This window comes from Jiangella alkaliphila, assembly GCF_900105925.1.
In the GTDB taxonomy this organism is placed as follows: Bacteria; Actinomycetota; Actinomycetes; order Jiangellales; family Jiangellaceae; genus Jiangella; species Jiangella alkaliphila.
The window spans coordinates 1,414,467-1,471,571 of the sequence record NZ_LT629791.1 but is presented as its reverse complement, the minus strand read 5'-3'; the positions used below and the strand labels follow the sequence as shown (position 1 = coordinate 1,471,571).

Genomic DNA, 57,105 nt, shown 5'->3' with positions numbered 1-57,105 from the left:
GGGAACCTGACGGCGTTGCGCGAGCTGGCGCTGCTGTGGCTGGCCGACAAGGTCGACGACCAGCTGGACCGGTACCGCGCCGACCACCACATCGACGACACCTGGGAGGCCCGCGAGCGCGTCGTCGTCGCGCTGACCGGCGGGGCCGAGGGCGAGACGCTGATCCGCCGGGCCGCCCGCATCGCCGCCCGCGGCCGGGGCGCGGACCTGATGGCCGTGCACGTCATGCCGAGCGACGGGCTGATCGGCGCGAACCCGACGCTGCTGGCGAAGCAGCGGCTGCTGATCGAGAGCCTCGGCGGCACCTACCACCAGGTGCTCGGCGAGGACATCCCGGCCGCGCTGATCGAGTTCGCCCGCGGCGTCAACGCCACCCAGCTGGTGCTCGGCGCGAGCCGCCGCGGCCGGCTGGCGCAGCTGTTCTCCCGCGGCGTCGCGCTCACCACGGTGTCGCAGGCCGGCTCGATGGACGTCCACCTGGTCCCGCACCAGCAGGCCGGTCGCGGCCGTACCGCCGCGCTGGGCAGCCCGCTGTCGCGGCACCGGCAGGTCGCCGGGTTCGTGCTGGCGCTGGTCGGGCTGCCGCTGCTGGTGCTGTTCGTGCGGCTGCTGCGCGACGACGTCTCGCTGGCGACCGGCGAGCTGTTGCTGCTGGCGATGGTGATCACGGCCGCGCTGGTCGGCGGCATGTGGCCGGCGCTGCTCGCCGCCGTCGCCGGGTTCCTGCTGCTGAACTGGTTCTTCACCGAGCCGATCAACTCCTTCGAGGTCAACCAGCTCGAGAACGTCGTCGCGCTGGCGGTGTTCCTGCTGGTGGCGGCGTCGGTGAGCATCGTCGTCGACACCGCCGCCCGGCGCACGCGCGAGGCGGCCCGGGCCAGCGCCGACGCGCAGAACCTCGCGACCGTCGCGGGCAGCATGGTCGGCAATCCGCGGCCGCTGATCGGGCTGCTGGACCGGCTGCTCGAGACCTACGGACTGACGTCGGTGACGCTGCTGGAGCGCTCGCCCGACGCGCCGCGGCTGCCGGGCAGCCAGGAGGACCCGTCCGTCTGGTCCGTCGTCGCGTGCGTCGGCGAGCGGCCCTGCCTGACCCCGGCCGAGGCCGACGTCGAGGTGCCGATCGACGACACGCTGTCGCTGGCGCTGAGCGGCCCGGCGATGCCGGCCGAGGACCGCCGGGTCATCGAGGCGTTCGCTGCCCAGGCCGCACTCGCGCTGCGGCAGGAGCGGCTGTCCCGCGAGGCGGCGTCGGCCGGCACGCTCGCCGAGGCCGACCGCATGCGCACCGCCCTGCTGGCCGCCGTCGGCCACGACCTGCGCACTCCGCTGGCCGCCGCCAAGGCCGCCGTCACCAGCCTGCGCAGCGACGAGGTCACGTTCGACGCCGACGACGAGGCGGAGCTGCTGGCGACGGCCGACGAGTCGCTGGACCGGCTCAGCGACCTCATCACCAACCTGCTTGACCTCAGCCGCCTGCAGGCCGGCGTCCTCGGCGTCGCGCTGCGCCCGACGGCGGCCGGCGACAGCGTCGCGCGCGCCCTGGACGAGCTCGGCGAACCGGCCCGGGAGGTGACGGTGGACCTGCCGGCCGACCTGCCGCGCATGGACGTCGATCCGGCGCTGCTGGAGCGGGTGCTGGTGAACGTGATCGGCAACGCGCTGCGGTTCAGCCCGCCAGGGCGACCGCCGACCGTGACCGGCCGCGAGGACGAGTCCGTCGTGGAGCTGCTGATCATCGACCACGGCCCGGGCATCCCCGAGGACCAGCGCGACCGCGTGTTCGTCCCGTTCCAGCGCCTCGGCGACAGCGGCACCGGCGTGGGGCTCGGGCTGGCGCTGTCGCGCGGCCTCACCGAGGCGATGGACGGCACGCTCACCCCCGAGACGACGCCCGACGGCGGGCTCACCATGCGCCTCGCCGTCCCCGCCGAGGACGACGATCCGGCGCCGGGTGGCAGAGTGGTGCTCGATGAGCGACCCGATGACCGCCGCGGCGACGACGTTCCTGGCCGCGCTCGACCCTGACCAGCTGGACCGGGCCCACGCGCCGTTCGACGCACCCGACCGGCGCATGTTCACCTACCTGCCGCGGTCCCGGCCCGGGGTGGCGATGGGCGAGCTGTCCGGACCGCAACGGTCGGCGGCATTGCAGCTGCTGGCCACCGGGCTGTCCGCCGCCGGGTTCGTCGATGCGCGGACGATCATGGACCTCGAGACGGTGCTCGGCGCGGTCGAACGGACGGCCGGGGTGCCGACGTGGGAACGGCGCCAGCCCGGGCTGTACTGGGTCCGGGTGTACGGGACGCCGGGCGCGGCGACGTGGGGGTGGCGGGTGGGCGGGCACCACCTGGCCGTGACGGTGACCGTCGCCGGCGGGCGCGTGGTGGGGACGCCGCAGTTCTTCGGCGCCAACCCGGCCACGATCCCGGACGGCTTCCCGGGCGCGGGACGGCGCACGCTCGGCACCGAGCACGACCTCGGCCGGGCCCTGGTCACGGCGCTGCCGCCCGCCGAGCGCGCCGTCGCCGTCACGTCACCCGAGGCCCCGAGCGACATCCTGACCCGCGACGACCCCGTCGCCGACGCGGGCCGCATCGCGCCCGGGCTGGCCTACGGCGACATGCCGCCGGCCGGGCGCGAGCTGCTGGAACACCTGATCCACCAGTACCTCGGCCGGGTGACGCCGGCCGCCGCGGAGCCGGCCTGGGGCGACCTCGCCGCCGCCGGGCTGGAGCGCGTCACGTTCCGCTGGGCCGGCCCGGTCGAGCCCGGCCACGGCCACTACTACGCCGTCCTGGGCCCGACCTTCCTGCTCGAGTACGACAACACCCAGCACGACGCGAACCACATCCACTCGGTCTGGCGCGACCTGCGCCACGACTGGGGCGACGACCTGCTGGCCGCCCACCACGCGGCGCACCACGCCTAGGTGAGAGCTCGCGGGCGTCAGCACGAGGTGAGGGAACGGCCGGGCGGTGCGTGGCCACCCGCCACTCGACGGTAGGCGGCGCATAGTTGGAATGATGCTCACGATGCCCGCCTCGCCGTCGTCGTCTGCGCAGGCCGCCAGGAAGCGGCTTGCCGACAAGCTGCGCGAGCTACGGGTCGAGCGGGGCATCTCCGGCGTCGAGTTCTCCCGGCAGGCCGGTTGGTCCGGCTCGTCGATGGTGTCGCTGGTCGAGAAGGGTCGGCGGACGATCAGCCCCGACCACGTCAGGCTGTGGTGTCGCATCTGTGAAGCGTCACCGCGGCGGACGGAAGAACTACTGGCCGAGCAAGCCGCCGTCGCAGGTACGTGGGTGACCTACCAGCAGCTCAACCGCGGCGGGCTACGCAAGGCGCAGGAGTCGGTGCGCGACCTGTACGAAGGGCTGTCGCTGTACCGGTCGTACCAGACCAAGGTCATCCCCGGCCTGCTCCAGACCGAGGCGTACACGACGGCGGCGCTGACGATGATCCGCAGGGAGCAGGGCGTCGAGGTCGATGACGTCGCTGATGCGGTAGCGGAGCGGATGGACCGGCAGAACGTGTTGCGCCGGCCGGACGCGCGGTGGGTGTTCGTGTTCGAGGAGGCGGTGCTGCGATACCGGCCGTTCGCGGCTGAGGTCCATGCCGCGCAGCTCCGGCACCTGCTCGCGGTAATGCGCCGTCCGACCGTCTCGGTCGGAGTGATTCCGATGGACGCCGACCGGCGCAACATGTCCCCTGACGAAAGCTTCAACATCACCGACACCCGGCTGGTGTCGGTGGAACTGGTCTCGGGGTTCTTGTCGGTGACCGACCCGGCCGAGGTCGCCATGTACAGCGCCGCGTGGGAGCGGCTGTTCGCACTGGCCGTCCACGGCGACCGGGCCGCGTCGCTGATCCGCGCTGCGCAGGCGAGTCTCAGCTAGGGCTGTAGGCCGCGTGCGGGATGGCGCGGTCCCAGATCATCTCGACCGAGGCCACTACCTGGGCGACCTTGCGTGGGTCGCTGACGTACTCGTACTGGCGCAGGCTGTGGCCGTCTCCGGCGTTGAAGTTGTAGCGAACGAGCCGGTGGTCGATCATCCACAGGTCGGCACCGGGAAGCAGGAGGTCGTAGGCCTGGCGCCGGGGGAGCCAGCGCAGCTCTTCGCCGGCATCGATGTTGCCGTCGCTGATCGCATGCTCCCAGCGGATGTAGTCCGTGACCGGCTCGGACACGACACGGACGCGCCGGACCGTCACGCCGCGCTCGACCGCTGACCCGATCAGCTTGGCCCAGACGCTCCAGTCGTACTCGGTGCTGCCGGTCTCCCGCCAGCGCTGAAACGCCGGGTCGTCATCTCCGTAGCCCTCGCGCATCTCGACATGGATCGCCGAGCGCTGCGCGGTGGCCAGGAAGCGCTCGAACGTCAGCTCGCCAGGCCCCTGCCGCTCCGGTTCGTAGTTCCCGTAGACGGCCTCGCCGAGGATCGAGGCCATGCGCGCCGGCTGCCACACCACCGCCTCGTCGGCGGCGATCGCGCCGTGCTTGGAGATCGAGGCCAGCACCTCCGGGTCCGTCACCACACGGCCCTGCTGGTAGAAGTCGCCCGTCACCGGGTCCACGTAGACGGCCGGACACTCGTCCTGGGGCGAGCCGGGGTCCAAGCCGATGAAGTCCACCACAGCATCCTCCGCGTGATCATCGAGCTGCACAGCCTCGACCATCACCCGCCGCGATGCCTTGCGTCAACGCTAGGAACCCGTAGGTGTCAAAGCCAGTCAAAACTCTCGCTCACGGTTGGCGCCCTGGGCCACGGTCGATGCATCCGCCACGCCCCACGACCCGGTGCTGGAGCATCCGATGACCCACTTCGCAGTCAGCCGGCATCGCGCGGGCCACGGGAGCCGCCGGTGACCAGCCAGGAGCAGGAAGCCGGTGCAAGGCACTGGGCACCGGCCTACCGGGCGCACTGCTCACGGTGCAGGAAGTCCGGGCGCATGTTCTCCTCGTACGGTAGTGCTGAGCAGGCAGCCCAAGGCCATGCCGACAAGTACGGCCACGTCACGCACGTGATCGACCAGTACGGTCTCCGAGTCGTCGGTTCAGTGCGGCGGCCCGGCGGGCGGATGGAGTCGTGAGGCGCCGTACGGCCAACAAGGGGCGCCTAGGCGTCGAGCACCCGCGTCACCAGGAAGTCCCTGACCACCTGCTGGAACCGCTCCGGCTCCTCCATCGGCGGGGAGTGGCCGGACTTCTCGAACACCACCAGCTGCGCGTCGGGGATCAGGGCGGCGATGGTCTCGCTGCACTCCACCGGCGTGATCCAGTCGCTGCGGCCCACCGTCACGAGCGTCGGGCAGCTCACCGACGGCAGCCCCGGCTTGACGTCGTAGTGGTGCTGGTTCACCGCGAACGCGAAGTTGTGCGTGGCGTAGTGGTAGTCGACGGAGTCGACGCGGGCCTGGATGGACGCCGGGTCGTACTCGTGGTCGTAGAGCGGCAGGATCGACGCCCAGCAGTCGCGGAAGTCGTCGTTGTCGCGGATCTGGCCCGCCATGATGCGGTCGAGCTTGTCCTCGTCGACCTGGATGCGCGACGACGCGCGGGCGTTGGCCGTCGCCGCCTCCTCGTGCGTGTGGTCCGGCGCGGTGTCGCGCAGCACCAGCGCCAGCACGCGGTGCGGGTGGGCGATCGTGTACTCCATCGCGAGGAAGCCGCCGTACGACCCGCCGGCCATGACCAGCGTCTCCGCGCCCGCCCACTCCCGCAGCGCGTCGATGTCGGCGGCCCACTGCTCGTGCGTGAACGGCGGGACGTCGCCGCTCTTGCCGCTGCCCCGCGCGTCGAACACCAGCACGCGGAACAGGTCGGAGAGGTGGCCGAACGCCGCCGAGGGCTCCCGGCGCGATCCGAGGCCGGGCGCGCCGTGATGGGCGATGAGCAGCGGCTTGCCCGGGTCGTCGCCGCCGAGCAGCTCGACGTCGAGCGGGTTGCCGTTGATCTCCACGATCATGTTCTGCTCTCCTCCTAGGGGAGATCGATGACGACGTCGTCGAGGTCGCGCGGGTAGGCGGTCAGCCGCTCCGGCCCCTGCTCGGTGACCAGCACGGTGTCGGAGATGCGGTAGCCGGCGTGACCGGGCACGTAGATGCCGGGCTCGCTGGAGACGACCATGCCGGGCGCCAGCTCGGTGTCGTCGCCGTCGGACAGCCACGGCGGCTCGTGGAAGTCCAGGCCGATCCCGTGCCCCTGACGGTGCCGCAGATATTCGCCGTAGCCGGCGTCGCGGATGACGTCGAGGCAGGCCCGGTTGACGTCCTGGCAGCGGGCGCCGGGCCGCAGCGCCTGCGTGCCGACCTCCTGCGCCCGGTGATCGGCGGCGAAGTAGGCGGTCTGCTGCTCGGTCGGCTCGCCGAGGAAGAACGTCCGCTCGCTCTCGGCGTACCGGCCGCCGACGGCGCCGCCCAGCGACAGGATGAACGTGTCACCCGCGCGCAACCGGTACGACGACGGCAGCCCGTGCGGGTAGGCGGAGTTGGCGCCGCCGTAGACGAGCCCGCCGGTCAGCATCGGCACCACGACGACGTCGGAGTGCGTCTCGTACATCCACCGGGCGCCGGCCCGGACGACGTGGTCGGCCAGCTCGGCCTCGGTCGGCAGCTCACCGCTGGCGACGGCGGCCGCGATCAGGTCCACGCCGGCCGCCAGCATGACGTCGCCGAGCCGGCCGGCCTGCCGATGCAGCTCGACCTCCTCCGGCTGCTTCACCAGCCGCAACTCGTCGACCAGCGACGACATCTGCCAGCTCACGTCCGCGAACACCGTCTCCAGCTGAGCCAGCCGGCCGGTCGACAGCGCCGGCGAGTGCCCCCACACACCGCGCGGCGGCACCGCCTTCGCCAGCGCGGCGAACGGGCTGTCGACACCGGGGAACTCCTCGAACGCCACCAGCTCGTCGACGGCCGAGCCCTGCGCCAGCGCGTGCTCGCGCTCCAGCTCCGGTACCAGCAGGACGACGCGGTCGCGGCCGGCCCAGACCACGGCCGGCCGCTCGTTCGGGTGGTGGAAGAAGCCGGTCAGGTAGGCGACGTCGTGCCAGTCGTCGACGACGACGGCGTCCAGCCCGGCGGTCTCCAGGCGCGCCCGCAGCCGGGCGTGGACGTCGCGGTAGAACGCGGCGGGCAGCCGCTGGGAGAAGGTCATCGGGCTCCGTCCTGTCGGGTCCGCGGGTTGCGGGCGTCGTTGTAGGCCAGCGCGACGAGGGTGGCCGCGACGACCAGCAGCAGGATGGCCAGCGACGGGAAGAACGCCGTCCACCAGGAGGAGCTGAGCGCGCCGGAGCGCTGGGCGTTGTAGAGGATCGTCCCCCACGACCAGCTGGACGGGTCGCCCAGACCGAGGAACGCGAGGCCTGCCTCGCTCAGCACCGCACGCGACGCCGTCACCACCACCGACACCGCGATGACCGGCGACACCGCCGGCAGCACGTGCCGCAGCAGCACCCAGCGGTTCGGCGCCCCCATGACGTGCGCGGCGTCGACGTAGGACAGCGTCACGATCGGCAGCGCCTGCGAGCGGACCACGCGGGCCACCTCGGGCCAGGAGAACAGCGCGATGACCACGACCAGCGTCGTGACGCTCGGCCCGGCCAGCGCCGCCACCAGGATCATCAGCGGCAGCACCGGCAGCGACAGCATGACGTCGACGAACAGGCCGAGCACGCCGTCCAGGCGCTTGAAGTACGCGCCGCCGACACCGACCGCCACGCCGAGCACGATGGCCAGCGCCGAGGCGCCGAGGCCGACCGCCATGCTCGTCCGCGTCCCCCAGATGACCTGGGCGAAGATGTCGCGGCCGAGATGGTCGGTGCCGAACCAGTGTTCCGCCGACGGCCCGACGAGCATGTCCTCGCCGTAGCCGCGCGGGTAGTCGGCGATCAGCGGGGCGGCCAGCGCGACCAGCACCAGCAGGGCCAGCAGTCCGGCCGCGACCAGGCCGAGCGGGTTGCGCCGGAACGCCCGCCACGTGCGGCTGGCCGGCGTCGGCTCCGCCGCGGCCGTCGTCAGCTCTTCGCTCAGGCCGCTCATGCCGTACGCACCCGTGGGTCGAGCAGGCCGTAGGCGATGTCCGTCAGCAGGTTCGCCACCACGACCGCGGCCGCCAGCAGGACGAACGCGCCCTGCAGCACCGGGAAGTCGAGCTGGCCGACCGACTCGTAGATCGCCCGCCCGACGCCGGGATAGGCGAAGATCGTCTCGGTCAGCACGGCGCCGCCCACCAGGAAGCCGAGCTGCAGCCCGACCAGCGTCGTCGTGGGCAGCAGCGCGTTGCGCAGGGCGTGCTTCCAGACCACCCGCCGCTCCGGCGCGCCCTTGGCTCGGGCCACCGTGCAGTACTCCTCGCCGAGCGCGTCGATGAGGTTCGTCCGCAGCGTGAGCACGTAGGCGCCGATCTGCAGCACCACCAGGCTAAGGCACGGCAGCACGAGGTGCCGCAGCATGCTCGCGTACGCCTCCAGCCCGTAGACGTCGTCGTCGATGGCGCCGCCGATCGGGAACCAGCCGAGCCACAGCCCGAACGTGTACAGCAGGAAGATGCCCACCGTCGGCACGAACAGCGACTGCCCGACGACGCCGCCGATCTGGATGGCGCGGTCCAGGGCGCCGCCGGGGTGCGTCGCCGCCAGCACCCCCAGCGGCAGCCCGATGAGCAGCGTCACCACCAGCGCGCTGCCGGTCAGGATGAGCGTCCACGGCAGCCGTTCCAGCAGCACGTCCGCGACCGGGACGGACTGCCGGAACGACACGCCGAGATTGCCCTGCAACAGCTCACCGAGATACGTCACGTACTGCACCGCGAGCGGCCGGTCGAGACCGAAGTCGGTGAGGATCTGCTGGCGCTGGTCCTCGCTCATCGTCGGGCTCGCGATGGCCAGCGCCGGGTCGCCCGGCAGCAGCCGCACCAGGAAGAACGTGACGCTGACGGCGAACCAGAGCGTGAGCAGGCCGCGCAGCACCCGCAGCGAGGTGAACCGGAGCAGGGCCATCCGCGCTAGGGGGCGTCTGATGGATCTTCGGCGGCGCGGATCGACGCCCAGACGCCGACCAGCTGCGTTGTCGTCGTCGCCCGATGGCACCGCATCGACCTCCTCCTCCGCCTTGCTGGACCGACGCCTGGACGCCGCCCGCATCCGCCAATATCCATCAGACCCCCCTAGTCCGCCGCCCGCACCGACGCCAGCGACTGCGGGTTGACCACCGAGAGCAGCTCGCTGGGCTTGGGCTGGAAGCCGGTCCACTCGTTCGACGCCGCGAAGGTGAACTGCTCGACGTACATCACGTTGTCGTAGACCTGGTCGGTGACGATGCGGGCCAGCTCCTGCAGCGGGCCGCGCGCGTCCTCGACCGTCAGCGCCGACGACGACTCCACCAGCAGCCGGTCGATCTCCGGGTCGTTCACGCCGGCGTAGTTGATGAAGCCCTCCGGCGCGAACAGCAGGTTGAAGTTGGACTGCGGCTCGTCGATGATCGCCCACGACCCCGCGTAGATGTCGAAGTCGCGCTCGTTGGTGCGGGCCAGGTAGGTGTTGCGCTCCAGCCCGGACAGCGTGATCGTGATGCCGGCCTCGGCCGCCTGGTCGCGCACCAGCTCCGCCCACGACGAGATGTTCGGGTCACCGGCGTCGTAGATCATCTCCAGCTCGAGGCCCTCGACGCCGGCCTGGGCCAGCAGGTCGCGGGACAGGTCCGGGTCGTAGGCGTACTCCTCGGCCGTGTCGTCGACCCACTGACTGAACGTCGGCGTCAGGACACTGGAGTTGGACGACACCGCGTTGCCGCCCAGCACCACCTGGCGGATCGCCTCGTAGTCGACGGCGTGCGCGAGCGCCTGGCGAACCTCCACCTGGTCCAGCGGCGGACGGCGCATGTTGTACTGCATGTGCGCCCAGCCCAGCGACGGGACGCTGAACGTCTGCAGCTCGTCGTCGCCGGAGACGTCGCGGGCCACCGACGGCGGCAGCGCGTTGCCGATGAGGTCGATCTCGCCCGAGCGCAGCGCCAGGACCTCGGTGTTCACGTCGGGGTAGACGCGGAACACGACGCGGTCGAGCGCGGCCCGGCCGCCGTCGGCCAGCGGGTAGCTGTCGACGGCCTCCAGCACGTAGCGCTGGCCGCGCTCGACCTGGGTGAGGACGAACGGGCCGGCCGACACCCAGTCGGAGTCGTTGGCGAAGTCGCCCACCGCCGGCGCCTGCCCGAAGACGTGCTCCGGGACGATCGGCATCCAGAACCCGATGCTGTTGAGGAACGCGCCGTCCGGCCGGCTCAGGGTGAACTCGATGCGGGTGTCCGACGCGGCCGTGGCGGACTCGTACGCGCCGATCATGCCGGCGACGGTACCCAGCTGCTCGGCCTTGATCGCGTCGATCGTGAAGATGACGTCCTCGGCAGTGAGCGGCTCGCCGTCGGACCACTCCATGTCGTCGCGGAGCTCGATCCACGCGGTCAGGCCGTCGTCGCCGTAGCCCCACTCCGTCGCCAGCGCCGGCACCTTGGCACCCTCGTCGTCGAGGGTCATCATCGCCGGGTACATGAGGTTCGTGACCCACGTGTCGGTGCGGCTGTTGCCGACCAGCGGGTTGAAGTTGACGACGTCCGCGGTGGTGCCGATGGACAGCTCGCCACCGCCTCCGCCGGCATCGCTCGCGTCGTCGGACGCGTCGTCCGACCCGCCGTCGGGCTCGGACGGCACGCAGGCCGCCAGAGTGAGGGCCAGCGCCGCGCCCAGCGCGACGCGCCGGCCCAGAGCGCGCGTTGTGCTCATCTCTCCCAGACCTCCTCGATGACACGCATGGCGTTGCCGCCGATGACGGCACGGATCTCGTCGTCGGAGTAGTCGTGCTGGACCAGCCAGCCGACGATGTTCCAGAAGCACTCGGCCGGGTTCTCCAGGCCGTCGACGTACTCGACCTCGTCGTACTCGACCGACCCGTGGGCCTCGCCGAGCGAGAGGTGACCGGAGAACAGCTTGTGCAGCCCCACGTGGTCGCCGAACAGCGTGTCCGGCCCGAACCCGACGTGCTCGATGCCGACCAGGTCGACGCAGTACACGAAGTGGTCCATCACCGACTCGAGGCTGTGGCGCGGGTGCTGCGGCGACAGCGTCGTGTGCGGCGCCGCCTCCAGCCCGATGACCCCGCCCCGCTCCGCGCAGGCCCGGATGACATCGTCGGGCTTCATCCGGTTGGTCGGCCAGACGGCGCGGGCACCGGCGTGGGTGATGATGATCGGCTTGGTCGAGTGCTCGATCACCTCCAGCGAGGTGACGTCGCCGGAGTGCGACACGTCGACGACGATGCCGAGCTTGTTCATGCGCTCCACGGCCTTGCGCCCGAACGCGGTGAGCCCGCCGTCGCGGCGCTCCTTCAGCCCGCTGCCGAGCGTGTTGGCCTCGCTGTAGGCGATGCCGAGCTGCCGGACGCCGAAGCCGTAGAGGATGTCGAGGCGGTCCAGCTCGTTCTCGATCGGGGTGGACGCCTCCAGCCCGGCGATCAGCGCGATGCGGCCGGTCTCGTGCGCCAGCCGGATGTCGGCCAGCGTCTCGGCCTTGATGACGAAGTCCTGGTGCGCGAGGTCGGAGAAGCGCATGCCGAGGTCGGCGATGATGTCGGTCCACTTCCAGCCGGCGTGGCTGGTGACGCAGGCCGTGCCGTCCATGAAGTTGTCGATGACCGCGGTGAGGCCGGACCGCGCCAGGCCCTCGTACCCGGTGCGGTGGCGGCCATGCCGGTTGTAGTCGATGGTCTCGGTGATGTCCTCGGGGAACATCGTCGGGTGCTCGTGGGTGGAGACGACCACGCTGTCGGCCAGCAGCCCGGTCACCCGCTCCCGCTGGGCGTCGGACAGCTCCAGCCCGCCGTACTCCGGCACCCGGCCGAGGTCGGGCGCCAGGTCGAACGCCTTGTAGTCGACGCCTTCACGCAAGTAGCTGTACGAGCGGTACCCGTCGTATCGCTGAGCCGGTTCGAGCACGGCAGACCTCCCGGAATCCTTCATGAACGCGTTCGACGATGGCAGATCTCGGCATTTGTCGCAAGCATTGCGACGGACATCGGCGTTACGTTCACGTTGCACGGTGGATTTCGGCGCGTGGTCCGTTACCATGGCGGCCATGACGGACGAGACCGTGCTCGACGACCTCGACCGGCGCGTCGTCGCCGCGCTGCAGACGCACGGACGGGCGACGTGGCAGCAGATCGCCCGCGCCGTCGGCACGTCCGACACCACGGCCGCCCGCCGGGCGCAGCGACTGTTCGGCTCCGGCCTGGTCCGGGTCGTCGCGTCCGCCGACCCGCTGCGCAGCGTCCTCGGCTACCCCGTCCTCGTTCAGGTCACCTGCCGGGTCGGCCAGGCGCCGCGGGTCGCCGCCGAGCTGGCCGCCCGGCCCGACGTGCGATTCGCGGCGCTCATCACCGGGACGTTCGACCTCATCGTCGAGCTGATCGTGCCGTCGCAGCGCGCGCTGGCCCGGGTGCTGTTCGAGGAGATCGAGCAGGTCGACGGCATCCTGTCGACGGTCACCGAGACCGTCATCGCCCAGCACAAGGTGGCCAACGTGTGGGCGCACGGCACCCTGGCGCCGGAGGCCATCGCGACGCTCGAGTCCGAGCGCGGGCCGATCGAGCAGCGCGACCCCAAGCCGCTCGACGACCGCGACCGCGCCCTCGTCGGGCTGCTCGCCGAGGACGCCCGGCTGAGCTTCGCCGAGCTGGCCGTCAGGCTCGACATGAGCGAGTCGATGGTGAAGCGCCGGCTCGACACGCTGACCCACGACGGACGGGTCCGCTACACCACGATCGTGCGGCCCGAGCTGCTCGGCTACGGCGTCGAGGTGTTCTACTGGCTCGCCGTCGACCTGCGCCACCTCGACGAGACCGCCAAGGCGCTGGGCGAGCGGCCGGAGGTGCGCTACCTCTCCTCCACGGCCGGCTACAGCGACCTGACCTGCGAAGTCGTCCTCAGGCACCACGACGACCTGTTGACGTTCAACACCCGCGTGCTCGGCGAGCTGCCCGGCATCCGCCGGGTCGAGATCGGCCTCGAGCTGATCACCGTCAAGCGCGCCTTCACCCTCGTGGAAGGGGGCGCCCTGTGACCACGCCCGCGCTCGCGATCCACCGACTCGGTGTCGAGTTCCGCACCGGCGACGGCACCACGACCGCCGCCCGCGACGTCACCATCGAGGTCCGGCCCGGCGAGATCCTCGCGCTGGTCGGCGAGTCCGGCTCCGGCAAGAGCGTCAGCGCGCTGTCCGTCCTGGACCTCCTGCCGCCGACAGCCGTCCGTACCGGGCGCATCGAGGTCGGCGGCCGCGACGTCACCACGCCCGACGGGCCGACGCTGCGGCGGCTGCGCGGCCAGGACGTCCCCATGGTGTTCCAGGACCCGATGACCGCGCTCAACCCCGTCTTCACCGTCGGCGCCCAGATCGTCGAAGCGCTCCGGCTGCACACCGACCTCAGCCGCCGGGCCGCGCGGACCCGGGCCGTCGAACTGCTCGCGCTGGTCGGGCTGCCCGACCCGGAGCAGCGGTTCGGGTACTACCCGCACCAGCTCTCCGGCGGGCAGCGGCAGCGGGCGATGATCGCGATGGCCATCTCGTGCGACCCGGCCGTCCTCATCGCCGACGAGCCGACGACCGCGCTCGACGTCACCGTCCAGGCCGAGATCCTCACCCTGCTGCGCAGCCTGCGCGACCGTCTCGACTCGGCGATCCTGCTCATCACGCACGACATGGGCGTGGTGGCCGACATCGCCGACCGGGTCGTCGTCATGCGGGCCGGCGAGATCGTCGAGGAGGCGCCGGTCGAGCAGCTGTTCGCGCAGCCGGTCCAGGAGTACACCCGCGACCTGCTGGCCGCGGTGCCGTACCTGGGACGGCAGGACGTCCGTCCGTCGGCCGCTCGTGACGACGTCGCGGGCGCCGCGCTCGAGCTGCGGGACGTCGTCGTCGAGTATCCCGGCGGGCTCGGCCGGCCCGCCTTCCGCGCCGTCGACGGGGTGTCGCTGACGATCCCGCGCGGGCAGGTGCTCGGCCTGGTCGGCGAGTCCGGTTCGGGCAAGTCGACGATCGGACGCTGCGTGGTCGGCCTGCTGCGGGCGGCCGCCGGCCGCGTCGTCGTCGACGGCCAGGACGTCACCAAGGCGTCGCGTGGGCAGCTGCGCGCGCTGCGGCGCACCGTCGGCATGGTCTTCCAGGACCCGGCGTCGTCGCTGAACCCCCGCTACACGATCGGCGACAGCATCGGCGAGCCGTTGCGTCTGGACGGCCGGCCGCGCGCCGAGGTCGCGCAACGGGTGACGTCGCTGCTGGACGGGGTCGAGCTGCCGTCGGCGTGGCGCAACCGCTACCCGCACGAGCTCTCCGGCGGCCAGCGGCAGCGGGTCGGCATCGCCCGGGCCATCGCCCTCGAGCCCGTCCTGCTGGTGGCCGACGAGCCGACCAGCGCGCTGGACGTGTCCGTGCAGGCGCGGGTGCTCGAGCTGCTGATGGACCTGCAGACGCGGCTCGGCTTCTCGTGCCTGTTCATCAGCCACGACCTCGCCGTCGTGGAGCTGCTGGCCGACCGAATCGCTGTCATGCACCGCGGGAAGATCGTCGAACAGGGCAGCAGCGCCGACGTCCTGTCGGCACCGGCCGACGACTACACCCGGCGGTTGCTGGCCGCCGCGCCCGTCCCCGACCCGGTCGAACAGCGCCGGCGGCGGGCGTCACGCGAGCAGGGCGCGGCGCTCACGTGAGCTCGTCGGTCGTGAACTCCTCGGCCACGGGGTAGTCGAGCTCGGCTCGGTCCAGGAGTTCCGTCAGCCCGAATTGGAGGGCCCGCGCGTACCGGGCCAGCTCGACGACGTCGATGCGCCGGTCGCCGGACTCGAACAGCGACACCTTGCGCTGGGTGAGCCCGAGGCGCTGGCCGAGTTCGGCCTGCGTGAGACCGCGCTCCATTCGCAGCTGCCGGAGTGTGGCGTACAGCCGCTCGTACTCAGGAGCCCGGCTGTCGACCACCCGCCCATCCGACCTTCGATGATCGAATAGCCAAAGTTTAGCTGTCGATATATCGTGCGGCTGTGGCTCCGCCGAACACCCCGGCCCGATACCGCGCCCGTTGCCCCACCTGCCCGTGGACCGGCCGCGAGTTCTCGCGGTACACCACCGCCGAAGACGCCGCCCGTGACCACGCCAAACGCCATTACCACGACACCCACGTCATCGATCACTACGGCCTGCGCATCGCCGGCTCGACCATCAGGCCGGCGGATGCGGACTCCTCATAGTCATCATTTCCGACCACTACGGACCACCGCAACGTGGAGGGCCCCGGTGGCGTCTACCAGCCGGCTCGCCAGGTCCGGGCCGAGCGTCGGCAGGGTGAGCGGGAGGTCACCGCCAGTCGACCGTGACCACGGTGTGCCGCTTGCGCAGGACGCGGCCGGGCCGCAGCCGGTCGACGGGCGTTCCGGCCGGCTGGACGCAGATCACCGGCGGCCGCCCGTTCCGGTGCTCGCGGTCCCACGCCTGGATCAGCTCGACCATCCGCTCGGCCAGCGGGACGGCCGCCGGGCCGTGGCCGTACGCGCCGAACTCGTGTCGCCCCGTGGCCGGGTCGACGCGCCGGAGCGCGTGGTAGGCCAGGCTGCCGCCGTCGACGACGGCCGGGGTGCGCGGTGGTGTGGCCGGATCGACCAGCGCGCGGGCGGCGTCGGTGCGCGTCGAGCAGAGCTGGCCGAAGCTCGTGGCTTGGGTGGCCAGCCACAGCTGGAGGCCGTCGAACGGTTCCTGGGGATCGACGGTGATGCCGGACCACCGCTCGGCACGTGGCCCGCGCAGCGCCGCGCGCACTCCGTCGGCCTCGACCGGCACGTTGTCGTCGAAGCGGAGCTCGACGTCGGGGCCGAGCGGCACGACGCGGTCCGGCCGGGCGCCCAGACCCTGCATAGCGACGAAGCCGCACAGCTCGTGCGACCGGCTCACCAGCGTGTCGCCGGCGCGGTCGAAGGCGGCCGTCCTGGTGTGGCCGTGCAGCAGCAGCGGCACGACGATCCGGCCGGTCATGGTCAGCTGGGCGACCCAGGCCGGCGGCACGTCCCAGGCCCCGACGGTGACCACGATGCGGTCGAACGGCGCGTCCTCCGGCACCCCGGCCTCGGCGTCGCCGACGACCACCCGGACCCGTTTTGTACCGGCCGCCGCCAGGTGACGCCGGGCCCGCGCGACGATATCGGCGTCGATGTCGATGCTGGTGACGCAGCCGTCCGGCCCCGCGAGCTCGGCCATCAGCGCCGCGTTGTAGCCGCCCGAGCCGATCTCGAGGCACCGCATGCCGGGCTCGATGCCGGCCTGCTCGAGCATCAGCGCCTGCAGCCACGGCGCCGACACCGAACTCGTCGCAGCTCCCCGTGGGTCGCGCTTCGTGACCACGATGTCGTCCGCATAAGCGGCGGCGAGGGACGCCTCTGGGGCGAAGAGGTGCCGGGGCACCGCGGCAACGGCGGCGGCCACCCGCTCGCTGCGGATAGCGCCCTTCTCCTGCAACGCCGCCACCAGGGCGGCCCGCCGCTCGACCGACTCGCACGACACGGACCAAGCACCTCCGTGAACGACAGCGGCCGGTCAGCATGAGGCTGACCGGCCGGGATGGGGTGTGGAGCCGCCTGTCGGAATCGAACCGACGACCTATTCATTACGAGTGAATCGCTCTACCGACTGAGCTAAGGCGGCGCGTGCCCGGCGAACCGGGCACGGTGCACGAGTATAGGGCGTCCACCGCCCCGGAACCCAATCGGGCCGGACGGCAGCTCAGAGGGCGTCGGTGGTGATGGACGCGCCGGTGGCGGAGCCGGCGACGTACTGGTCCCAGGCGAGGTTCCAGTCGGCCATGCCGGGGTCGCCGCGGTCGATGAGGTCCTCGGGGCCGCGGGTGGAGTTGGCGACGGTGACGATGTCGCCGTACTGGGCCAGCTGGAAGAACGTGGCGCCGTTGGCCTCGCTGAGGTTGATGCACCCGTGCGACACGTTCTCCGTGCCCTGCGACCCTTCCGACCACGACGCCGAGTGGACGAACGTCCCGCTCCAGGTGAGGCGGACGGAGTTCGGCACCTCGAGGTCGTAGTAGTCGGAGCTGGCGGGATCGCAGGTGATGTTCGCGTTGCACGACGTCATCTGCCGCGTCTCGAACTTCTCCAGCACGATGTAGGTGCCGTTGCGGGTGGCGAACTCGGGCGCGCCGAGGCTGGTGTCCCAGGTGGCCGCGGGGGTGCCGTCGACGTTGTAGGTGACGGTGTGGGTGGCGGCGTCGACGGTGGCGATCTGGGACTTGCCGACGGTGAAGTCGAGGTCGTAGGAGCGCCCGCCCCAGAGGTCGTCGCCGGCTTGGACGCCGTTGAGGTCGATGTCCAGCCGCACCTGGGTGCCCGACGGCCAGTACTCCTGGGGCCGGAAATGCACCTCCTGAGCGCTCACCCAGTGCCACGACCCCTCGACCTGCGGGTTCGACGCGACGTGCAGGGCCTGCTCGACGTTCTCGCGCTCGGTGACCTCCTGGTCGAACCGGACGGTGATGGGTGCGCCGACGCCCACGACGGCGCCGTCGGTGGGCTGCATGCTCAGCGTGAGCCGGTTGCCATCGGGCACGCCGGCGACCGCGAACGAGTCGGTGAGCGTGTGCTCCATGCCGAGCCGGTCGGACGCGACGACGGTGACGGCGTAGGCGGCGCCGGGCTCGAGCGGCGCCGCGCTCTGCCAGCTACTGCCGTCGTCGCCGACCGCGCCCTCGACCGGTTCGCCGCCCTCGGGCGCGACCTCGACGGAGTCGATCTGGCCGCGGGGGACGGTCAACGCCAGCGGCTCGCCGAACGCCACCTCGTCGGTGACGCCGTCGAGGCGCAACGGAACCCGCTGCGCCTTGGGACCCTCGGGCTGGGCGGTGGCGCCGTCGCCTCCGGACCCGGAGTCGTCGGAGCCGCTGCAGGAGGTCAGCAGCACCGCCGCGCTCAGGACGAGCGCAACCCGGTAGAGCGTCGGACGCAGGCGCATCGTTCCATTATCCGCATACTTCGCCGTGATTCACGAAGTGCAACTGGTGCCATCGTCCGGCACCGTCCCGGCCAGCAGGTATGCGTCGACGGCGTCGTCGATGCAGTCGCTGCCCGCGAGATAGGCGGTGTGCACGGTGGAGTCGTAGGTGAGCAGCGCGCCGGACGAGAGCTGCTCGGCCAGCGCCTGCGCCCACTCGTACGGGGTGGCGGGGTCACCGGTGGTGCCGACGACGAGGATCGGGTCGGCGCCCGGCGCGGTGACCGGCGGGTGCGGTGACGGGCTCGCGCTCGGCGTGGCGGTGGGGTCGTCGCCCCCACCGGCGCCGGCCTCGGCCAGGCCGGCGGCCAGCGCCGAACAGCCGAGCCCGCCCCAGGCGAGGAACGGCCCGAACACCTGCGACGCCTCGGTGAACTCGGCCAGCCCGGCGCGCGCCTGCTCGGCGGTGGCGGACTCGGGGTGGTCCATGCAGTTCACGACACTGATGACCTCGTTGGCGTTGCCGTTGTACGTGCCGTCGCTGTTGCGCTCGAGGTAGAGGTCGGCGAACGTCATGAGCAGCGTGCCGTCGTCCTCGGTGAGCGCGAGGTCGAGCGCCTCGTTGAGCGGCTCGTAGCCCTCGTCGGCGGTGAGGTACAGCGGCAGGATGATGCCGTAGAACGCCAGCGACTCGGTCAGCGGCCGGTTCTCGTCGTCGGTGGCCAGCGGCTCCTGGTCGGCCTGCTGCAGCAGCCCGGCCAGGGTGGCGCGAGCGTCGTCCTCGGACGCGCCGAGCGCACAGTTGTCCTGGTCGAAGCACCAGGTCAGGAAGGTCGAGAGCGCCCGCTCGAAGCCACGCGCCTGGCCGAGGCCGAGGTCGTCGCCGGACAGCGTCGGGTCGATGGCGCCGTCGAGGACCAGCCGGCCGACGCGGTCGGGGAACTGGTCGGCGTAGAGCGCGCCGATGAACGTCCCGTACGACTTGCCCAGGTAGTTGAGCTTCTCGTCGCCGAGCGCCGCGCGCAGCACGTCGAGGTCGCGGGCGACGTCGGCGGTGCCGACGTGCGGGACGAGGTCGCCGGAGCGGGCGGCGCAGCCGGCGGCGAGGTCCTGGACCGACTCCTCCATCTCGACGATCTCGGCGTCGTCGTCTGGGGTCGGGTCGGCGGCGAGGTAGTCGTCGAGGTCGGCGTCGTCGACGCAGTCGATCGGGGTGGACTCGGCGACGCCGCGCGGGTCGAAGCCGACGATGTCGTAGCGCTCACGCACCTGCTCGGTGACGACGGAACCGGCCAGCTGCGCATACTCGACGCCGGACGCGCCCGGCCCGCCCGGGTTGACCAGCAGCGAGCCGAGCCGCTCGTCGCCCGTCGCCGGTGCCCGCAGCAGCGCCAGCTCGAGGGTGTCGCCGCCGGGCTCGGCGTAGTCGATCGGGACGGTGGCCGTCGTGCACTGGTAGCCCTCGCCGCAGTCGCGCCACTCGAGCTCCTGCGTGTAAAACTCCGCGAGCGCGGGGTCGATCCCCACAGTGGCGTCGGCCGCCGGCGTCGACCGGTCCGGCACGTCGGCCGGCTGGCTGCCGCGATCCTCGGGCTCGGCCGAGCAGCCCGCGGCGGCCACGGCGGCGGCGACCGCCAGCCCGGCCAGGACGCGCAGTCTCACAGGTTCTCCCCGTCGTCCTCGTACTCGTCGTCCTCGACGTCGGGCGTGCGGCGGGCGCCCTGGGCCACCGCGCCCTCATAGGCCTGCCGCGACCCGCAGACGCTGGCCTTCGGGCAGGCGACCCGCCGGCCGGTCTCACGGTCGCGGACGTACACCGTCTCGGCCGGGACGTTGTACGCGACGACCGTGCCCTCGACGCCGTCGTCGGTGGTGACGTCGCAGCCGACGGTCGGCACACTGCGCTTGAAGTCCTGGTAGAGCGGGTGCTCGTACTTGAGGCAGCACATCAGCCGCCCGCACGCCCCGGAGATCTTCAGCGGGTTGAGCGGGAGGTCCTGGTCCTTCGCCATGCGGATGCTGACCGGCTCGAAGTCGGTGAGGAACGTCGAGCAGCAGGTGTCGCGGCCGCACGGCCCGATGCCGCCCTGCACGCGGGCTTCGTCGCGGGCGCCGAGCTGACGCAGGTCGATGCGGGCCCGCAGGGTGCGGGCAAGGTCGCGCACCAGCTCGCGGAAGTCGACCCGGTGCGGCGCGCTGAAGTAGATGGTGACCAGCTGGTCGACGTCGGGGCGGGTGTCGACGTAGTCGACGCCGACGATCTTCATCGGCAGCTCGTGGTGGCGGATCAGCCGGCGCGCGGCCACGCGGATCTCGGCCCGGCGGCGGCGGTTGCGCTCTTCGCGCTGCAGGTGCCGCTCGTTCGCCGGCCCCTCGCATACGGGCAGGCCACCGATGTCCTCGCTGACCCATTGGGGCGCCCAGACGCACTCGGCGACCTCGGGGCCGTCGTCGGTCGGGACGAGGACCTTGTCGCCGACGCGCGGAGTGTGCTCACCCGGGTCGAGGTAGTAGAGCCTCCCGTACCGGGTGAAGGCCACCGCCATCACCATGCCCACGCGTCCACCCTAAGCCTCGATCCGTGGACTGGCTGGCTGGTCGTTCGGTGTGGTGACGAAGAAAGTGCCTTCTGTGCAGGGAGGATCTGGATTGTCTAGGTCCTGATCGCCACTGCTGCGGAAGGCACTCTCGGTGCGACTATCTCACGTCTGGTCGAAGGCGATGCCGAGGTTCGATGACGAGAATCTCGTGTCGTGCGCGGGGCTGGTGCCGGTGATGGCCTTGGCCGAGCAGGCTGGCCTGTCCGAGCTGATCTCGTCCAAGGTCGCGGTCGGCTCGGTGAGGGTGAAGTCGGCCGGCGTGAACCCGGCGGGCAAGATCACCTCGATCGTGGCGGGGATGGCTGCCGGCGCGGACTGCATCGACGATCTGGACGTGGTCCGTTCCGGCGGGATGGGCCGGTTGTTCGGCGGCGTGTATGCGCCGGCCACGCTGGGGCAGTTCCTGCGGGAGTTCACCCATGGCCATGCCCTGCAGTTGGCCTCGGTCGCGCGGGCGCATCTGGTCGGCCTCGTCACGACGACGGGGCTGTTGCCCGGGATCGGGACTCGGGCGTTCGTCGACATCGATTCGCTGCTGCGCCCGGTCTACGGGCACGCCAAGCAGGGCGCCAGCTTCGGGCACACCAAGATCGCCGGGCGGCAGGTGCTCCGCAAGGGCCTGTCGCCGCTGGCCACCAGCATCAGTACCGAGCACGGTGCGCCGGTGGTGGCCGGGATCCGGCTACGGGCCGGGCGGGCCGGTTCCGGGAAGGGCGCGGCGACGATGGTCGCCGAGGCGATCCGGACCGCCCGCGCCGCCGGCGCGGCGGGTGAGATCCTGGTCCGCGGTGATTCGGCCTACGGCAACAGCGTCGTCGTCGGCGCCTGCGTGAGGGCGGGGGCCCGGTTCTCCGTGGCGCTGACCAAGAACCGTGCGGTGAGCAGGGCGATCGCGACCATCCCCGCCGACGCGTGGACACCGGTGCACTACCCCGGCGCGGTCGTCGACCCGGACACCGGGCAGTTGATCTCCGACGCCCACGTCGCCGAAGTACCGTTCACCGCGTTCGGCTCCAAGGCCAAGAAGCACCAGGTCACCGCCCGGCTGATCGTGCGCCGGGTCCGCGACCGCGCCAAGACCGATGAACTGTTCCCGGTCTGGCGGCACCACCCGTTCTTCACCGACAACACCGAACCGACCGCCGACGCGGACATCACCCACCGCGCGCACGCGATCATCGAGACCGTGTTCGCCGACCTCATCGACGGGCCGCTGGCCCACCTGCCGTCTGGCCGGTTCGCCGCGAACGCCGCCTGGGCGACCTGCGCCGCGATGACCCACAACCTGCTCCGCGCCGCCGGCACCCTGACCAGTCCGCGGCATGCCGTCGCGCGCGGCGCGACACTGCGCCGACAGATCGTCACCGTGCCCGCCCGGCTGGCCCGCCCGCAACGCCGCCGCGTGTTGCACCTGCCCACGCACTGGCCCTGGGCCCAGCAGTGGACCCGCCTCTGGAACCACGTGCTCGCCACCGGGCCACCCGCCGCGGCGGCCTGACCGTCGACCACCGCCCGCACCGGGCCCCGACCGGACACCGACACGTGGAAGAGCTGGGCAGACCAGCCGACCAGCCCTGCCCACGACCCCGATCAAGATCAACAGTCAGGAGCGAAGATCACCCGATAGCCCTTCCACGGATCGAGGCTAAGGTGTCGGACCGCCTGGGACGGCATCGCCGCCGCGTGGCCTCAGGCCGTCCAGGATGATCGCCAGTGTCCGGCGGCGCACGCCGCGCAGCACTCCTGGGCTCCCGGTCGCCTGAAACCGGCCCCCGACGCCCCGTTGATCATGGAGAAAGGCGGCTCTGGAGCGCGGCTGGAGCCGACCTTCTCCATGATCAACTTCTGTGGGTGGGGCTGGCCCACGGTTGGAGCAGGGTGCTGAGCGTCAGGTGGTCCGGCGGCGGATCGCGTAGCCGGCGGCGCCGGCCACCAGGAGGACGCCGGCGGTGAGCGTCAGCATCGTCGCGCCGGTGCCGGTGTCGGGCAGTTCGTCGCCGTCGGCGCCGGACTCGTCCGCACCGTCGTCGCCCGTGCCGTCGTCGGCGCCACCTTCGTCGGCGCCGCCCTCGTCGGCACCGCCGTCGTCGGTCCCAGCCTCGTCCGAACCGGACTCGTCCGAGCCGCTCTCGTCGGAACCCGACTCGTCCGAACCGTCCTCCGAACCGTCCTCGGAGCCATCCTCCGACCCGTCCTCGGAGCCGTCCTCGTCACCGCCGTTGCCGTCGTCGGTCTCGTCGATGCGGTAGAACGTGGTCGAGCCGGACACCTCGTTGCCGACCGCCAGCAGCGCGGTGCCGGGAATCGGCGACGCGTCGGCGGCGATGAACTCCAGGCCCTCGGGGCCGAGGTCGCCGGCGTCGGCCAGCGCGCCGCCGTCCTCGACGGAGACGGCGAAGTTGCGGTTGTTGAGGTAGGTGACGAACTCGACCGCGTCGGGCGCGGTGATGTCGAAGACGACGACACCGCCGATGCGCTCGAAGCCGACGAACGCGTAGGTGCGCTCGCCGACCGCGCCGATGGCGAGGCCCTCGGGCTCGGGGCCCTTGTCGTCGCTGCGGCCCTCGAGGTTCGACTCGGAGTGGTTGGAGTTGAAGAACTCGGGCACCGCCTCGGCCGTCAGCTCCTCGAACCGCGCGCCGGAGTCGAAGACCAGCTCACCACCGGTGTTCCAGATCGAGAACGACCGGCCGCCGTTGGAGTACAGCGTCTCGTAGCAGCTGCCGTCCTCGGCCAGCCCGTCGGCGGTGGTGACGTTGAGCCGGCCGAGCGCCTCGTCGGCGGTCAGCTCGGCGAGGTCCTCGCACACCGGCGCCAGGCCGTCCTCGCCGAGGTCCTTGACGCGCGCGACCTCGCTGTAGCCCTCCCAGTCGCGGGTGTCGCCCTCGTTCGCGGTGACGAGGTACGGCTCGCCGCCTGCGGTGTAGCTGCCGATGGCGTCGGGCTGGTACATGCCCCGCACCGGCCAGCTGCCGAGCGCGATGCCGCCGTCCTCGTCAGACGGGTCCAGCTCGTTGCCCGCCGCGGCGTGGTCCTTGGTGCCCAGCGCGTGGATCTCGGCGACCTGCGCGGTCTCGAGGTCGACGACGGCGAGCGCGTTGGCCTCCTGCAGCGTGACGTAGGCGTTGTCGCCGACGACGGTGATGTACTCAGGCTCCAGGTTCTCCGAGACCGGGAACTCGGGGGTGCCGGTGCCGGCGTCCTCGCGGCCGCCGTAGATGCGCACGCCCTCGGGCAGCGGCTTCGAGCCGCCCTCCTCGAACTCGTGGAAGTCGGCCGTCTCGACAGCTGCTTGGTCCGACGGCGCCTCGACCGCGTCGCTCAGCGCGACCAGCGAAACCGAGCCCTCGGGGTCGGCGGAGTAGTCCTCGGCCGGCTCGCCCTCGTTCGCGACCAGCAGGGAGCCGTCCGGCGAGAACGTCAGCATGTCCGGCAGCGCGCCGACGCGGACCGCGCCGAGCGCCGTCCCGTCCTCGCTGCGGGCGTCGAAGAACACCACCCAGCCGTTGTCGGTCTTCTCCGGCGCCTCGACGGCAACGGCGCCCAGGCCGTCGGCGCGGACGTCGACGGAGTTGGCGACGGCCTCGGCCGGCACCGTGGTGCCGTCGGCGGACTCGACGCCCGCGGTCGGCAGGTCGAACAGCTTGACCGGCGCGGCCGGGTCGGCGGCGTCGAGCACCTCGACCAGCGCCTGCGCGGCGTTGATGACGAACAGGCGCTTCGAGCCGGCGTCGTAGCCGACGATCTCCGACGCGCCCTCGTCGAAGATGCCGGTCTCGTAGGTGCCGATCGGCGCGAGCTCGAGGCTCGCGTCGGGCGCGGAGTGCGAGATCGGCTCATCGACGATGCCCGCGGCCGCCGGCAGCGCGAACGCCCCGGTCAGTGCCAGGCCCGCCGTCGCGGCGGTGGCGGCACGGACGTGCGATGGACGCAGTCGGGTCACCTGTGGCCCCCCTTGATCAAAGATTCAGCGCGAATGGGCAGTCAACCGCGCAGACGCTAGGGGACCCGGGTGGCCGGAAGGCGTCCGGACGGTGAACGGGAGCATGTGCCGTTAGGTGGCTGCCGTGGCAGCCCTCAAGCTACGAGCCAGGCGTCTCAAGCATGTCCGTGAGGCTGGGCCCGAGAACATCGCCGGCCAGGGACAATGAGTTCTCCGCGCGTGCAGCAAGATCGAGGGGCGACAGTTCACCGATGAGCTGCGCGTGCACCACGCGGTCAAGACCGGCGCCGATGAGCGGCGCCGATGTCCGAAGAGCTGAATCCAGCGCAATCGCGACTGTGTTTCCTCCGTGCACGACGATGTTTCGTTGCCGGTACAGCCGCCGGAAGACTCCCTCAAAGATGCACTTGACATCATTCAGCTGAGTGCGCGGTGCGTTCAGCGCGGTTCTCATACGTTCGGCTGCTGCAACATCGCTCGGCGACGAGAGAACGGGTGAACCCGTGCTTGCCAGCGCATTCGCTACCACCTAGCTGCGCTGTCTATTGCTCTCACACGCGCCTAATTCCCGCAGAAGCTCGTCCGGCGCGGTTGGCGAATGTCTGTAGGAGAGTGCAGTGAGTTCTGCTCGCGGCCACGAACAGGCGACGATGGCTGCCAGCCGGTCTGCCGCGACGGCGCGGCCCTGTTCCTTGTCGGCTTCATCCCCAGGGTGGTAGAGCAACGACTCGATGGCGGCCCATGCGCCTGAGACCGCCGACGCCGCTGGACCACCGTTGAGCGGCGCGGCGAGTTCCAGTGCCTCGTCGAGCTGATCCCCATGCACGACTGCGTACATGGTTTTCTCACTCTCAAGGGACAGCACCTTGGCCCCACGCTCTGGCGGATTGAGAGGAAGAGGTTCATGCTCGCCCCGGATCCAAACGTGACCGACCGGCACAAGGCTCTTCTTCGAGCCTCGCGCGTAGGAACGCCTAGCTTCCAGTCGTTGCACGCGCGAGCCCGCCGCTCGAGCGGCGCCGACAGGGTCCTTTGCCTTCAGCGAATAGACGAAGGCGCCATTGTGTCGTGGCGGTGCTTCGACCCCGTTCTCGCGAAACCAGGTGGCCGCAGCTTCGGGCGGCCGCCATTCAGGCAGTCCCGAAGCAAGCTGCTGATGGTCGGGCACAGACAGGAAGGGGACAACGACTTCATAGTCGGCATCCGGCCGCGCGGCCAGCTTGACTGCGCCGTCGAACACATCCCTTAGTGTCGCGTCCGGCTCAGCATTCACAGCCCTCGCCCATCGGTGCAACTGACCGGAGCTGTGGCCGAGATCCAGCAGGTGGGCGGCAATCGCACAGGCTAGTCGCTCTGGCGACGGTCGTGCAGCCGAGTCTGCCGCCGCCGCCCAGCGATCCAAATATCCGTCGGTGATGGCCGGGATCAGCTGGATTAGCTGTCGCCTCTCCCGACTATCGGGCGCCAGGCCCGATCGGAGCAACTCTGTCAGGAGTTTGCGTAGCCGCGAGTCGCCCAAGCCCTTGTCTGGACCGAGCTGTCGCTCCAACGCGCGGAGGTACCAGCTCACGGCGCTCTGCGAGAGCACACGAGACTGAAGCCAGGTGCCAGCCTCTGCGCCCTCGCGGAGGGCGAGCACGCTACCCACTTCCCACAGCCGGCGTGGCCAAGGGCTGGTGTCAGCGAAGAAGTCCAGGAGCCGCGCTACCACGTGCTGGCTGAAGGCGTCCGCAACCAGCAAGGTGTCCAAGCCGTGCAGGTGGTCGTTCACAGGTGCTAACCTCAACTCAGCGCGCAAGCGTGAAGTCTTAAGCAGGGGAGCCGCCCGATAGGGCCGCTCCCCGCTTTCTTTCTCCGGCCAGGTCGGATCACAGTCAGCCCTCGCGCAGCGCCAGCGCCATGGACTCGAGCTGGAGCAGCGGCAGCGCGTTGGCCTGCAGCGCCTCACGCGCGGCGACGACGGCCTCCATGCGGCGCAGGGTAGCCGCCGGGCCGCCGGCGCGGGCCAGCCGGTCGATGGACGGGCGCATCTCCTCGTTGACCAGCTCGGTGCGCACGCCCAGCTGCAGCATGATGACGTCGCGGTAGAGCGCGAGGACGTCGACCAGAGCGCGGTCGATGGAGTCGCGCTGGACCCGGGTGCGGCGCAGCTTCTGCTCGCGCTCCAGCTCCTTGACCGCGGCCTCCATGTTGCGCGGCTTGCGGCCGGTGCTGCCGGCGCCGAGCGCCTTGCGCAGCTCCTCGACCTCGCGTTCGTCGAGGGCGTCGCAGTGCTTCTCGGCGTCGGCCTTGGCCGCCTCGACGAGGTTGGCGGCGGCGTCGAGGCACTGGCGGATGTCGGCGAGGTCGAACGGCAGCCGCAGCACCTCGGCGCGGCGGGCGCGGACGTCGGCGTCGGTGGCCAGGGCGCGGGCCCGGCCGACGTGGCCCTGGGAGGCGCGGGCGGCGAACTCGGCCAGCTCCTGCTCGACGCCGGCGGTGGCGACCAGGTGCTGGGCGACGTCGGCGTACGGCGGGGTGCGCAGGTTCACCACCCGGCAGCGCGACCGGATGGTGGGCACGATGTCCTCGGCCGTGGGCGCGCACAGCATCCACACCGTGCGCGGGGGCGGCTCTTCGACCGACAGCAGCAGGGCGTCGGCGGCGTCCTCGCCGAGGCGATCGGCGTCCTCGACGACGATGACCTGCCAGCGGCCGCGGGCCGGGCGCAGCGCCGCCCGCGGCACCAGCTCGCGGACCTGGCTGATGCGGATGTTCAGACCCTGGGTGACCAGCGAGGCGACGTCGGGATGGGTGCGGGCGCGCACGTCGGCGCACTCGGAGCACTGGCCGCAGCCGCCGTTGGGGCACTGCAGCGCTGCCGCGAACGCCCGGGCGACGACGGACCGGCCGGACCCCGGCGGGCCGGTGAACAGCCAGGCGTGCGTCATGGCGCCGCGCGGCCCGCCGTCGAGGTACGCGGCGGCGTCGGCGACGGTGCGCTGCAGCGCGGGCACCATGGTCTGCCCGACGACGGTGTCCCAGACGGTCATGCCTTCATCACCTTCTCGACCGCGACGGCGATGTCGGCGGCGACCTCTTCGGGCGGCCGGCCGGCGTCGACGACGACGTATCGCTCGGGCGCGGCGGCGGCCAGCTCGAGGAACGCCCGCCGGACCCGCTCGTGCAGGTGGTCGGGCTCGCGTTCGATGCGGTCGACGTAGCCCTGCCGGCGCACCCGCTCGGCCCGGGCCGACTCGTCGAGGTCGAGCACGACGGTGAGGTCGGGCAGCAGGCCCTGCGTGGCGAACCGGGAGATGGCGGCGATCTGCTCGCGGCCCAGCCCGCGGCCCTCGCCCTGGTACGTGACCGAGGAGTCGATGTAGCGGTCGACGAGCACGACGGCGCCGCGGTCGAGGGCCGGCCGGACGACGTGCGCGACGTGGTCGGCGCGGTCGGCGGCGAACAGCAGCGCCTCGGCGCGTGGGTCGAGCTCGCCGCCGTCGAGCACGATGGCGCGCACCTGCGGACCGATGCGGGAGTCGCCCGGCTCGCGGGTGACGACCACATCGCGGCCCCGGGCGCGCAGGTGTTCGGCCAGCAGCGCCTGCTGGGTGGTCTTGCCGACGCCGTCGCCGCCCTCGAAGGCGACGAACAGCCCTCGCGGTCCGGTCACGCTGTCAGCGTAGTGAATGACACCGACAACGCGGGCGAACGCCCACGGACTGGGGGCAGCCCTACCTCTCTCCCTGACGCCGACCCTGAGAGATCCCTGAGTTCCGGGCCACACCATTGCCGAAGCTGCGGTAGGAATTCAGGGTGGAGTCCATGGACCTGGTGTCGTTCGTGGCTGTACCCGCGCTCGCCTATCTCGTCATGGCGGCGCTCGTGGCCGTCGACGCGGTCATCCCGGCGGTGCCCGGCGAGGTCGCGGTGATCTCCTCCGGCGCGCTCGCCGCCGCCGGCCACCTGAACATCGTCTGGGCCATCGTCGCGGCGACGCTCGGCGCGCTGGCGGGCGATCTCACGGTCCACGGCCTGAGCCGGCGGGCGTTGCCCGGTGCGCTGGAACGGTTCCGGCTGGGCCGGCGGCTCAAGGGGAAGATCACCGAGGCGCACGAACGCATGGGGTCCACCAGCGCGGCGGCCATCATCGCCACCCGGTTCATCCCGCTGGGGCGGACGGCGGCAGCCGCGGCCGCGGGGGTGGCCGGCATGCGGTCGCGGCGGTTCGCGGTCATCGCGTTCGCCGCCGGGCTGCTCTGGTCCAGCTGGGCGGTCGGGCTCGGCTACGTCACCGGCTCGGTCACCGACGCGCCGCTGTGGCTGCAGGTGGCCATCGGCGTCGCCGTCGGTGTGCTGGTGGGTGTCTGGGCGGGCGCGACGCACACCATCATCAGGACGCGGCGCCGCATGACCGAGCGGGCCCGGGCGGCGGAGTCGTCCGACCGCGAGGAGCCGGCGCCGTCACGGTCGGCGCGCGCCCGGCTGGCGGCCTGAGCTCACTCCGCGGTGGTCCGCGGCAGGCGCTCGCGCATGACGCCGGGCCGCTGCCGCTCCCCCTGCGAGGGCGGCGCCCAGTCCTCCGGCGAGTCGACCCAGCCGGCGAACAGGACCAGGCCGCTCTCGCGGTGCACGGCGAGGAAGCCGAACGGACGGTCGTAGCTGACGGCGACCGCGCGGGCCCGATGCACCGGCATCGACACGGTCCGCAGCCCGATGGCGGTGACGGCGGCCGCCTCGAAGCCGGTCGCGCTGAAGATCGCGACGGCGGCCTGCTTGGCCTGGTCGACGCGCAACGGGACGGGCCCGATGGCCGGGAAATGGTCGCGGTCGCCGGAGCTGACCGCCCGCAGGCCGAACACGTCGGCCTGGCGGAGCAGGTCGTGCAGCGAGCGGACGGTGAACCGGGCGGTCTTGAGCACCAGGCCGGCCCGCTGCGCGGACACCGTCGACACTCCGGGCCACCGCTGGACGTCGCCCGACTCCAGCAGCGCCGCACCACCGGTGACCGCGGCGTCGTCGGCGACCAGCGGGACCGCCGCCGCGAGGACGTCGCCGGGGGCACGGCCATCGGCGCCGAGCACGAGGTGGACGTCGAGACCGTTGTCGCCGGACACCCGGGTGAGAGTCAGCGGGCCGGAGGCGGAGTCGGCCACCCGCAGGTCGTCGGCGTCGGGCGTGCTGCGCTCGAGCCCGGCCAGCCGCCGTCCGGCCCAGGCGCCGCCGGAGACCTGCCACGACTCGTCGCTGAACTTGCGCTGCCAGGTGGTGCGCAGGACGAGCGCCGTCGCGAGCGTCAGCATGAGCTCCGGACCGGCCTGGACGGGGAACCGCTCGATCAGCCCGTGGGTGCGCTCGTTCGCCCAGGCGTCGAGGGCCGGCTGGTCGACGCCGGGGTCGCCGGTCAGCTCGCCGTACGTGCCGGACGGCAGCGTGTCGCGCCACTCCGGGCGGACCTGCGCCGCCTGCTGCGCCCACAGCCCGAGCGCGGCGTCGACGCCGTCGAGGCCGGCCAGCGCCTTCAGCACGTCGCGCGCGGCGTCCATGGACTCGTCGGCGGACAGCCCGACGGCGGCGGACAGCTCCCCCCGGCCGGGCTCGTCGGCCGACGACGCCAGGACGGCGAGCAGCGGCCACAGCCCGGCGCCGGAGAGCACGCCGGCGCCCTCGGTGCGTCGCAGCCAGGCGGCGGTGAGCTGGTTGACCTCGGTGGCGTACAGGCTCATGCCGCCGAGCCTAGTCCGGCTCCGGCACCCACGTGAGCACGTCGACGAGCACCGGGACCCGCTGTTCGACGACGGCCGCCACCGCGGCGTCGAGCAGCTCGGGCAGCTCGGCGGCGGTGCGGCACGGGCCGAACGCCGTCACCCCCATCGACCGGGCCATGGCCGCGAAGTCGATGGCCGGCTCGTCGATGGCGGTGCCGACGCCGGCCCGCGACGGGTCGCGGCCGCGGTCGCGGGCGATCCGGTCCGCGTGCATCACGGAGTTGTTGAACGCGCGGTTGTTGTCCATGACGACGAGCATCGGCACCTGGTGGTGGGCGGCGGTCCACAGTGCGCCCGGCGTCATCATGAAGTCGCCGTCGGACTGGATGTCGACGACCAGCCGGCCGGTGTCGCGGTGCGCCAGGCCGGCGCCGATGGCCGCGCCGATGCCGTAGCCCAGACCGGCGCCGCCGGAGCTGCCGAGGTAGGAGTCGACGGTGCGCAGGTCCCAGAGCCGGTGCAGGTAGCCGTAGGCGCTCCCGTTGGCGATGACGGGGTCGGTGCCGGCCGTGGCCCGCAGCAGTTCGCGGGCCAGCCACGCGGGGTGCACCGGCCCCGGGCCGTCCTGCGCGGCGGCGAAGGCGGCCCACCGCTCCCGCGCGGCCCCGGTCAGCTCGGCCAGCCGCTTGGCGCGGTCCCGCGCGGCCACCGCCAGCTCGGGCTCCCGCTCGACCAGCGCCCGGACGGCGGCGCGCATTGCCAGCGCGGTCGCCGCGGACGACGCCGGCAGCGACAGCCGGCAGTGCTGCAGGCGTTGCAGGTCCGCCGCCCAGGCCTTGGCGCCGAACTGCGCGGTGCCGACCACCGCGATGGTGGCGTCCGGACGCGGCCGGAACCCGTGCAGCGCGGCGAGGTCGCGCACCTCCAGCGAGACGACGACGTCGACCTCGGGCAGCTGGGCGGCGAGGCCGGTGGCGTTGAGCGGATGCGCCGACGGGAAGCCCAGCGACGGGCGGCCGTAGTCGCGCGACGGCTCCAGCACGGCCGCGCCGACCTGCTCGGCCACCTCGACCAGTGCGTCGAGCGCGGCCTGCGACCGGTCCACCGTCTCGACGGCGATCACCGGCGCCTCGGCCTCCAGCAGCCAGCGGGCGATCCGCTCGACGGCAGCCGGGTCGGGCGCGACGGGGCCCGGCGCGGCGTAGTCACCGGGCGGCCGGTACGCGAACCCGTCCGCCAGCCGCTCCTCCTGGACGTCGGAGTCGAAGCAGACGTACACCGGCCCGGGCGGCGCGCCGGTGGCCAGCTGGTACGCCCGCACCAGCGACTCGGGCACCGCCTCGATCGAGGCCGGCTGGTCGTCCCAGCGGGTGTAGTCGCGGACCTGGGTGGCCTGCACGTTGGCGGTGTGGATCCAGTCGATCCACGGCCGGCGCCGGGCCGCGTCGACCGGGCCGGTGCCGCCGAGCACCAGCACCGGCGCGCGGTCGCACCACGCGTTGTAGACGGCCATGCTCGCGTGCTGCAGGCCGACGACGTCATGGACGGCGGCGGCCATCGGGCGGCCGGCGGCCTTCGCGTAGCCGTGCGCGATGGCGACCGAGATCTCCTCGTGCGTGCACTCGATGATCTCCGGCACGCCCTCGCGGTAGTTGACCAGCGAGTCGTGGATGCCGCGGAACGTCGCGCCCGGGTTGCAGGCCACGAACTCGATGCCGAGCTCGTCCAGCAGGTCGACGATGACGTCCGAGCCGTACTCCGGACGAGACTGCATGATCCCTCCCGGGGTGGTCAGCGCAGGACCAGGTTGTAGGTCTTGACCTGGGTGTAGCCGAGCAGCTCCTCCATCGACTCCTCGCGCCCGACGCCGGAGTCCTTGACCCCGCCGAACGGCATGCCGATGAAGTGGGTCGACGTGTCGTTCACCCACACGTACCCGGCGCGCATCGCCCGGGCGACCCGGTGGGCACGGTCGAAGTCGCGCGTGTAGACGCTGGCGGTCAGGCCGAAGTCGACGCCGTTGGCGACATCGACCGCCTCCTGCTCGGTGCGGAACGTCAGCACGGAGATCACCGGGCCGAACACCTCGGTGCGCGCCACCCGCATGTCCGGCCGCACACCGTCGAGCAGGGTGGCCGGGTAGTAGTGACCGGCCGCCGCCTCCGGCTCGGCGTCGCCGTGGACCAGCCGGGCGCCCTCCTCGAGCGCCGTCCGCACGTGCCCGGCCACCCGGTCGCGGTGGGCGGCCGAGATGAGCGGGCCCATCGTGACGCCGTCGTCGAACGGCCCGCCGGCCACCACCTTCGCCAGCCGCTCGCGCAGCCGCTCGACGAGGTCCGCGGCGACGTCGGCGTGCGCGAGAACGCGCGACGTCGAGCCGCAGGACTGTCCGGCAAACGGGAAGTTCATCCCCTTGACGGCGCCGTCGACGACGGCGTCGAGGTCGGCGTCGGGGAAGACGACGAGGGCGTTCTTGCCGCCGAGTTCGAGCGAGACGTCCTTGACGCCGGACTCGGCCGCGGCCCGCTGGATCGCCCGGCCGGTCTGGGGGCTGCCGGTGAACGCGATGCGCCGCACGGCGGGATGACGCACCAGTGCGTCGCCGGTCTCCGGACCACTCCCGGAGACGACGGAGAGCACCCCGGCCGGGACGTGCTCGGCCCACAGCTCGCCCAGCCGCAGCGCCGACAGCGGCGTCAGGTCCGACGGCTTGAGCACGACGGTGTTGCCGGCCACCAGCGGGGCGGCGATCTTGGAGGCGCCGAACATGCCGGGGTGGTTGTACGCGATGATCCGCGCGACCACGCCGAACGGCACCCGTTCGGTGAAGTGGACGTTGCCGGGGCTGGACGGGATCGTCTCGCCGCGCAGGTGCAGCGCCCAGTCGGCGAACATGCGCATCCGGTCGCCGGCCGTGCCGATGTCCTTACGCATCATCCACAGCGGGAACCCGCCGTCGAGGGAGTCCAGCCGCGCGATCTCCTCGACGTGCTCGTCGAGGACGTCGGCCAGTCGCCGGACGACGGCGGCCCGCTCGCGCACGTCGGCGCCGGCCCATCCGGCCGAGGCCTCGTCGGCGGCCTGGACGGCGTTCGCGACGTCGGCCGCGGAGGCGTCCGGCACCTGGGCGAGCGGCCGGCCGGTCGCCGGGTTCTCGACGTCGTAGGTCGCGTCGCCGGCCGCCTTCGTGAGCCGTCCCCCGCTCAGCAGCCGCCAGTCGTGCGCGACCGGATCGGTGCCCCGTCCGTCTGCCTGGTTCACTCGCAGCCTCCTTTGATCCCGCGAATTGGATTCAAGATACAGTGTCTAGCTGACGCGCGGAAGAGGTGACGGGCAGCCGCGACTGGCGGACCGCCCGGCCGTCCGCACCACTTGCAATGAGCACCTCTACGCACCACCCGTCCGCGGCTGCGGGGGCCGGGCCTTGGCTCGGCTGACCACCGCCTTGGCACTACTGGTCGTCGCCCCAACACCCGAAATGCCCGATTCCGAGAGGCGATCAGCCGTGCCAAGCCGCGCCCAGCCACGGGTGGTGCGTAGAGGTGCTCATTGCAAAGCGGCCGCACACCCCCAGAACCGGCCGATACCCAGGTCACCGGCTGATACCTCACGGTCAGGTCGGCTCAGCTCAGCACCAGCCCGACGACGCCGCCGGCGATGAGGACGGCACCGGCGACGGTGCGCGGCCGCACCTTCTCCCGGTTCGCGAACAGCAGCACGCTGACCGGGATCACCACCATCGGCGTGGCGGCGGAGATCGCGACCGCGACGGACACCGCGAGGTACCCCGTCGACGCGATCACCGCGGCCTGCCCGCCGATGGTGAGCGCGCCGCTGAGCGACCACAGCGCCAGGCCGCGACGCGGGCGGCGGAGCCCCGAGTCGGCCGCCCATGCCGGCGGGTGCAGCAGCCCATAGACGACGGTGGCGGTGACGGCGCCGGCCAGCGCGCCGAGCAGCGGCTCGGACCAGCGGTCCAGCGCGTCGCCGCGGACGATGTTGCCGACCGCGTACGCCGCCGCTGAGAACACCCCGATCCCGATCTCGCGCCAGGGCACCGCGCCACCGGCCAGCCGGCCGCCGCAGAGGTAGAGGCCCGCGAGCACCCCCGCCATGCACAGCAACTGGGCCGGCCCGAGCGTCTCGCCGAGCACCAGCCAGCCGAGCAGCAGCGCAAACGCCGGGCTGCTGTTCTGGATGGCGCTGGCCCGCGACGGGCCGATGGTCTCGACGGTGCGGAAGTACCCGCGGCGGCCGAGGTAGCTGGCGAAGATGCCGGAGACCGCGAACATCGCCAGCGCGAGCGGGTCGATGCGCAGCGGCTCGGACCGCACCACCAGGTGCCCGGCCACCAGGACCGCGCCCACCACGACGTTCGCCACCAGCGCCACCAGGAACCCGGTCCGCTGGCCCAGGTGCGCGGCGGCGGCCCGCACCACGAACGCGTTGGCGGCGAACAGCAGCAGGGCCAGCATCGCGAACAGGTCACCCATCGGACCGCCGCGGCGCCGGCCCCTGGACGCCGGTGGTGGCGACCGCGGCCGCCAGGCACGCGATCGCCACCACCGGGCCGGGCCGGCCCGCCCGAGGCTGGGTCAGGACTGCTCCTCGACCAGCTCCAGGGCGCGCTCGAGGATGTCGACTGCGACGACGTCCTCGTACTTCGGCACCTCCTCCAGCAGACCGGAGTTCACGCCCACCTCGGCCATGAGGGTGATGCTCTCCTCGCTGAGCCCACCGTCCTCACCGGGCCAGAACCCGTACTCCACGGCGCTCGCGTGCAGCGCGCGGAGCGTCTCGTCGTCGGGCATCTCCTCGACGTCGGCGAACTCCTCGACAGCGCTGACGAACGCGTCGTAGTCGGCGGAGAGGTCGCGCATGCCCATGAGCACCGACGCGCAGTACTCGGCGGCCAGCTCGCTGTTCTCCTCCAGCCAGTCCGCCGGCGCCGCGTGCGCCTCCTTGACGAAGCCCGGCACCTCCTCGAACAGGCTGGCGATGATCACCGGGTCGGGCGCCTGCTCGGCCGCCTCGTAGTACTGGTAGTCGTGGATCACGGTCGCGTCGACGTCGCCGGCCGCGAACGCGGTCGTGCGCAGGCCCGACGACTCCAGGATCTGGATGCCGGGGATGTCGGCCGCGGTCCGGTCCTCGCCGAGCGACTGCAGCATGGCGTTGAGGATGACGTCGCCGGCGCCGCCCGGGCTGTCCAGCGCGACCCGGGTGTTCGCGTCGAACAGGTCCTCGACCGAGTCGATGCCGTTCGCGCCGGCGATGACGAAGTCGTCCTGGGCGATGTACGGGCAGAACAGCTTGAAGTCCTGGCCCTGCTCGTTGAGCAGCAGGTTGGACACCAGCGAGCCGGCGACGACGTCGGCCCGGCCGGACAACACGGTCTGCGTGGCCACCGCGTGCGAGTCGAACGTCGTGAAGTTGTCGATCGTCATGTCCAGGCCGAAGTCGGAGCCGTAGGTGATGACGCCGTACTTGGCCGGCACGAAGCCCGGCTGGGTCGGCGACGTGTTGGCCACCCTGATGGAGGCCGACTCGCCGCCGCTGGTGGACGCGCCGTCGTCGTCACCGCCACCGCACGCGGCGGCGAGGAGCACCAGCGCGACGGCCGGCACGGCGGCGCGGATCGCTTTCTGACGTGCCATGAGAACCTCCGGATGAACAAGACCGGCAACAGGGCCGGGACGTCGGAGAATCGCTGAGTCGTGACGGTGCGACGTCGGGTCACACCGCCCGGTAGGACAGGCTCCTGCGCTCCACGTAGGACGCGACTTGCATGAGCACCAGGCCGAGCAGCATCGTCAGGACGATGCCGGCGAGGAGCGTCGGGATGTCGAAGGTCGACTGGGCGCCGAGCAGGATGCGGCCGAGGTTCGCCGCCGACAGCAGCAGCTCGGCGGTCACCGCGCCGCGGATGGCCCGGCCGACGCCGATCTTGAGGCCGAGGAAGATGTACGGTCTCGCCGCGGGCAGCACGACCTTGCGGTAGAGGTCGAACCTGGAGGCGTTGAACGACTTGCCGACGTCGATCAGCGCCGGCGGCACCTCCTTGATCCCGGTCGAGGTGTTGACCAGGATCTCGAAGACGCACCACAGCACCACGAGGATGATCCGGCCGCGCAGCTCCAGGCCGGTGTAGATGCCGAGGATCGGGATGAGCAGCGACACGGGGGTCGCGTAGCCGGCGTGCACCAGCGGCTCGATGGTGTTCTGGGCGTAGCGGGACACGCCGATCCACAGGCCGACCCCGACGCCGATCACGGCGGCGATGACATAGCCGACCACCATGGTGAGCATCGTCCCGGCCAGCGCCCGGCCGAACTCGCCGCTGGCGAAGCCGTCCCACATCGCCCTGGCGACGTCGGTGACCGGCGCGATGGTGAAGGAGTCGGGCCGGCGGCCGTACCACTCCCAGGCGGCCAGCAGCGCGACCACCGAGGTGATCCGCAGCGTCCACATGAGGACCGGGCCGGTCGGGTCGATCCGGGCCACGCCCGGCTTCGTCGTCGACGCCATCAGTTCGCCCCCTTGACGCTGGCGGCCACGTCGCCGGACCACGGGGTCAGCCGTCGCTGGGCGATCATGAGCGACTGGGTGAGTGCGGTGCCGACCAGGACGATCACCGCGGCCAGCGCGAAGAACTCGCCCAGGTTGCGGTCCAGGCCGAGGGTGGTGAGCTTGCGGCCGGTGCCGATCGTCACCCAGAGCTCGGCGATGATCATGCCTTGGACGGCCTGGCCGAGGCCGAGGCGCAGGCCGGCGATGATGAACGGCAGCGTGCCGGGCAGGGTGATCGAGACGAACCGCTTGACCGGGCCGATGTTGAACGACCGCGCCATCTCCAGCACCGCGGGGTCGATCGACCGGACCCCGTTCGCCGGGTTGATCGTGACGTAGAAGATCGCGAACAGCGCGACCACGGCGACCCGAAACTCGAAGCCGGTGCCGAACACCAGGATGATGAACGGCAGCACGGCGGCCAGCGAGGTCACGAACAGCGCGTTGACGTACGGGCCGAGCAGGAACTCGACCGGCCGGAAGGTCCCCATCAGCAGGCCGACCGGCACGCCGATGAGCACCGCGATGCCGAAGCCGACCAGCATCTGGGTGAAGCTCTCCGCGACCAGCGACAGCGAGCCGTCGCCGAGGATCGTCCGGAAGCCGCCCGCGACGTCGCCGAGGCTGGGGAAGAAGAACGGCCCGGCCTGCCAGGCGAACACCTCCCAGGCCACGAGCAGCAGTCCCCAGGTGAGCGTCCGCTGGAACCACACCCGCTGGTGGAGCGGCAGCCGGTCCGGTGCGGGTGTAGCCGCGACGACCGGAGCCTCGGGTGCCGGGGTCTCGGCGACCGGCGCCGCCGGCTCAGGCCGCATGACCGGCCGCCCCCGCCTTCAGCGCGTCCCAGAGCTGGAACTTCATCTTCGCGAACTCCGGGTCGCTGCGCAGGTCGTCGCGGCGGGGCCGGCTGAACGGCACGTCGACGATCTGGGCGACGCGGCCGGGCCGGTTGCTCATCACGACGATGCGGTCGGCGAGGAAGAGCGCCTCCTCGATGTCGTGGGTGATGAGCATCGCGGTGCTGCGCCGTACGCCCCAGATGCGCTCCAGCTCGACCTGCATGACCAGCTTCGTCTGGGCGTCCAGGGCGCCGAACGGCTCGTCCAGCAGCAGCATCTCGGGCTCGACGGCGAACGCGCGGGCCAGGCCGCACCGCTGCTGCATGCCGCCGGAGAGCTGGCCCGGGTAGTGGTTCTCGAAGCCGGACAGCCCGACCATGTCGATGTAGGTCGCGGCGCGCTCGCGACGCTCCCGCTGGCCGACGCCCAGACACTCGAGGCCGAACTCGACGTTCTTCCGGACCGTCCGCCACGGCAGCAGGTGCGCGTGCTGGAAGACGACGCCGCGATCGGGCCCGGGACCGGTGATCGGGCGGCCCTTGAGCGTGATGCTGCCGGAGGACGGCGCCGTCAGACCGTCGATCATGCGCAGCAGCGTGGACTTGCCGCAGCCGCTCGCGCCGATGATGACGCAGAACTCACCTTCCTCGACGGACAGGCTGACATCAGCCAGTGCGTGTGTCTCCTGTACGACCCGGCCACGTTTCGTGGTGAAGGTCTTGGACACGTGCTCGATGGTCAGGACGCTCATCGGATCCGTCCGTTTCAAGTGAGACGCCGTCTACATGATTTTGGATACAATAGGTGGAGCGCCAGGAGGCGTCAACAGCGGGGAACGAGTTTTGCGAGGGTGAGATCCGATCGAAACACGGCGCCCCGAGAGGGCGTCAGACGGTCTCGGACTCTTCCTTCTCGACCAGCGCCTGCAGTTCTCCGGAGACCCGGCCGAGGTGCGCGGCCAGCCAGGCCTTGGCCTTCTCGGCGTCGCCGGCCTCGAGGTGGGCGATCAGGCCCGGGTGTCCGCCGCGCTCGGGGACGCGGCGCAGCAGCAGGTAGCGGCCCACGGCGTCGCGCAGGTTCTTGGCCGACGCGAGCGTGCGCGGCCGGTCGGCCAGCGCGTACAGCCGCTCGTAGAACTCCTTGCGCAGCTCCAGGCCGGTGGCGAGATCGGTGGTGTCGTCGAGCTGCACGGCCAGGCCCTTGAGGTCGTCGAGCACCTCGGGCGTGAGGTTCGGGATGGACAGCTCGATCAGGTGGCCCTCGAGCAGGATGCGCAGCTCGTAGATCTCCGCGATCTCCGGCGGGCTGAGCACCGACACGGTGACGCCGCGGTGGGTGTGGATGCGGACCAGGCCCTCGCCCTCGAGCTGGCGGAGGCTGGCCCGGACGGGCATGCGGCTCACGCCGAGGTGGGCGGCGATGGCATCGAGGTTCAGGCGGTGACCCGGCGGGAAGGCACCCTGGAGGATCGCCTCGCGGATGAACGCCTGGGTCATCTCCTCGACGGTCATGAACGTGCCGCGCACGGACTTCGCGATGACGTCGAGCATCTCGTCGTCGGCAGCTGCCGTCCGGCCGTTGCGAGCGCTCGTCCTACCCATGCACGTTCCCCTGCTCTGAAGTGGTTATCAAGAATACATTCAACTGTTCGTCATTCCGTGCGTTCGTTGATGAGGCGCCAGACGCGTTCTGGAGTGAGTGGAAGACGGTCGGGCCACCGGCCGACGGCCCGTGCCACCGCCGCCGCCACCGCCCCGCCGATCGGATTGAGCGTGCCTTCCCCCGCCCCTTTGGCGCCATACGGTCCCACACCGTCCCTGCGTTCGGCAATCATCAGATCGATCTTGCGTGGCAGGTCCTTGAGGCGGGGCACCCGATAGTCGACGACGTTGGCGTTGGCCAGCTGTGCGCCGTCGTAGACGAGCTCCTCGTGCAGTGCGCCGCCCAGGCCCTGCGTGGCGGCGCCGAGATCCTGCCCCTCGACGGCGCGCGGGTTGATGGCGAACCCGACGTCGGCGACGGTGACCAGCTGGTCGACCGCGACCACGCCGGTCTCCGGATCGATCTCCACCGCGACGCCGACCATGCCGACCTCCCAGAACGGCGGCATCTTCTGGGTCGCGCCGTCGCGGCGGACCAGCCCGACGCCGGTGACCTCGCCCGCGGAGCCGCCGAACCACTGCCGCACGACGGCGCCGAAGTCCAGCTCGCGCCCGTCCGGGCCGGCCACGCCGCCGGGGAGGTCGCCCACCTCGCCGGGCTCGCACTCGAACAGCTCGGCGGCCATGTCGCGCAGCCGGGACCGCGCGTCGGCGCAGGCTCGCTGCAGCGCCAGGCCGACCAAGGTCGTGGTGCGGCTGGCGCCGGTGGTCCGCTCGTACGGCGTCACCGACGTGTCGGACTGGACCACGGTGACGACGGACATGTCGACGCCCAGCTCCTCGGCGGCGACCTGCGCGAGCAGCGACCGGCTGCCCTGGCCCATTTCCGTCGACCCGCTGAGCACCAGCACCGAGCCGTCGATCTGGACGCGCACCTGGGCGGTCGAGATCGGGTAGGCGCCGGCGTCGGACGCGGAGCAGCCGAAGCCGATGCCGTAGTACGGGACGTCCTTGCGGTCGCGCTCCAGCGACTTGACCACCATCTCGAGGTCCGCGGGGATGTCGGCGTCGATGCCGCGCTTGCCGCGCAGGATCTCCTCGCCCTTGAGCACGAGGTTGCGCCGGCGGATGTCCGCGCCGGAGATGCCCAGCTCTTCGGCCGCGCGGTCGAGGTTGGTCTCGCCGGCCAGGTTGCCCTGCGGTGCGCCGAACCCGCGGTATGACGACGCCGGCGCCGTGGTCGTGTAGACGGAGCGGCCGTGGACGCGCAGGTTCGGCACCCGGTACGGGCCGAAGCAGCGGTTCACCGACTTCGCCATGACCAGCGGGCTGTTGTCGGCGTACGCGCCGGAGTCCATGAGGATGTCGAACTCGCGCGCCACGATGGTGCCGTCGGCGGCGAAACCGCTCTTGACCCAGACCTTCGCGGAGTCGACCCGGGTCGTGTAGATGGCCTCCTCGACGGTCAGCGTCAGCTTCACCGGCCGGCCGGTGCACCACGACGCCACCGACGCCAGCGGCTCGACCTTCGTGTACGACTTCGAGCCGTAGCCGCCGCCGATGTACGGCGTCGTCACCCGCACCCGCGACAGCGGCAGGCCGAACACCCGGGCGAGGTCGTCGCGGACCATGTACGGGTGCTGCGCCGTGGAGACGACGGTCAGAGCGTCGTCGTGGTACGACGCGACGCCGTTGTACGGCTCCATCGCGTAGGCGTAGAGCATCGGGAAGTGCACGGTGTTCTCGACGACGACGGCCGCCGCGGCGAACGCGGCGTCGACGTCGCCCCAGCCGATGGTCACCTCGTGCGCGACGTTCGACAGCTCCAGTTCGACGTCCTCCGCCTCGTCTTCCAGGTGTGACATGCTCGTGAACGACTCGTCGCCGGTCGCGGCGTAGGACCGCTCGTGCACCAGCGGTGCGTCGGCGGCCAGCGCGGCGTCGACGTCCATCGCCGCCGGCAGGTCCTCGTAGGACACCCGGACCAGTTCGACGGCGTCGGCGGCGGCCGCGACGGTCTCGGCCACGACGATGGCCACCGGCTCGCCGTAGTAACGCACCTTCCCGGTCGCCAGGATCCAGTGGTCGGCGATGATGTGGCCGAACCGCGCGTGCAGCGACGCGAGGTCGTCGGACGTCACGACCGCCACGACACCGGGCGCGGCCAGCGCGGCGTCGACGTCGATCGCCGTGATGCGCGCGTGCGCGCGGTCCGAGCGCACGACCTTCGCGTGCGCCATGCCGGGCATCGTCACGTCGACGCAGTACTCCGCCGCGCCGGTGACCTTCTCGACGAGGTCGGGCCGGCGCACCGAGCGGCCGACGACGGTCTCACCCATGCGCGCCGTCCCGCAGCCGCTCGGCGACCTGCTCGACCGCCTCGACGATCGGCTCGTAGCCGGTGCACCGGCAGATGTTGCCCTCGAGGTGCTCGACGATCGCCGCGCGGTCCGGGACCTCGTCGCCGTCGAGCAGCGCCTTCGACATCATCAGGAACCCGGGCGTGCAGAAGCCGCACTGCAGCGCGAAGTTGTCGACGAACGACTCCTGCAGCGGGTGCAGCGTCTGGCCGTCGGACAGTCCCTCGACGGTGGTGACGGCGGCGCCGTCGGCGTCAGCGGTGAGGAACGTGCACGAGCTGACCGGCCGGCCGTCGACCAGCACGGTGCAGACGCCGCACACCTGCAGCTCGCAGCTCACCTTGGTACCGGTCAGTCCCAGGTCCTCGCGCAGGAAGTCGGACAGCAGCGACCGCGGCTCCACCTGCCGGCCGACGCTGACGCCGTTGACCTCGACGGTCACCGGGACCCGGGCCGGCCCCGTCACGATCTCGGACTCGGGCAGCGGTTCGGTCATGGGCTCACCTGCTCCAGCTTGGCCAGGGCACGGCGCACGTAGACGCCCGTGACGTGCCGCTTGTACTCCTCGGACCCGGACAGGTCCGGCGTTGGGTCGACCCAGGCGGCGATCTCGTCCGGGTCGATCTCGCGGAGCGACCCGAACGACCACGCCAGCGGCACCTCGCCGACGGCGCCGACGCCCAGCCGGTACCAGCCGGCGGCGTCGTCGGCCAGCACCGCGACGCCGACCGTCGGGCGCTCCATGGTCTGGAACTTCACGTACGCGCCGCGCAGCCCGGTACGCAGCGGGACCCGGACGTCGACCAGCAGCTCGTCGGGTTCCTTGTCCGCGTAGTACGGGCCGGCGACGAACTCCTCGACCGGCACCGTCCGCCGTCCGTCCGGTCCGGCCAGCGTGACCGACGCCGCCAGCGCCATCAGCACCGTCGCGACGTCGGACTTCGGCTCGGCGAAGCACAGGTTGCCGCCGATCGAGCCCTGGCTGCGCACCCGGGCGTTGCCGATGTGCCGCTCCATGCCGGCGAAGACCGGCAGCCGATCCCGGACGACGGGGTGGACGGCGAGGTCGGCGTGCCGCTCGGTCGCGCCGATGACCAGCGCGCCGTCCTCGACCCGCACGCCGGACAGCTCCGGGACGCGCTTGAGGTCGACCAGCGCGTCCGGCCGGTGCAGGCCGGCGCGCATGGCGAGCAGGAGCTCGGTGCCGCCGCAGTACGGCACCGAGTCCTCGGACAGCTCCCCCAGCGCCTCGTCCAGGGTCGTAGGGCGCAGCAGCGCGAACGGCGGCAGCGTCATGCGGCGCCCAGCGCCTTCTCGGCGTTGGCGAAGAACTCGCCGATGATCTTCTCGGCCTTCTTGTTGATGGTGCCGCCGCCCATGGCCGCGACCTTGCCGCTCACCTCGTACACGCCGCCGACGCGCACCGTGGTGCCGCCGTCGTCCGACGGCGCGAGGTCGAGTGTCGCGTCGACGACGAGCCGGGAGCCGACCTGGCGGTCCTCGCCCTCGGCGTGCACCGTGACGTGCTCCTCGGTACGCACGTCGCTGAGCGTGATGGCGAGGTCGGCACGCAGCTTGAACGGGCCGAGGCGGTCCAGCAGCACCGCCGTGTACCGCTCCAGGTGCGTCAGCTCCTCGGCCTGCTCCAGCACGCTGATCCACGACACCAGCACCGGCACGTCGATCAGCGTCGCCCACGCCTGCGCGGGCGCCGCGGACACCGTCAGCTCGCGGCCGAACTCGTTGCGAGGCATGCCGCCCCCTCCTAGCTCTTGAGCTTGGGCAGGACCTCGGTGCCGAGCAGCTCGATCTGGTCGAACCACTTGTCGAACTTGAAGCGGAAGTCGAAGACCAGGTGCTCGACGCCGGCCGCCTCGAACTTACGGCATTCCTCGACGGCGCCGTCGACGTCGCCGGCGATCAGCTGGCCCTCGAGGTCCTCGACCGTCTCGAACGCGCCCGACGGCGGCTTGACCGCCCACTTGGACTTGTTCGCCCAGGCCAGCAGGCCGGGGATGTTGACGTGCTGGAGCGCCTCCTCGCGGGTGCGCTCGATCGACGTCGGCGGGATGACGGCGATCGTGGGGCGCTGCTTGCCGGCCGCGGCCGACAGCTCCTCGATCGTCTCGATGCGCTTGCGCAGCGTCGCCATGGCGATGCGGCCGGGCATCCAGCCGTCGCAGAACTCCACCGCGAGCCGGGCCGAGCGCGGCGTCGCGCCGCAGTACCAGAACGGGACGCGCCCGCCCAGCGGCTTCGGCTCGATCGTCACGTCCTCGAAGGAGAAGTTGTCGTCCTTGTAGGTGACGTCGTTCTCGGTGAAGACCCGCTTGAGGATCTCAGCGTTGGAGCGGACCAGCTCGACGCGGTCGCGGTCGCCCCAGCCGATCGCCTCGAACTCGTGGTCGAACGTGCCGGCGCCGAAGCCCAGGATCAGCCGGTCCGGACCCAGCAGGTGCGACATCGTGCCGGCCATCAGTGCGGTGGTCAGCGGGTGCCGGAACGGGATCAGCGAGCCGGTGCCCAGCTGGATCCGCTCGGTGACGGCGCCGATGGCGGTGAGCGTGGTGAGCGCGTCGTAGAACGTCCGGTTCGGCTTCTCCATCTCGCCGTGCGGCTCGAACACGAGGTGGTCGCGCACCCAGACGGAGTCGAAGCCGAGCTCTTCGGCCCGCTGCGAGCCCCGCAGCAGCTTGTCGCGGTCGGCCTGCTCACCGAAATGCGGCAGCAAGAGTCCATATCTCATTCGTCAACGTCCTTCGGAGTTGTGGGCGGTGGCGAGCCGGCCGTGGCCGGGCTTTCCGACGACGGCGCCGCCGGCGAAGACGTCCGCGCCGCGGACGAGGGTGCGCTCGAACCGGACGCCGATGCTCCGGCCGTCGTACGGCGTCCACCCGACCCGGGACAGGACGTCGTCGTTGGTGATCGTCCACGGGCTGTCGAGGTTCGCGATGACCAGGTCGGCGTCGTAGCCGACCTCGATGCGGCCCTTCACGCCGGCCAGCCCGAACGCGTCGGCCGGGCGGCGGGCGGCGGCCTCGACGGCGCGCTCCAGCGGGATCCGGCCCTGGCGGACCGCGTCGAGCAGCAGCGGGTAGTAGTACTGGATGCCCGGCGTGCCGGTGTGGGCGCTCCACATCTTCGTCCAGCCGATCTCCTTCTCCTCGCGCGTGTGCGGCGCGTGGTCGGAGGAGATGACGTCGATGGTGCCGTCGAGCAGGCCTTCCCAGACGGCCGCGCGGTGGTCGTCGGGCACCCAGTACGACAGCGCGTACGGGCCCAGCGTCTCGACGTCGCTCCACGTCGACAGGAACAGCGCCCAGTGGTTCACCTCGCCGGTGACGTCGACGCCCCGCGCCTTGGCCCGGCGCACCGCGTCGATGGAGCGGCGGGTCTGCATGTGGGCGATGTGGATCGGGCAGCCTGACGCCTCGGACAGCCGCAGCACGACGTCGATCGCGGTGTCCCAGATGACGCCGTCGCGGGCGGCGTAGGCGCCGGCGTAGCCCTGCGGGGTGTTGTCGCCGCGGGCCAGCACCTCACCCTCGATGTAGTCCATCAGCGCCTGGTCGTGCGGGTGGATGATGAACCGCTTCCCGGTCGGCTTGATCAGGTCCATCATCTGCAGCAGGTGGCCGTGGTCGTGCATGCCGGTGCCGGCCGGGTGCGGGTACGTGCGGCCGGTGTCGACCACCATGTAGATCTTGTAGGCGTTGATGCCGGCCTCGGCCATCGACGCGATGTCGTCGAAGTTCGTCGGCGCCGGGTTGTGGTTGTAGTCGACGATCGACTTCTCCGCGTACAGCGCCAGGACCTCGTCGAGCGTCTTGCGGTCCGTGGTCGGCGGGTCGAGGTTCGGCATGCCGAAGATCGTGGTGACACCGCCCACCGCGGCCTGCTCGGTCGTGGTGGTGATGTCCTCCTTGTGCGTGTACCCGGGCTCGCGGGTGTGCACGTGGACGTCGACCATGCCCGGCAGCACCAGCCGCCCGGTGGCGTCGATGTCCGTCGCGTCGTCGCCGATCGTGGTGCCGGGCGAGACCAGCCCGGCGATGGTGCCGTCGTCGCCGATGAGGACGTCGGCGCGGACCGTGCCGCTCGGAGTGACGACGTCGCCTCCGCTGATCCGGGTCGTCACGGTCATGTCAGCGCTCCTCCACGTAGGTGACGGACGCGGGCGGGCCGTCCTGGGTCGTGATGACGACGTCGCCGTTGGCCAGGTAGGTGTCGAACCAGCTCACGATCGCCGGGGTGACCTGCTCCCAGTACTTGTCGTAGGCGGCGTAGTGCGTGGTGTGCCGCTGCATGACCAGGCTGCGCGGGCCCTTCGCGGCCTCGTAGATCGCGACGGCGTGGTCGGTGGGCGTGGTCGCGTCGCCCTCGATGCCGACGACCAGGAGCGGCGTGGTCAGCGTGCGCGCCGCGGTCAACGGGTCGTACTCGAGGATCTCGTCCGCCGCGGCCAGCGACACCGCCGTCGGGATGCGGCCGTCGACGTCGGCCTTGACCTTCGTGGCCCGCCGCTCCGGCGTCGGGACCATGATCTCCTCGCGCGGGTGCACCAGCCGGCCCTTGCCCGTGGTCACCCGCTCGCGGCGGTCGTCGTCGAGTCCCTTGAGGAAGTCGAGCCACTCGTACTCCGAGCGCATGCGGTGCAGCCAGTCGCGTCCGTTCGCGACCGGGAGCTGGCTGACGGCGGCCCGGACGCGGTCGTCGACGGCGGCGAGCAGGACGGCGTTGCCCCCGCCGGTGCCGCCCGAGCCGAACACGCCGATGCGGTCGGAGTCGACGTCGTCGCGCGTCGTCAGGTACGTCACGGCGTTGCGCAGGTCCTGCAGCTGGACGGCCGGGGAGAGCTTCTTCTCGCCCTCGGAGTCGCCGAAGCCCCGGTAGTCGAAGATCAGCACGCCGAAGCCCGCGGCGGTGAGCGCCTCGTGGTACCGGACGTACAGGTTGGCGTCCTTCAGGCCGAGCCAGCCGGGCCCCTGCACGATCGCCCGCAGCGACCCGTCGAACCGATCCGGCGTGCGCCAGGACGCCGAGACGCGGCTGCCCTCGCTGTAGAAGACGACGTCTTCGCTCCGCATCGAACCTCCATATTGGATAATTGATACAGAGTCTAAAGTGCGGCGCCAGATCGGGCAAGATGCCACACGGCGGACGGCTGGCTATCTTATGTTGTATCCAATGGCACGGCAGGGGCGGGCTTACGCCCAGCGGGTGCACGTCACGCACTGCAAGAGCGCCCACGCCGGGTCAGGCCGGGGCGCACTCCCGCCGGGCCCGCCGACCGGCCGGCCGACCGGCCGGAGCCGAGCGTCGTCCGGCGGGCGACCGGTGTCAGCTGCGCGAACGCGCCCGCGCGGCCCGCTTCTTCGGCGCCGGGCCCTTGGCCCGCTTCTCGGCGATCAGCTCGACCGCGCGCTCGTGCGTCAGCTTCTCGATGTCGGTGTCGCGCGGCACGGTCACGTTGACCTCGCCGTCGGTGATGTAGGGGCCGAACCGGCCGTCCTTGACCACCAGCGGCTTGTTCGACACCGGGTCGGTGCCCAGCTCGCGCAGCGGCGGCGTGGCGGCGCGGGCGCCGCGGCGGCCCTTGGGCGTCGCGAACAGCTTCTCGGCCTCGTCGACCGTGACGGTGAACAGCGACGCCTCGTCGGGCAGCGAGCGGGTGTCGGTGCCCTTCTTGACGTACGGGCCGTAGCGGCCGTTGCTGGCGACGATCTCGGTGCCCTCGGCGTCGGCGCCGACCACGCGGGGCAGCGTGAGCAGCCGCAGCGCGTCCTCGAGCGTGACGGTGTCGACCGACATGGTGCTGAACAGCGACGCCGTGGGCGGGCGCTCGTTCTTGGGTGCGTCATCGGGCAGCACCTCGGTGACGTACGGGCCGTAGCGGCCGGACTTCGCGACGACAACGCGGCCGGTGGCCGGGTTCTCCCCCAGCTCGCGGTCGCCGTTGCCCCGGGCCACGAGCTCGCGGGCGACGTCGGACGTCAGCTCGTCGGGCGGGAGGTCCTCGGGGATGCTGCCGCGGTTGCCCTCGGCGTCCTCGAGGTACGGCCCGTAGCGGCCGACCCGCACGGTGAAGCCGTCGCCGATGGGGAACGACGAGATCTCGCGGGCGTCGATCTCGCCGAGGTTGTCGGCGAGCTTCTTCAGCCCATCGACGCTGTCGTCGCCGTGCCAGAACTGCGCCAGCTCGGCGGCGCGGTCGGCCCGGCCGCCGGCGATCTCGTCGAGGACGTCCTCCATCTTGGCGGTGAACTCGTAGTCGACCAGCCGGGTGAAGTGCTCTTCGAGCAGCCGCACCACCGCGAAGGCCAGCCAGGCCGGCACCAGCGCGGTGCCGCGCTTGAACACGTAGCCGCGGTCGAGGATGGTCCGGATGATCGACGCGTACGTGGACGGGCGGCCGATCTCGCGCTCTTCCAGCTCCTTGACCAGCGTGGCCTCGGTGTACCGGGCCGGCGGCTTGGTGCTGTGGCCCTCGGGCTCGACGCCGGCCGCCATCAGGCCCTGACCCTCGGCGAGCTGCGGGAGCCGGCGCTCGCGGTCGTCGAGCTCGGCCTCGGGGTCGTCGGCGCCCTCGACGTAGGCCTTGAGGAAGCCGTGGAAGGTGATGGTGCGGCCGGACGCGCTGAACTCGACCGGCTCGCCCGTGGTGGCGGTGGCGCCGATGCGGACGGTCACCGTCTCGCCCTTGGCGTCGCGCATCTGCGAGGCGACGGTGCGCATCCAGATCAGCTCGTAGAGCCGGTACTCGTCGTCGCGCAGGCCGGTCTCGGCCGGGGTGCGGAAGGAGTCGCCGGCCGGGCGGATCGCCTCGTGCGCCTCCTGCGCGTTCTTCACCTTGCTGGTGTACTTGCGCGGCGCATCGGGCAGGTACTCGGCGCCGTACAGCTCCGCCACCTGCGCCCGGGCCGCGTTGAGCGCGGAGTCGGACAGCGTGATGGAGTCGGTACGCATATAGGTGATGAAGCCGTTCTCGTACAGCCGCTGCGCCACCTGCATGGTGCGGGCCGCGCCGTAGCCCAGCTTGCGCGAGGCCTCCTGCTGCATGGTGGTGGTGCGGAACGGCGCGTACGGCTTGCGGGTGTACGGCTTGGCCTCGACCGAGCGGACGGTGTAGTCGACGTCGCCGAGCGCCGCGGCCAGAGCGCGGGCGCGCTGCTCGTCGAGCACGACGACCTCGCCGCCGCGCAGCTCGCCGCGGGCGTCGAAGTCGCGGCCGGTGGCGACCTTGGTGCCGTTGACGGTGGCCAGCCGGGCCTCGAACGCGTGCGGGTCGTCGGACGTGCCGGTGTCGAGCGTCGCGGTGAGGTCCCAGTACTCCGCCGAGCGGAACGCCATGCGCTCACGCTCGCGGTCGACCACCAGGCGGGTCGCCACGCTCTGGACCCGTCCCGCCGACAGGCCCTGCATGACCTTGCGCCACAGCACCGGGGAGACCTGGTAACCGTAGAGGCGGTCGACGATGCGGCGCGTCTCCTGGGCGTCGACGAGGTCCTCGTCGATCTCGCGGGGGTTCTCGACGGCGGCCCGGATGGCGTCGCGGGTGATCTCGTGGAAGACCATGCGGCGCACCGGGACCTTCGGCTTCAGCTCCTCGCGCAGGTGCCACGCGATGGCCTCGCCCTCGCGGTCCTCATCGGTGGCGAGCAGGAGCTCGTCGGCCTCCTTGAGCATGGTCCGGAGCTTCTTGACCTGGTCCTTGGCGCGGCCGGCCGGCACGATGTACAGCGGCTCGAAACCACCCTCGACGTCGACGCCGACGGGGTTGCCGTATCGCTCACGCTCGGCCTCGGGGACCTCCGTCTTCTTCGACGGAAGGTCGCGGATGTGGCCGAACGACGACTCGACCATGTAGCCGTCACCAAGGTAGCCGGCGATGGTCTTGGCCTTCGCCGGCGACTCCACGACGACGAGACGGCGGCGGGCAGCCGTGCCGTTCGTGGATCGGGCCATGAATGCTCCTCACTCCCGGGCACGGTGAACCGACCCCTTCGGCTCCCGAACTCTCCCTGCGACAACGCACGGTATCCGACGTTGTTCCCGAGACGCGAAGAGGATAACCGGACGACGATCTCCGCACCCAATGATCAACACCGCCGTCCGCTGCGACATCAGTCCGGTTGTGGCCGCGGGCCGAACACCGCCGAACCCACCCGGACCAGCGTCGCGCCCTCGGCCACGGCGGCCTCCAGATCGCCGCTCATCCCCATCGAAAGTACCGGGAGACCGGCGCCGATGACGTCGGCCGCGCGGTCGCGGACCTCGCGCAGCTCGCGGTACGACGCCCGCACCGCGGCGTCGTCGGGCGACTGCAGCCCGACCGTCATCAGCCCGCGAACCCGCAACCGGTCGCGGGTGGCCACCTTCTGGACGACGGCGACGGCCTCGTCCGGCGACACGCCGGACTTGCTCGCCTCTCCGGACGTGTTGACCTGCACCAGCACGTCGAGTGTGCGGTCGAGGGTCTCGAGCCGGCGCTGCAGGCGGTCGGCGAGGTCGGCGCCGTCGACGGACTGCACACAGCTGACGTAGCGCAGCACCTGGTTGACCTTGTTCGACTGGAGGTGGCCGATGAAGTGCCGTTCGCACGGCAGCCCGGCGAGTTCGGCGTCCTTCGCCGCCAGCTCCTGGACCCGGTTCTCGCCGATCAGCCGGGCGCCGGCGGCAATCGCCTCGGCGATCCGCGCGGCCGGCTGCGTCTTCGTGGCCAGCAGCACCTCGACCTCGTCCGGCGCCCGGCCGGCCGCCACGCAGGCGGCGTCGACGCGGGCACGCACCGCCGCGAGGTTGGCCCGGATGTCCGCGTCGGCCGGCATCGATCCCCTTCCAGGTGAACTCTGTCATCCATTGTCGTCGGGCCGGGCATGGCCGTAGGTACGGTCACCCTGGCTCGGCGCCTCGCACCGACGACGTCGAGGAGACCTCCGGCCCCCTCTTGTCGCCGGTATGCCCGGCCCTCCTAGGGTCTCTTCCGTGACGGTACTGGTCGGCTGGATCCTCGCGCTCGGGATGGTCGTCGTGGTGCCGCTCGGGCTGCGGCTGATCGACGACGACCGGCAGCGGCTCGGTCCAGTCGGGCAGGTGTGGCCGTTCGCGGGACTGCTCGGCGGGCTGTCCCTGCTGCTCGGCCGCGGTGACGCGTTCGCCGTCGTGCTGGCCTGCTGTTACGCCGCGGTGGCGGCGTGGCTCGCCGTGCTGGCGCTGCTGCGGCTGCTGCGCCGCCGGTCGCTGGCCCCGGTCGAGATCGCCGTGCTCACCGCGATGGTCGCGCCGTCGATCGCCGCCAGCAGCCTGGTCGCCGAGCGCGGCGGCTGGGAGCTGTTCGGCTTCGGCATGACGACGCAGCTGCTGACGGTCGCGCACTTCCACTACGCCGGGTTCGCGGCCGCCCTCGTCGCCGGGCTGACCGTGAGCCGCGCGCCGTCACCGTCGTCGTCGATCGCGGCGCTGACCGTGCCGGGCGGCATCGCGCTGGTGTTCCTCGGCTACTTCACCGGCGATGGCGTCGAGCTGGCCGGCGCCGTCGTGCTGACGGCCGGTATGTGGCTGCTCGGCTGGACGGTCTGGCGCGACGTCGCGACCTCGGCCCGCAGCCGGCTCACCCGGACGCTGTTCGCGGTGAGCGCGGCGGTGCTCGCGGTGACGATGCTGCTGGCGCTGAGCTGGGCCGCCGGGCACGTCTGGGACGCCGTACCGCACCTGTCGCTGACCTGGATGGCCGCGACGCACGGGCTGGCCAACGCGCTCGGCTTCGCGGTGTGCGGGCTGCTCGCCTGGCGCCGGGTTCAGCGCTCCGGCGACACCCCGGCGACGAACCTCATGTCCGGGTAGCGGTCGCCGGCCGGGACGATGTCGTCGAGCAGCTTCAGGTCGGCGGCGTCGAGCGTGACGTCCAGCGCGCCGAGGTTCTGTTCCAGGTAGCTGCGCCGCTTCGTTCCCGGGATCGGCACGACGTCGTCGCCCCGGGCCAGCACCCAGGCGAGCGCCAGCTGACTCGGCGTGACGCCCTTCGCGGCGGCCAGCTCGCGCACCCGCGCCACCAGCCGAAGGTTCTGCTCGAACGCCGCACCCTGGAACCGCGGGCTGTGCCGCCGGTAGTCGTCAGGGCCGAAGTCGTCCGGCGAGGTGATGGCGCCGGTGAGGAAGCCGCGGCCGAGCGGGCTGTACGGCACCAGCCCGATGCCCAGCTCACGGCAGGTGCCGACGACGTCGCCCTCGAGGTCGCGGCTCCACAGCGACCATTCCGTCTGCAGGGCCGCGATGGGGTGGACGGCGTGCGCCCGGCGGATCGTGTCGGCAGCGGCCTCGGACAGGCCGAGGTACCGGACCTTCCCGGCCTGGACCAGCTCGGCCATCGTGCCGACGGTGTCCTCGATCGGGACCGTCGGGTCCACCCGGTGCAGGTAGTACAGGTCGACGTGGTCGACGCCGAGCCGCCGCAGCGACCCCTCGATGGACGACCGCACGTACGCCGGGCTGCCGTCGTAGCCGCGCGCCAGCGGGTCGGACGGGTCGAGGACGATGCCGAACTTCGTGGCCAGCACGACCTCGTCGCGCCGGCCGGCGATGGCCCGTCCGACCAGCCGCTCGTTGGTGTGCGGCCCGTACTGGTCGGCGGTGTCGAGCAGCGTGACGCCGAGGTCGAGGGCGCGGTGGATGGTGGCGACGGACTCGGTGTCGTCGCCGGAGCCGTAGGCGTGCGTCATGCCCATGCAGCCCAGGCCGAGAGCGGAGACCGTCAGGCCGGACCGGCCGAGGGCGCGCCGCGGGATCGGCGGGGTCACGGCGCCGCCGTCCCGCCGTACTTGGCGATCTTGAAGTCGACGACGTCGAGGGCGACGCGCAGCGCCTCCATGCGCAGCCGGACCGCCTCGCGGTGCTTCACCAGCAGCGCCAGCCGGTCGGGCTCCGTCCCCGGGCCGAGGGCGACCAGCTCGAAGTAGCGCTGGATGTCGCGGATCGGCATGTCGAGCATGCGCAGCCGGGTGATGAACACGACCCGGTCGACGTCGTCAGGGGTGTAGTGCCGGCGCCCGGCGCTGTCGCGCGGGACGTCGAGCAGGCCGATGCGCTCGTAGTAGCGCAGGGTGTGGGCCGTCACGCCGGTGCGTCCGGCCACCTCGGAGATGGTCTCGGTCGGCGGGATGATCGGGGTCTCGCGCACGTCGAGCGTCGTCACGCTTCGACGGTAGGACTTCGAGTGCACTCGAAGTCAAGTCATTCGTAGCCGAACGTCTGCGTCCAGTACGGTCCGCGGCCGCTGTCGGCCGCGCCGACGCCGATCGCCTCGAAGTCACAGTTCAGGATGTTCGCCCGGTGACCGTCGCTGTCCATCCAGCCCTCGACGACGGCTTCGGCGGATTGGTAGCCCCACGCGATGTTCTCGCCGCCCCAGCTGTCGTAGCCGGCCCGCTCGGCCCGCTCGCCCGGCCCGACGCCCTCGGGGGTGACGTGGTCGAAGTAGTCGCGCTCGGCCATGTCCTCGCTGTGCGCGGCGGCCGCCTCGTGCAGCCGGTCGTCGGCGCGCAGCGGGCCGCAGCCCTCGTCCGCGCGGACCTCGTTGGTGAGGTCGACGACCTCCTGCTCCCGCTCGGACATGCCCTCGGGGTCGGGCTCCTGCGACGGATCCGGCGAGCCGACGTTGGTGGGCTCGTCCGGCTCGTCCGGCTCCTCCGGCTCGGTGGTCTGCTCCGGCTCGTCCGGCTCCTCGGGCTCCGGTTCCTCCGTCGGGGTCGGCTCCTCCTCGGGCTCCGGCTCCGCGGTCTCGGTGGGGGTGGGCGTCGGTGTCGGCGTCGGGGTGGGCGTGACGGTCGGCGTCTCGGTGGCCGGCGGCGAGGCGTCCAAGGGGATCAGCTGGGCGCTCTCGGCCCGCGGGACCGCGACCGGGTCGTCGCCGCAGCCGGCCGTCACGAGGACGGCGATGACGGCCGCGCAGGCCGCGGTCCTCGCCCGCCTTGGCCGCATGCCCGCCTCCGTCCCTTCGACGGAGGGCATTCTTGCCCCGGCCCGGAGTGTCCGAAACCTCCTGGTTCCTGGTCAGAGCGTGCCGAGCCAGGCCCAGACGACGGTGCCGGCGCGGTCCAGCTGGGCCGGGTCGACGACGGCGGGCACGTCGCCGGCCGAGTGGTAGCCCTCGTACGGGACGCTGCCCAGCCGCGCCGACGGCAGCTCGGCCTTCTCGAACGACCAGTGGTCGCTGGACCGGTTCTCGCAGGTCTGCACCGGGACGGCGGCCGTCGCGGCGGCGGCCACGAGCGCGTCGCGCAACGCCGTCGTGCCGCGGCCGCCGGTGCACACCGGCACGTGGTCGGCGGCGACGCCGACGCGGTCCAGCGACACCATGCCGGCGGTGGCGGCCGCCTGCTCCGCCGTCAGCTCACGCACGTAGAACTGGGAGCCGAAGTGGTGCATCGAGTCGCCGTCGCCGCGCGGCTCCTCGGCGCCGAACGCGACGAACCGCACCGGCACGCCCGGCGGTTGCGCTGCGGCCATGCGGGCCAGCTCGGCCATCACGCCGATGCCGGACGCGTTGTCCTCGGCACCCGGCGCCTGCGGCACGGTGTCGAGGTGCGCGCCGACGACGACGTGCGGCCGGGCGGGGTCGAACCCGGGCGGGTCGGCCACGACGTTCGTCGACGTCCCCGCCTCGACGTCGACGCCCCAGGAGTTGCCGGCCGGCACCGGGAACGGCGTCGTCGTGACCTCGTAGCCGAGCGCCGTCATCGTGTCGACGACGTACTGCGCCGCCTGCTGGAAGCCCGCCGACGTCGCCTCGCGCGGCCCGACCGTCCCGGCCAGGTATTCGACGACGGCGTACGCGGCGGCCGGGTCGAACACCGGCGGCGGGACCGGCGTGGGCGTCGGGGTGGGTGTCGGCGTCGGCGTGGGCGTGGGTGTCGGGGTCTCGGACCCGGTCAGGATCGACGGCGACGGCGCCGACGCAGGCTCGTCGTCGCCGCTGCACGCCGTCGCTGTCAGGGCGAGAACGGCGGCCGCCGCGAGACTCCACCTGGCCACTCTGCATGGTACGTCGCTAGTCGCAGGGGCGGTCGGCGCCGACGGCGTACGCGCGGGTGGTGCCCTCGGTGACCAGCCGCTCGATCGCGCCCAGCAGGCGGTCGACGTCGGCGGAGGTGGAGCCGAGGCCGAAGCTGGCCCGCAGCGCACCGTCGTCGACACCCAGGCGGGCGAGCAGCGGGTGGGCGCAGAACCGGCCGTCGCGCACGCCGATGGCGTGCTCCTCGGACAGGTACTCGGCCACCTGCCGCGCGGCGTACCCGTCGACGGTGAAGGCGACGACGCCGACGGCGGAGGCGCTGTCGGGCCACAACCGCAGCGTCCGCACGCCCTCGATGCGGTCAAGGCCGGCCAGCAGCCGCCGGCGCAGCGCCGACTCGTGCACCTCGACGCAGCCCTCGGGCAGCGCCGCGACCGCCTCGCACGCCGCGGCCAGCGCGGCCGCCCCGATGACGTTCGGCGAGCCACCCTCGTGCCGGGCCGGCGCAGGCGCCCACTGCGTCGCCGTCGTCGTGACCTCGCGGACGGCGCCGCCACCGGCCAGGTAGGGCGGCGCGGCGTCGAGCCAGTCGCGCCGGCCGACCAGTACGCCGGCGCCGAACGGCGCGTAGAGCTTGTGCCCGGAGAACGCCACGTAGTCCAGCTCGCCGGCCACGATGTCGATGCGCCGGTGCGGGGCCAGCTGCGCGGCGTCGACGGCGATGCGCGCGCCGTTGCGGTGCGCCAGCCCGGCCAGCGCGCCGAGCGGCAGCTGCTCACCGGTCACGTTCGAGGCGCCGGTGACGGCCAGCAGCGCGGCCGGGCGCCGCGCCAGCTCGACCTGCAGGCGGCTGAGGGTCTGCGCCAGCGTCGGCGCGGCCTCGACGACGCGGTGCGGGCCGCGCTGCCAGGGCAGCAGGTTCGCGTGGTGCTCGAGGTCGAGGACGACCACCTCGCCGCCGTCGGGCACGCAGCCGGCCAGCAGGTTCAGCGCGTCGGTCGTGTTGCGGGTGAACACGACGACGTCGTCGGGGCGGGCGCCGACGAACCGGGCGACGCTCGCGCGGGCGTCCTCGTAGCGCTGGGTCGACAGCTGCGAGGCGTACCCGGCGCCGCGGTGCACGCTCGCGTACGTCGGCAGGATCTCCGCGACGTGGTCGGCGACGGCCCGCAGCGCCGGTGCGCTGGCGGCGTAGTCGAGGTTGACGTAGCGGGCGTCGCCGCCGGCGGCCAGCGGTGCCCGCAGGTCGGCGCCGACCACGGGGAGCAGCGGCTGAATGGGGGCGGCCGGCAGCGGCGCGTGGACGCGGGGCAGGTCGGTCACGGTCACGGGTCCTCCAGGTCTCCGGGACCCGGGGCACGGATCCGCGCTTGCCGTCTCGGGATCGAGCCGGCCAGGTCGTCACCCGGGGCACCCCACCGCGGCGGAGGGTTGCCGGCCAGCGAGCCGGGGCTTGGCGCTGGCGCTCATGACCTTTCGACCGGAAGCCTAGCCACCCGCTCGGCAACCCGTCCACCCATTGAGCGAGATCGTCTCAGGGAATGAGAATCCACACCGGCTCGCGGCGATCCGGCCCGGCGCGGCAGAATGCCGGAGACGTCCTGCCGAAGAGAGTGGAACCACGTGCCCAAGCCCGCCCTGCCGTCCGTCCAGCAGCGCATCGCCGACGAGCTCGGTGTCCGCGAGCCCCAGGTCGGCGCCGCCGTCGGCCTGCTCGACGAGGGCGCCACCGTCCCGTTCATCGCGCGCTACCGCAAGGAGCGCACCGGCGGGCTCGACGACACCCAGCTGCGCACGCTCGAGGAGCGGCTGCGCTACCTGCGCGAACTGGAGGAGCGCCGCGCCGCCGTGCTCGAGTCGGTCCGCGAGCAGGGCAAGCTCGACGACGCCCTCGAGGTGCAGATCCTGCTGGCCGACACCAAGGCCCGGCTCGAGGACATCTACCTGCCGTACAAGCCGAAGCGGCGCACGAAGGCCCAGATCGCCCGCGAGGCCGGGCTGGAGCCGCTGGCCGACGGCCTGCTCACCGACCCCACGCAGGACCCGCAGGCAACGGCCGCGGCGTACCTGAACCCGGAGGCCGGCGTCGACGACGCCGCCGCGGCGCTGGCCGGCGCCCGGGCGATCCTGGTCGAGCGGTTCACCGAGGACGCCGACCTCATCGGCACGCTGCGCGAGCAGGTGTGGACGGCCGGGCGCATGACGGCGAAGGTGCGCGAGGGCCAGGAGCAGGCCGGCGCGAAGTTCGCCGACTACTTCCAGTTCGCCGAGCCGCTGACGAAGCTGCCGTCGCACCGCGTGCTGGCGATGTTCCGCGGCGAGAAGGAGCAGGTCCTCGACCTCACCGTCGACCCCACCGGCGACGACGGCTCCACCGCGGCGTACGAGGGCGAGATCGCGCACCGCTTCGGCATCCGCGACGAAGGCCGGCCGGCCGACGCGTGGCTGGGCGAGACCGTCCGCTGGGC

The 57,105-nt window shown here is 72.0% G+C and carries 50 protein-coding genes, 1 tRNA gene and 1 riboswitch (2 of these 52 running past the window's edge); of the genes, 10 read left to right on the top strand and 41 right to left on the bottom strand.

Features of this window, described 5'->3' with window-relative positions; genetic code table 11:
* The 3 genes from BLV05_RS06810 to BLV05_RS06800 all read left to right on the top strand — a co-directional run.
* Positions 1–2,028, top strand: partial view of a sensor histidine kinase gene (locus BLV05_RS06810; protein ID WP_063932513.1) — the 3' portion only. The gene continues 579 nt to the left of window position 1, outside the view; the window shows 2,028 of its 2,607 coding nt (coding positions 580–2,607); its start codon lies off the left edge, out of view; it ends in the stop codon at positions 2,026–2,028.
* Positions 1,973–2,932 (top strand): DUF3500 domain-containing protein, encoded by a 960-nt coding sequence (locus tag BLV05_RS06805; protein WP_046767778.1) that lies wholly within the window; start codon positions 1,973–1,975, stop codon positions 2,930–2,932. The genes BLV05_RS06810 and BLV05_RS06805 overlap by 56 nt, the downstream gene beginning before the upstream one ends.
* A gap of 94 nt (positions 2,933–3,026) precedes the next feature.
* Positions 3,027–3,896, top strand: a complete 870-nt coding sequence (locus BLV05_RS06800; RefSeq protein WP_160312724.1) for a helix-turn-helix domain-containing protein — start codon at positions 3,027–3,029, stop codon at positions 3,894–3,896.
* Here BLV05_RS06800 and BLV05_RS06795 read toward each other — a convergent pair.
* The 7 genes from BLV05_RS06795 to BLV05_RS06765 form a co-directional block, all read right to left on the bottom strand.
* Positions 3,889–4,632, bottom strand: coding sequence for a DUF6879 family protein (locus tag BLV05_RS06795; protein ID WP_197683560.1), 744 nt, complete (start codon positions 4,630–4,632; stop codon positions 3,889–3,891). The genes BLV05_RS06800 and BLV05_RS06795 overlap by 8 nt on opposite strands.
* Positions 4,633–5,117: 485 nt before the next feature.
* Positions 5,118–5,966, bottom strand: a complete 849-nt coding sequence (locus tag BLV05_RS06790) for an alpha/beta fold hydrolase (RefSeq protein WP_046767777.1) — start codon at positions 5,964–5,966, stop codon at positions 5,118–5,120.
* A 14-nt stretch (positions 5,967–5,980) separates the two neighbouring features.
* Positions 5,981–7,156: a M24 family metallopeptidase gene (locus tag BLV05_RS06785; protein ID WP_046767776.1), complete on the bottom strand. Its 1,176-nt coding sequence runs from the start codon at positions 7,154–7,156 to the stop codon at positions 5,981–5,983.
* On the bottom strand, positions 7,153–8,040 hold the full coding sequence (locus tag BLV05_RS06780; RefSeq protein WP_046767775.1) for an ABC transporter permease: 888 nt from the start codon (positions 8,038–8,040) through the stop codon (positions 7,153–7,155). The genes BLV05_RS06785 and BLV05_RS06780 overlap by 4 nt, the downstream gene beginning before the upstream one ends.
* Positions 8,037–8,999: an ABC transporter permease gene (locus BLV05_RS06775; protein WP_046767774.1), complete on the bottom strand. Its 963-nt coding sequence runs from the start codon at positions 8,997–8,999 to the stop codon at positions 8,037–8,039. The genes BLV05_RS06780 and BLV05_RS06775 overlap by 4 nt, the downstream gene beginning before the upstream one ends.
* 167 nt (positions 9,000–9,166) lie before the next feature.
* Positions 9,167–10,777, bottom strand: coding sequence for an ABC transporter substrate-binding protein (locus BLV05_RS06770; RefSeq protein WP_046767773.1), 1,611 nt, complete (start codon positions 10,775–10,777; stop codon positions 9,167–9,169).
* Positions 10,774–11,985 carry a dipeptidase gene (locus BLV05_RS06765; protein ID WP_046767772.1) on the bottom strand — a complete coding sequence of 404 codons (1,212 nt, stop codon included), beginning with the start codon at positions 11,983–11,985 and terminating at the stop codon, positions 10,774–10,776. The genes BLV05_RS06770 and BLV05_RS06765 overlap by 4 nt, the downstream gene beginning before the upstream one ends.
* Before the next feature lie 139 nt (positions 11,986–12,124).
* Here BLV05_RS06765 and BLV05_RS06760 point away from each other — a divergent pair, with 139 nt between their 5' ends.
* Positions 12,125–13,108, top strand: coding sequence for an Lrp/AsnC family transcriptional regulator (locus BLV05_RS06760; RefSeq protein WP_046767956.1), 984 nt, complete (start codon positions 12,125–12,127; stop codon positions 13,106–13,108).
* Complete coding sequence (locus tag BLV05_RS06755; RefSeq protein ID WP_046767771.1) at positions 13,105–14,754, top strand: ABC transporter ATP-binding protein; 1,650 nt, start codon at positions 13,105–13,107, stop codon at positions 14,752–14,754. The genes BLV05_RS06760 and BLV05_RS06755 overlap by 4 nt, the downstream gene beginning before the upstream one ends.
* Here the strand turns inward: BLV05_RS06755 and BLV05_RS06750 are convergent.
* On the bottom strand, positions 14,747–15,019 hold the full coding sequence (locus BLV05_RS06750) for a helix-turn-helix domain-containing protein (protein ID WP_046767770.1): 273 nt from the start codon (positions 15,017–15,019) through the stop codon (positions 14,747–14,749). The genes BLV05_RS06755 and BLV05_RS06750 overlap by 8 nt on opposite strands.
* Before the next feature lie 62 nt (positions 15,020–15,081).
* Here BLV05_RS06750 and BLV05_RS06745 point away from each other — a divergent pair, with 62 nt between their 5' ends.
* Positions 15,082–15,288, top strand: coding sequence for a hypothetical protein (locus BLV05_RS06745; protein WP_046767769.1), 207 nt, complete (start codon positions 15,082–15,084; stop codon positions 15,286–15,288).
* A gap of 106 nt (positions 15,289–15,394) precedes the next feature.
* Here the strand turns inward: BLV05_RS06745 and fxlM are convergent, their stop codons facing one another.
* The 5 genes from fxlM to BLV05_RS06720 all read right to left on the bottom strand — a co-directional run bounded on the left by fxlM (position 15,395) and on the right by BLV05_RS06720 (position 20,577).
* On the bottom strand, positions 15,395–16,591 hold the full coding sequence (gene fxlM / locus BLV05_RS06740) for a methyltransferase, FxLD system (protein ID WP_046767768.1): 1,197 nt from the start codon (positions 16,589–16,591) through the stop codon (positions 15,395–15,397).
* Positions 16,592–16,656: 65 nt separating this feature from the next.
* Positions 16,657–16,732: transfer RNA gene (locus BLV05_RS06735), tRNA-Thr, on the bottom strand.
* Between the two features lie 78 nt (positions 16,733–16,810).
* On the bottom strand, positions 16,811–18,046 hold the full coding sequence (locus BLV05_RS06730; RefSeq protein WP_046767767.1) for a L,D-transpeptidase: 1,236 nt from the start codon (positions 18,044–18,046) through the stop codon (positions 16,811–16,813).
* A gap of 30 nt (positions 18,047–18,076) precedes the next feature.
* The gene (locus tag BLV05_RS06725; RefSeq protein WP_046767766.1) at positions 18,077–19,687 is read right to left on the bottom strand and encodes an alpha/beta hydrolase; all 1,611 of its coding nucleotides are present in this window, start codon (positions 19,685–19,687) and stop codon (positions 18,077–18,079) included.
* Positions 19,684–20,577: a PSP1 domain-containing protein gene (locus BLV05_RS06720; protein WP_082155091.1), complete on the bottom strand. Its 894-nt coding sequence runs from the start codon at positions 20,575–20,577 to the stop codon at positions 19,684–19,686. The genes BLV05_RS06725 and BLV05_RS06720 overlap by 4 nt, the downstream gene beginning before the upstream one ends.
* Before the next feature lie 139 nt (positions 20,578–20,716).
* Between BLV05_RS06720 and BLV05_RS06715 the strand changes: the two genes are divergently transcribed.
* Positions 20,717–22,123 carry an IS1380 family transposase gene (locus tag BLV05_RS06715; protein WP_172860593.1) on the top strand — a complete coding sequence of 469 codons (1,407 nt, stop codon included), beginning with the start codon at positions 20,717–20,719 and terminating at the stop codon, positions 22,121–22,123.
* Between the two features lie 390 nt (positions 22,124–22,513).
* On the opposite strand, the gene BLV05_RS06710 is transcribed toward BLV05_RS06715, so the two are convergent.
* The 5 genes from BLV05_RS06710 to tmk all read right to left on the bottom strand — a co-directional run bounded on the left by BLV05_RS06710 (position 22,514) and on the right by tmk (position 28,223).
* Positions 22,514–24,568 carry a choice-of-anchor I family protein gene (locus BLV05_RS06710; RefSeq protein WP_152690565.1) on the bottom strand — a complete coding sequence of 685 codons (2,055 nt, stop codon included), beginning with the start codon at positions 24,566–24,568 and terminating at the stop codon, positions 22,514–22,516.
* A 139-nt stretch (positions 24,569–24,707) separates the two neighbouring features.
* Complete coding sequence (locus BLV05_RS35620) at positions 24,708–25,022, bottom strand: hypothetical protein (RefSeq protein WP_152690566.1); 315 nt, start codon at positions 25,020–25,022, stop codon at positions 24,708–24,710.
* A 75-nt stretch (positions 25,023–25,097) separates the two neighbouring features.
* Positions 25,098–26,339 (bottom strand): integrase, encoded by a 1,242-nt coding sequence (locus tag BLV05_RS35615; protein ID WP_152690567.1) that lies wholly within the window; start codon positions 26,337–26,339, stop codon positions 25,098–25,100.
* A gap of 103 nt (positions 26,340–26,442) precedes the next feature.
* Entirely contained in the window at positions 26,443–27,600 is a 1,158-nt protein-coding gene (locus BLV05_RS06705; RefSeq protein WP_046766843.1) for a DNA polymerase III subunit delta', read from the bottom strand.
* Positions 27,597–28,223: a dTMP kinase gene (gene tmk, locus BLV05_RS06700; protein ID WP_046766844.1), complete on the bottom strand. Its 627-nt coding sequence runs from the start codon at positions 28,221–28,223 to the stop codon at positions 27,597–27,599. Before tmk ends, BLV05_RS06705 begins: the two co-directional genes overlap by 4 nt.
* 152 nt (positions 28,224–28,375) lie before the next feature.
* On the opposite strand from tmk, the gene BLV05_RS06695 reads away from it, so the two are divergent.
* Positions 28,376–29,047, top strand: coding sequence for a DedA family protein (locus BLV05_RS06695; RefSeq protein WP_046766845.1), 672 nt, complete (start codon positions 28,376–28,378; stop codon positions 29,045–29,047).
* Between the two features lie 2 nt (positions 29,048–29,049).
* Here BLV05_RS06695 and BLV05_RS06690 read toward each other — a convergent pair whose 3' ends face one another.
* From BLV05_RS06690 to BLV05_RS06605, 18 genes are all read right to left on the bottom strand, one after another.
* A complete protein-coding gene (locus tag BLV05_RS06690; protein ID WP_046766846.1) occupies positions 29,050–30,276 on the bottom strand; it encodes a serpin family protein in 1,227 nt (408 codons plus the stop codon).
* A 10-nt stretch (positions 30,277–30,286) separates the two neighbouring features.
* Positions 30,287–32,032, bottom strand: a complete 1,746-nt coding sequence (locus BLV05_RS06685; RefSeq protein WP_046766847.1) for a thiamine pyrophosphate-binding protein — start codon at positions 32,030–32,032, stop codon at positions 30,287–30,289.
* A 17-nt stretch (positions 32,033–32,049) separates the two neighbouring features.
* Entirely contained in the window at positions 32,050–33,519 is a 1,470-nt protein-coding gene (locus BLV05_RS06680) for an aldehyde dehydrogenase family protein (RefSeq protein WP_231948768.1), read from the bottom strand.
* A 362-nt stretch (positions 33,520–33,881) separates the two neighbouring features.
* Positions 33,882–34,751 (bottom strand): DMT family transporter, encoded by an 870-nt coding sequence (locus tag BLV05_RS06675; RefSeq protein WP_046766848.1) that lies wholly within the window; start codon positions 34,749–34,751, stop codon positions 33,882–33,884.
* 102 nt (positions 34,752–34,853) lie between these two features.
* Entirely contained in the window at positions 34,854–35,915 is a 1,062-nt protein-coding gene (locus BLV05_RS06670) for an ABC transporter substrate-binding protein (RefSeq protein WP_046766849.1), read from the bottom strand.
* A gap of 79 nt (positions 35,916–35,994) precedes the next feature.
* Positions 35,995–36,786: an ABC transporter permease gene (locus BLV05_RS06665; RefSeq protein WP_046766850.1), complete on the bottom strand. Its 792-nt coding sequence runs from the start codon at positions 36,784–36,786 to the stop codon at positions 35,995–35,997.
* Positions 36,786–37,643, bottom strand: coding sequence for an ABC transporter permease (locus BLV05_RS06660; protein ID WP_046766851.1), 858 nt, complete (start codon positions 37,641–37,643; stop codon positions 36,786–36,788). The genes BLV05_RS06665 and BLV05_RS06660 overlap by 1 nt, the downstream gene beginning before the upstream one ends.
* Positions 37,633–38,418, bottom strand: coding sequence for an ABC transporter ATP-binding protein (locus BLV05_RS06655; protein WP_046766852.1), 786 nt, complete (start codon positions 38,416–38,418; stop codon positions 37,633–37,635). The genes BLV05_RS06660 and BLV05_RS06655 overlap by 11 nt, the downstream gene beginning before the upstream one ends.
* A 136-nt stretch (positions 38,419–38,554) precedes the next feature.
* Positions 38,555–39,268, bottom strand: a complete 714-nt coding sequence (locus BLV05_RS06650) for a GntR family transcriptional regulator (RefSeq protein ID WP_082154921.1) — start codon at positions 39,266–39,268, stop codon at positions 38,555–38,557.
* A gap of 50 nt (positions 39,269–39,318) precedes the next feature.
* The gene (locus BLV05_RS06645) at positions 39,319–41,607 is read right to left on the bottom strand and encodes a xanthine dehydrogenase family protein molybdopterin-binding subunit (RefSeq protein WP_052762113.1); all 2,289 of its coding nucleotides are present in this window, start codon (positions 41,605–41,607) and stop codon (positions 39,319–39,321) included.
* Positions 41,600–42,124: a (2Fe-2S)-binding protein gene (locus BLV05_RS06640; protein ID WP_046766853.1), complete on the bottom strand. Its 525-nt coding sequence runs from the start codon at positions 42,122–42,124 to the stop codon at positions 41,600–41,602. Before BLV05_RS06640 ends, BLV05_RS06645 begins: the two co-directional genes overlap by 8 nt.
* Positions 42,121–42,924 (bottom strand): FAD binding domain-containing protein, encoded by an 804-nt coding sequence (locus BLV05_RS06635; RefSeq protein WP_046766854.1) that lies wholly within the window; start codon positions 42,922–42,924, stop codon positions 42,121–42,123. The genes BLV05_RS06640 and BLV05_RS06635 overlap by 4 nt, the downstream gene beginning before the upstream one ends.
* On the bottom strand, positions 42,921–43,382 hold the full coding sequence (locus tag BLV05_RS06630) for a CoxG family protein (protein WP_046766855.1): 462 nt from the start codon (positions 43,380–43,382) through the stop codon (positions 42,921–42,923). Before BLV05_RS06630 ends, BLV05_RS06635 begins: the two co-directional genes overlap by 4 nt.
* Before the next feature lie 11 nt (positions 43,383–43,393).
* On the bottom strand, positions 43,394–44,374 hold the full coding sequence (locus tag BLV05_RS06625) for an LLM class flavin-dependent oxidoreductase (RefSeq protein WP_046766856.1): 981 nt from the start codon (positions 44,372–44,374) through the stop codon (positions 43,394–43,396).
* A 3-nt stretch (positions 44,375–44,377) separates the two neighbouring features.
* A complete protein-coding gene (locus BLV05_RS06620) occupies positions 44,378–45,772 on the bottom strand; it encodes a dihydroorotase (RefSeq protein WP_046766857.1) in 1,395 nt (464 codons plus the stop codon).
* 1 nt (position 45,773) lies between these two features.
* Positions 45,774–46,715 (bottom strand): alpha/beta hydrolase, encoded by a 942-nt coding sequence (locus BLV05_RS06615; RefSeq protein ID WP_046766858.1) that lies wholly within the window; start codon positions 46,713–46,715, stop codon positions 45,774–45,776.
* Between the two features lie 253 nt (positions 46,716–46,968).
* Positions 46,969–49,593, bottom strand: coding sequence for a type I DNA topoisomerase (gene topA / locus BLV05_RS06610; protein ID WP_046767175.1), 2,625 nt, complete (start codon positions 49,591–49,593; stop codon positions 46,969–46,971).
* Positions 49,594–49,751: 158 nt separating this feature from the next.
* Positions 49,752–50,456: a YggS family pyridoxal phosphate-dependent enzyme gene (locus BLV05_RS06605; protein WP_046766859.1), complete on the bottom strand. Its 705-nt coding sequence runs from the start codon at positions 50,454–50,456 to the stop codon at positions 49,752–49,754.
* 157 nt (positions 50,457–50,613) lie between these two features.
* Here BLV05_RS06605 and BLV05_RS06600 point away from each other — a divergent pair, with 157 nt between their 5' ends.
* Positions 50,614–51,471 (top strand): YndJ family protein, encoded by an 858-nt coding sequence (locus BLV05_RS06600; protein WP_046766860.1) that lies wholly within the window; start codon positions 50,614–50,616, stop codon positions 51,469–51,471.
* Here the strand turns inward: BLV05_RS06600 and BLV05_RS06595 are convergent.
* The 5 genes from BLV05_RS06595 to BLV05_RS06575 all read right to left on the bottom strand — a co-directional run bounded on the left by BLV05_RS06595 (position 51,426) and on the right by BLV05_RS06575 (position 55,966).
* On the bottom strand, positions 51,426–52,412 hold the full coding sequence (locus BLV05_RS06595) for an aldo/keto reductase (RefSeq protein WP_152690605.1): 987 nt from the start codon (positions 52,410–52,412) through the stop codon (positions 51,426–51,428). The genes BLV05_RS06600 and BLV05_RS06595 overlap by 46 nt on opposite strands.
* Before the next feature lie 8 nt (positions 52,413–52,420).
* A complete protein-coding gene (locus BLV05_RS06590) occupies positions 52,421–52,819 on the bottom strand; it encodes a MerR family transcriptional regulator (protein WP_046766861.1) in 399 nt (132 codons plus the stop codon).
* Between the two features lie 38 nt (positions 52,820–52,857).
* Complete coding sequence (locus tag BLV05_RS06585; protein ID WP_152690568.1) at positions 52,858–53,604, bottom strand: CAP domain-containing protein; 747 nt, start codon at positions 53,602–53,604, stop codon at positions 52,858–52,860.
* 72 nt (positions 53,605–53,676) lie between these two features.
* Positions 53,677–54,657, bottom strand: coding sequence for a M28 family metallopeptidase (locus tag BLV05_RS06580; RefSeq protein ID WP_082154924.1), 981 nt, complete (start codon positions 54,655–54,657; stop codon positions 53,677–53,679).
* Between the two features lie 16 nt (positions 54,658–54,673).
* A complete protein-coding gene (locus BLV05_RS06575; RefSeq protein ID WP_052762115.1) occupies positions 54,674–55,966 on the bottom strand; it encodes an aminotransferase class V-fold PLP-dependent enzyme in 1,293 nt (430 codons plus the stop codon).
* Between the two features lie 32 nt (positions 55,967–55,998).
* Positions 55,999–56,111: riboswitch (SAM riboswitch) on the bottom strand.
* 149 nt (positions 56,112–56,260) lie between these two features.
* Between BLV05_RS06575 and BLV05_RS06570 the strand changes: the two genes are divergently transcribed.
* Positions 56,261–57,105: the 5' portion of a Tex family protein gene (locus BLV05_RS06570; protein ID WP_269149040.1), read on the top strand. Its footprint extends 1,549 nt past the window's final position; only the first 845 of its 2,394 coding nucleotides appear in the window; it begins with the start codon at positions 56,261–56,263; its stop codon lies beyond the right edge, outside the window.

Bases quoted from the DNA above. Each gene is read 5' to 3' on its own strand.
- BLV05_RS06605 (WP_046766859.1), bottom strand. From the start codon at position 50,456: ATGCCGGCCGACGCGGACATCCGGGCCAACCTCGCGGCGGTGCGTGCC.
- BLV05_RS06695 (WP_046766845.1), top strand. From the start codon at position 28,376: ATGGACCTGGTGTCGTTCGTGGCTGTACCCGCGCTCGCCTATCTCGTC.
- BLV05_RS06615 (WP_046766858.1), bottom strand. From the start codon at position 46,715: ATGCGGAGCGAAGACGTCGTCTTCTACAGCGAGGGCAGCCGCGTCTCG.
- BLV05_RS06705 (WP_046766843.1), bottom strand. From the start codon at position 27,600: ATGACCGTCTGGGACACCGTCGTCGGGCAGACCATGGTGCCCGCGCTG.
- BLV05_RS06785 (WP_046767776.1), bottom strand. From the start codon at position 7,156: ATGACCTTCTCCCAGCGGCTGCCCGCCGCGTTCTACCGCGACGTCCAC.
- BLV05_RS06685 (WP_046766847.1), bottom strand. From the start codon at position 32,032: ATGCAGTCTCGTCCGGAGTACGGCTCGGACGTCATCGTCGACCTGCTG.
- BLV05_RS06760 (WP_046767956.1), top strand. From the start codon at position 12,125: ATGACGGACGAGACCGTGCTCGACGACCTCGACCGGCGCGTCGTCGCC.
- BLV05_RS06790 (WP_046767777.1), bottom strand. From the start codon at position 5,966: ATGATCGTGGAGATCAACGGCAACCCGCTCGACGTCGAGCTGCTCGGC.
- BLV05_RS06620 (WP_046766857.1), bottom strand. From the start codon at position 45,772: ATGACCGTGACGACCCGGATCAGCGGAGGCGACGTCGTCACTCCGAGC.
- BLV05_RS06660 (WP_046766851.1), bottom strand. From the start codon at position 37,643: ATGCGGCCTGAGCCGGCGGCGCCGGTCGCCGAGACCCCGGCACCCGAG.
- BLV05_RS06770 (WP_046767773.1), bottom strand. From the start codon at position 10,777: ATGAGCACAACGCGCGCTCTGGGCCGGCGCGTCGCGCTGGGCGCGGCG.
- BLV05_RS06630 (WP_046766855.1), bottom strand. From the start codon at position 43,382: ATGCCTCGCAACGAGTTCGGCCGCGAGCTGACGGTGTCCGCGGCGCCC.
- BLV05_RS06625 (WP_046766856.1), bottom strand. From the start codon at position 44,374: ATGAGATATGGACTCTTGCTGCCGCATTTCGGTGAGCAGGCCGACCGC.
- BLV05_RS06645 (WP_052762113.1), bottom strand. From the start codon at position 41,607: ATGGGTGAGACCGTCGTCGGCCGCTCGGTGCGCCGGCCCGACCTCGTC.
- BLV05_RS06780 (WP_046767775.1), bottom strand. From the start codon at position 8,040: ATGAGCGGCCTGAGCGAAGAGCTGACGACGGCCGCGGCGGAGCCGACG.
- BLV05_RS06650 (WP_082154921.1), bottom strand. From the start codon at position 39,268: ATGGGTAGGACGAGCGCTCGCAACGGCCGGACGGCAGCTGCCGACGAC.
- BLV05_RS06635 (WP_046766854.1), bottom strand. From the start codon at position 42,924: ATGACGCTGCCGCCGTTCGCGCTGCTGCGCCCTACGACCCTGGACGAG.
- topA (WP_046767175.1), bottom strand. From the start codon at position 49,593: ATGGCCCGATCCACGAACGGCACGGCTGCCCGCCGCCGTCTCGTCGTC.
- BLV05_RS06585 (WP_152690568.1), bottom strand. From the start codon at position 53,604: ATGCGGCCAAGGCGGGCGAGGACCGCGGCCTGCGCGGCCGTCATCGCC.
- BLV05_RS06720 (WP_082155091.1), bottom strand. From the start codon at position 20,577: ATGGTGATGGCGGTGGCCTTCACCCGGTACGGGAGGCTCTACTACCTC.
- BLV05_RS06655 (WP_046766852.1), bottom strand. From the start codon at position 38,418: ATGAGCGTCCTGACCATCGAGCACGTGTCCAAGACCTTCACCACGAAA.
- BLV05_RS35620 (WP_152690566.1), bottom strand. From the start codon at position 25,022: ATGAGAACCGCGCTGAACGCACCGCGCACTCAGCTGAATGATGTCAAG.
- BLV05_RS06665 (WP_046766850.1), bottom strand. From the start codon at position 36,786: ATGGCGTCGACGACGAAGCCGGGCGTGGCCCGGATCGACCCGACCGGC.
- BLV05_RS06730 (WP_046767767.1), bottom strand. From the start codon at position 18,046: ATGCGCCTGCGTCCGACGCTCTACCGGGTTGCGCTCGTCCTGAGCGCG.
- BLV05_RS06690 (WP_046766846.1), bottom strand. From the start codon at position 30,276: ATGAGCCTGTACGCCACCGAGGTCAACCAGCTCACCGCCGCCTGGCTG.
- BLV05_RS06675 (WP_046766848.1), bottom strand. From the start codon at position 34,751: ATGGGTGACCTGTTCGCGATGCTGGCCCTGCTGCTGTTCGCCGCCAAC.
- BLV05_RS06800 (WP_160312724.1), top strand. From the start codon at position 3,027: ATGCTCACGATGCCCGCCTCGCCGTCGTCGTCTGCGCAGGCCGCCAGG.
- BLV05_RS06805 (WP_046767778.1), top strand. From the start codon at position 1,973: ATGAGCGACCCGATGACCGCCGCGGCGACGACGTTCCTGGCCGCGCTC.
- BLV05_RS06640 (WP_046766853.1), bottom strand. From the start codon at position 42,124: ATGACCGAACCGCTGCCCGAGTCCGAGATCGTGACGGGGCCGGCCCGG.
- BLV05_RS06670 (WP_046766849.1), bottom strand. From the start codon at position 35,915: ATGGCACGTCAGAAAGCGATCCGCGCCGCCGTGCCGGCCGTCGCGCTG.
- BLV05_RS06775 (WP_046767774.1), bottom strand. From the start codon at position 8,999: ATGGCCCTGCTCCGGTTCACCTCGCTGCGGGTGCTGCGCGGCCTGCTC.